This is a genomic window from Spirosoma arboris (assembly GCF_009754945.1).
GTDB lineage: Bacteria > Bacteroidota > Bacteroidia > Cytophagales > Spirosomataceae > Spirosoma > Spirosoma arboris.
The window spans coordinates 519,043-576,713 of record NZ_WPIN01000004.1 but is presented as its reverse complement, the minus strand read 5'-3'; the positions used below and the strand labels follow the sequence as shown (position 1 = coordinate 576,713).

49 protein-coding genes (2 of these 49 only partly in view) are annotated in these 57,671 nt (G+C 46.2%); 22 read left to right on the top strand and 27 right to left on the bottom strand.

Features of this window, described 5'->3' with window-relative positions; translation table 11 throughout:
- Positions 1-3, bottom strand: partial view of a tetratricopeptide repeat protein gene (locus GO755_RS13500; RefSeq protein ID WP_317165862.1) — the start only. Its footprint begins 1,041 nt before the window's first position; the window shows 3 of its 1,044 coding nt (coding positions 1-3); its start codon is at positions 1-3; its stop codon lies off the left edge, out of view.
- 174 nt (positions 4-177) lie between these two features.
- Here GO755_RS13500 and GO755_RS13495 point away from each other — a divergent pair, with 174 nt between their 5' ends.
- The 9 genes from GO755_RS13495 (at position 178) to GO755_RS13455 (ending at position 8,996) form a co-directional block, all read left to right on the top strand.
- Entirely contained in the window at positions 178-1,413 is a 1,236-nt protein-coding gene (locus tag GO755_RS13495; protein WP_157585544.1) for a M16 family metallopeptidase, read from the top strand.
- Positions 1,410-1,889, top strand: coding sequence for a 2-C-methyl-D-erythritol 2,4-cyclodiphosphate synthase (gene ispF / locus GO755_RS13490; RefSeq protein ID WP_157585543.1), 480 nt, complete (start codon positions 1,410-1,412; stop codon positions 1,887-1,889). The genes GO755_RS13495 and ispF overlap by 4 nt, the downstream gene beginning before the upstream one ends.
- A gap of 20 nt (positions 1,890-1,909) precedes the next feature.
- Positions 1,910-3,043 carry an amidohydrolase family protein gene (locus GO755_RS13485; protein ID WP_157585541.1) on the top strand — a complete coding sequence of 378 codons (1,134 nt, stop codon included), beginning with the start codon at positions 1,910-1,912 and terminating at the stop codon, positions 3,041-3,043.
- Between the two features lie 96 nt (positions 3,044-3,139).
- Positions 3,140-4,240 (top strand): mandelate racemase/muconate lactonizing enzyme family protein, encoded by a 1,101-nt coding sequence (locus tag GO755_RS13480; RefSeq protein WP_157585539.1) that lies wholly within the window; start codon positions 3,140-3,142, stop codon positions 4,238-4,240.
- A 6-nt stretch (positions 4,241-4,246) separates the two neighbouring features.
- Positions 4,247-4,807: a GNAT family N-acetyltransferase gene (locus tag GO755_RS13475; protein WP_157585537.1), complete on the top strand. Its 561-nt coding sequence runs from the start codon at positions 4,247-4,249 to the stop codon at positions 4,805-4,807.
- An 88-nt stretch (positions 4,808-4,895) separates the two neighbouring features.
- Positions 4,896-6,179 (top strand): serine hydrolase domain-containing protein, encoded by a 1,284-nt coding sequence (locus GO755_RS13470; RefSeq protein WP_157585535.1) that lies wholly within the window; start codon positions 4,896-4,898, stop codon positions 6,177-6,179.
- Positions 6,180-6,231: 52 nt separating this feature from the next.
- Positions 6,232-6,873, top strand: coding sequence for a cysteine hydrolase family protein (locus tag GO755_RS13465; RefSeq protein WP_157585533.1), 642 nt, complete (start codon positions 6,232-6,234; stop codon positions 6,871-6,873).
- A gap of 254 nt (positions 6,874-7,127) precedes the next feature.
- Positions 7,128-8,174, top strand: a complete 1,047-nt coding sequence (locus tag GO755_RS13460; RefSeq protein ID WP_157585531.1) for an aminopeptidase — start codon at positions 7,128-7,130, stop codon at positions 8,172-8,174.
- A gap of 30 nt (positions 8,175-8,204) precedes the next feature.
- Complete coding sequence (locus GO755_RS13455; protein ID WP_157585530.1) at positions 8,205-8,996, top strand: DUF3108 domain-containing protein; 792 nt, start codon at positions 8,205-8,207, stop codon at positions 8,994-8,996.
- Positions 8,997-9,087: 91 nt separating this feature from the next.
- On the opposite strand, the gene GO755_RS13450 is transcribed toward GO755_RS13455, so the two are convergent.
- A complete protein-coding gene (locus tag GO755_RS13450) occupies positions 9,088-10,077 on the bottom strand; it encodes a GNAT family N-acetyltransferase (protein ID WP_157585528.1) in 990 nt (329 codons plus the stop codon).
- A gap of 13 nt (positions 10,078-10,090) precedes the next feature.
- On the bottom strand, positions 10,091-11,500 hold the full coding sequence (dnaA, locus tag GO755_RS13445; RefSeq protein WP_157585526.1) for a chromosomal replication initiator protein DnaA: 1,410 nt from the start codon (positions 11,498-11,500) through the stop codon (positions 10,091-10,093).
- A gap of 303 nt (positions 11,501-11,803) precedes the next feature.
- Between dnaA and GO755_RS13440 the strand changes: the two genes are divergently transcribed.
- Together GO755_RS13440 and scpA are read left to right on the top strand one after the other, a co-directional pair.
- Positions 11,804-13,138, top strand: a complete 1,335-nt coding sequence (locus GO755_RS13440) for a methylmalonyl-CoA mutase family protein (RefSeq protein WP_157585524.1) — start codon at positions 11,804-11,806, stop codon at positions 13,136-13,138.
- 13 nt (positions 13,139-13,151) lie between these two features.
- Positions 13,152-15,347: a methylmalonyl-CoA mutase gene (scpA, locus tag GO755_RS13435; protein WP_157585522.1), complete on the top strand. Its 2,196-nt coding sequence runs from the start codon at positions 13,152-13,154 to the stop codon at positions 15,345-15,347.
- Between the two features lie 98 nt (positions 15,348-15,445).
- On the opposite strand, the gene GO755_RS13430 is transcribed toward scpA, so the two are convergent.
- The 3 genes from GO755_RS13430 to GO755_RS13420 form a co-directional block, all read right to left on the bottom strand.
- Positions 15,446-15,859 (bottom strand): putative toxin-antitoxin system toxin component, PIN family, encoded by a 414-nt coding sequence (locus GO755_RS13430; protein ID WP_157585520.1) that lies wholly within the window; start codon positions 15,857-15,859, stop codon positions 15,446-15,448.
- Complete coding sequence (locus GO755_RS13425) at positions 15,856-16,116, bottom strand: hypothetical protein (protein ID WP_157585518.1); 261 nt, start codon at positions 16,114-16,116, stop codon at positions 15,856-15,858. The genes GO755_RS13430 and GO755_RS13425 overlap by 4 nt, the downstream gene beginning before the upstream one ends.
- Before the next feature lie 165 nt (positions 16,117-16,281).
- Complete coding sequence (locus GO755_RS13420) at positions 16,282-18,444, bottom strand: tetratricopeptide repeat protein (protein WP_157585516.1); 2,163 nt, start codon at positions 18,442-18,444, stop codon at positions 16,282-16,284.
- A 118-nt stretch (positions 18,445-18,562) separates the two neighbouring features.
- On the opposite strand from GO755_RS13420, the gene GO755_RS13415 reads away from it, so the two are divergent.
- The gene (locus GO755_RS13415; RefSeq protein ID WP_157585514.1) at positions 18,563-19,450 is read left to right on the top strand and encodes a DNA/RNA non-specific endonuclease; all 888 of its coding nucleotides are present in this window, start codon (positions 18,563-18,565) and stop codon (positions 19,448-19,450) included.
- Positions 19,451-19,502: 52 nt separating this feature from the next.
- Here GO755_RS13415 and GO755_RS13410 read toward each other — a convergent pair whose 3' ends face one another.
- From GO755_RS13410 to GO755_RS13365, 10 genes are all read right to left on the bottom strand, one after another.
- A complete protein-coding gene (locus GO755_RS13410) occupies positions 19,503-20,588 on the bottom strand; it encodes a fatty acid desaturase family protein (protein WP_157585512.1) in 1,086 nt (361 codons plus the stop codon).
- Between the two features lie 149 nt (positions 20,589-20,737).
- Positions 20,738-21,634 carry a phosphogluconate dehydrogenase (NAD(+)-dependent, decarboxylating) gene (gnd, locus tag GO755_RS13405; RefSeq protein ID WP_157585510.1) on the bottom strand — a complete coding sequence of 299 codons (897 nt, stop codon included), beginning with the start codon at positions 21,632-21,634 and terminating at the stop codon, positions 20,738-20,740.
- A gap of 172 nt (positions 21,635-21,806) precedes the next feature.
- Positions 21,807-22,160, bottom strand: coding sequence for a VanZ family protein (locus tag GO755_RS13400; RefSeq protein WP_157585508.1), 354 nt, complete (start codon positions 22,158-22,160; stop codon positions 21,807-21,809).
- A complete protein-coding gene (gene gldF, locus GO755_RS13395) occupies positions 22,157-22,882 on the bottom strand; it encodes a gliding motility-associated ABC transporter permease subunit GldF (protein WP_317165861.1) in 726 nt (241 codons plus the stop codon). Before gldF ends, GO755_RS13400 begins: the two co-directional genes overlap by 4 nt.
- Positions 22,883-23,017: 135 nt before the next feature.
- Entirely contained in the window at positions 23,018-23,539 is a 522-nt protein-coding gene (locus tag GO755_RS13390; protein ID WP_157585506.1) for a DUF4199 domain-containing protein, read from the bottom strand.
- Positions 23,540-23,564: 25 nt separating this feature from the next.
- Entirely contained in the window at positions 23,565-24,116 is a 552-nt protein-coding gene (locus tag GO755_RS13385; protein WP_157585504.1) for a DUF4199 domain-containing protein, read from the bottom strand.
- Positions 24,113-25,420 carry a dihydroorotase gene (locus tag GO755_RS13380; protein ID WP_157585502.1) on the bottom strand — a complete coding sequence of 436 codons (1,308 nt, stop codon included), beginning with the start codon at positions 25,418-25,420 and terminating at the stop codon, positions 24,113-24,115. Before GO755_RS13380 ends, GO755_RS13385 begins: the two co-directional genes overlap by 4 nt.
- Before the next feature lie 99 nt (positions 25,421-25,519).
- Positions 25,520-25,903, bottom strand: coding sequence for a glycine cleavage system protein GcvH (gcvH, locus tag GO755_RS13375; RefSeq protein WP_157585500.1), 384 nt, complete (start codon positions 25,901-25,903; stop codon positions 25,520-25,522).
- A 114-nt stretch (positions 25,904-26,017) separates the two neighbouring features.
- A complete protein-coding gene (locus GO755_RS13370; RefSeq protein WP_157585498.1) occupies positions 26,018-27,073 on the bottom strand; it encodes an aldo/keto reductase in 1,056 nt (351 codons plus the stop codon).
- Positions 27,074-27,152: 79 nt separating this feature from the next.
- Complete coding sequence (locus tag GO755_RS13365; RefSeq protein ID WP_157585496.1) at positions 27,153-27,962, bottom strand: SDR family oxidoreductase; 810 nt, start codon at positions 27,960-27,962, stop codon at positions 27,153-27,155.
- Between the two features lie 81 nt (positions 27,963-28,043).
- Here GO755_RS13365 and GO755_RS13360 point away from each other — a divergent pair, with 81 nt between their 5' ends.
- Positions 28,044-28,388 carry a helix-turn-helix domain-containing protein gene (locus GO755_RS13360; protein WP_157585494.1) on the top strand — a complete coding sequence of 115 codons (345 nt, stop codon included), beginning with the start codon at positions 28,044-28,046 and terminating at the stop codon, positions 28,386-28,388.
- A 12-nt stretch (positions 28,389-28,400) separates the two neighbouring features.
- On the opposite strand, the gene sov is transcribed toward GO755_RS13360, so the two are convergent.
- The gene (sov, locus tag GO755_RS13355) at positions 28,401-36,020 is read right to left on the bottom strand and encodes a T9SS outer membrane translocon Sov/SprA (RefSeq protein ID WP_157585492.1); all 7,620 of its coding nucleotides are present in this window, start codon (positions 36,018-36,020) and stop codon (positions 28,401-28,403) included.
- Positions 36,021-36,372: 352 nt separating this feature from the next.
- On the opposite strand from sov, the gene GO755_RS13350 reads away from it, so the two are divergent.
- The 4 genes from GO755_RS13350 (at position 36,373) to GO755_RS13335 (ending at position 43,029) form a co-directional block, all read left to right on the top strand.
- Complete coding sequence (locus GO755_RS13350; protein WP_157585490.1) at positions 36,373-37,182, top strand: Rossmann-like and DUF2520 domain-containing protein; 810 nt, start codon at positions 36,373-36,375, stop codon at positions 37,180-37,182.
- Positions 37,183-37,398: 216 nt separating this feature from the next.
- Positions 37,399-38,661 (top strand): TolC family protein, encoded by a 1,263-nt coding sequence (locus tag GO755_RS13345; protein WP_157585488.1) that lies wholly within the window; start codon positions 37,399-37,401, stop codon positions 38,659-38,661.
- Positions 38,662-38,738: 77 nt separating this feature from the next.
- Entirely contained in the window at positions 38,739-39,818 is a 1,080-nt protein-coding gene (locus GO755_RS13340; RefSeq protein ID WP_157585486.1) for an efflux RND transporter periplasmic adaptor subunit, read from the top strand.
- A gap of 91 nt (positions 39,819-39,909) precedes the next feature.
- Positions 39,910-43,029 (top strand): efflux RND transporter permease subunit, encoded by a 3,120-nt coding sequence (locus GO755_RS13335; RefSeq protein WP_157585484.1) that lies wholly within the window; start codon positions 39,910-39,912, stop codon positions 43,027-43,029.
- A 153-nt stretch (positions 43,030-43,182) separates the two neighbouring features.
- Here the strand turns inward: GO755_RS13335 and GO755_RS13330 are convergent, their stop codons facing one another.
- From GO755_RS13330 to GO755_RS13320, 3 genes are all read right to left on the bottom strand, one after another.
- On the bottom strand, positions 43,183-43,728 hold the full coding sequence (locus GO755_RS13330) for a hypothetical protein (RefSeq protein WP_157585482.1): 546 nt from the start codon (positions 43,726-43,728) through the stop codon (positions 43,183-43,185).
- Between the two features lies 1 nt (position 43,729).
- A complete protein-coding gene (locus GO755_RS13325) occupies positions 43,730-46,786 on the bottom strand; it encodes a hypothetical protein (protein ID WP_227686946.1) in 3,057 nt (1,018 codons plus the stop codon).
- A 150-nt stretch (positions 46,787-46,936) separates the two neighbouring features.
- Positions 46,937-47,245 (bottom strand): response regulator transcription factor, encoded by a 309-nt coding sequence (locus GO755_RS13320; RefSeq protein ID WP_157585479.1) that lies wholly within the window; start codon positions 47,243-47,245, stop codon positions 46,937-46,939.
- A 204-nt stretch (positions 47,246-47,449) separates the two neighbouring features.
- Here GO755_RS13320 and GO755_RS13315 point away from each other — a divergent pair, with 204 nt between their 5' ends.
- Genes GO755_RS13315 through GO755_RS13305 form a run of 3 tightly spaced genes read left to right on the top strand, consistent with a single transcriptional unit; the run spans position 47,450 to position 50,020 of the window.
- A complete protein-coding gene (locus GO755_RS13315; RefSeq protein WP_157585478.1) occupies positions 47,450-48,214 on the top strand; it encodes an acyl-[acyl-carrier-protein] thioesterase in 765 nt (254 codons plus the stop codon).
- Positions 48,215-48,227: 13 nt separating this feature from the next.
- Positions 48,228-49,133 (top strand): DUF1338 domain-containing protein, encoded by a 906-nt coding sequence (locus GO755_RS13310; RefSeq protein ID WP_157585477.1) that lies wholly within the window; start codon positions 48,228-48,230, stop codon positions 49,131-49,133.
- 47 nt (positions 49,134-49,180) lie between these two features.
- Positions 49,181-50,020, top strand: coding sequence for a sugar phosphate isomerase/epimerase family protein (locus GO755_RS13305; RefSeq protein ID WP_157585476.1), 840 nt, complete (start codon positions 49,181-49,183; stop codon positions 50,018-50,020).
- 58 nt (positions 50,021-50,078) lie between these two features.
- Here GO755_RS13305 and GO755_RS13300 read toward each other — a convergent pair whose 3' ends face one another.
- The gene (locus GO755_RS13300) at positions 50,079-51,194 is read right to left on the bottom strand and encodes an aminotransferase class I/II-fold pyridoxal phosphate-dependent enzyme (RefSeq protein ID WP_157585475.1); all 1,116 of its coding nucleotides are present in this window, start codon (positions 51,192-51,194) and stop codon (positions 50,079-50,081) included.
- On the bottom strand, positions 51,191-52,213 hold the full coding sequence (locus tag GO755_RS13295; RefSeq protein WP_157585474.1) for a dipeptide epimerase: 1,023 nt from the start codon (positions 52,211-52,213) through the stop codon (positions 51,191-51,193). Before GO755_RS13295 ends, GO755_RS13300 begins: the two co-directional genes overlap by 4 nt.
- Here GO755_RS13295 and GO755_RS13290 point away from each other — a divergent pair.
- Positions 52,212-52,391: a hypothetical protein gene (locus tag GO755_RS13290; protein WP_157585473.1), complete on the top strand. Its 180-nt coding sequence runs from the start codon at positions 52,212-52,214 to the stop codon at positions 52,389-52,391. The two genes, GO755_RS13295 and GO755_RS13290, sit on opposite strands and share 2 nt — an antisense overlap.
- Before the next feature lie 104 nt (positions 52,392-52,495).
- On the opposite strand, the gene GO755_RS13285 is transcribed toward GO755_RS13290, so the two are convergent.
- The 4 genes from GO755_RS13285 to GO755_RS13270 all read right to left on the bottom strand — a co-directional run bounded on the left by GO755_RS13285 (position 52,496) and on the right by GO755_RS13270 (position 55,084).
- Entirely contained in the window at positions 52,496-53,146 is a 651-nt protein-coding gene (locus GO755_RS13285; RefSeq protein ID WP_157585472.1) for a response regulator transcription factor, read from the bottom strand.
- 107 nt (positions 53,147-53,253) lie between these two features.
- Entirely contained in the window at positions 53,254-54,015 is a 762-nt protein-coding gene (locus GO755_RS13280) for a sensor histidine kinase (RefSeq protein WP_227686945.1), read from the bottom strand.
- Positions 54,016-54,068: 53 nt separating this feature from the next.
- Positions 54,069-54,722: a hypothetical protein gene (locus tag GO755_RS13275; protein ID WP_157585468.1), complete on the bottom strand. Its 654-nt coding sequence runs from the start codon at positions 54,720-54,722 to the stop codon at positions 54,069-54,071.
- A 23-nt stretch (positions 54,723-54,745) separates the two neighbouring features.
- The gene (locus tag GO755_RS13270; protein ID WP_157585466.1) at positions 54,746-55,084 is read right to left on the bottom strand and encodes a hypothetical protein; all 339 of its coding nucleotides are present in this window, start codon (positions 55,082-55,084) and stop codon (positions 54,746-54,748) included.
- 537 nt (positions 55,085-55,621) lie between these two features.
- Between GO755_RS13270 and GO755_RS13265 the strand changes: the two genes are divergently transcribed.
- Positions 55,622-56,173 carry a fasciclin domain-containing protein gene (locus GO755_RS13265; RefSeq protein ID WP_157585464.1) on the top strand — a complete coding sequence of 184 codons (552 nt, stop codon included), beginning with the start codon at positions 55,622-55,624 and terminating at the stop codon, positions 56,171-56,173.
- Positions 56,174-56,249: 76 nt separating this feature from the next.
- Here the strand turns inward: GO755_RS13265 and metH are convergent, their stop codons facing one another.
- Positions 56,250-57,671, bottom strand: the 3' end of a protein-coding gene (gene metH, locus GO755_RS13260) for a methionine synthase (protein ID WP_317165860.1). 2,364 nt of this gene lie beyond the right edge of the window; 1,422 of the gene's 3,786 nt are visible here — the last part of the coding sequence; the start codon falls outside the window, past its right edge; the stop codon is at positions 56,250-56,252.

The following is a 57,671-nucleotide window of genomic DNA, read 5'->3' as shown; positions in this document are numbered from 1 at the left end:
CATAACCTGGGCGGGAGCCAGCAGTGGTAAACAGAGGCAGAATAAGCTTAGAAAGGTACTTTTCAGAATGGACAAAGTAATAGTCGCAATAACGTTGTTTGATTCTATACAGTCGGAACTGTACTTTTGTTTGATGCGTATTATGTAACAAGGGCTTTACGCAAAAGATTCTTACTAATGATTCATTACGAACAGTTTGTTTTAGATAATGGCCTGCGGGTATTCGTTCATGAAGACTCGTCTACGCCAATGGCTGCAGTTAATATTCTCTATAATGTTGGTTCGCGCGACGAAGACCCAACAAAAACGGGTTTTGCTCACTTGTTCGAACACCTGATGTTTGGCGGTTCGCGAAATATTCCCAGCTACGATGAACCCTTGCAGAAAGTTGGGGGAGAAAATAATGCCTTCACCAGCCCCGACATCACTAACTATTATATCACCCTACCTGCAGCTAACCTCGAAACCGCATTCTGGCTTGAATCGGACCGGATGTTAAGCCTTTCGTTCGACCCACAGGTGTTGGATGTACAGCAAAAAGTAGTGATTGAAGAGTTTAAGCAGCGCTATCTAAACCAACCCTACGGCGATGTATGGCTTAAACTTCGTCCATTGGCATATCAGCAACATCCGTATCGCTGGGCCACGATTGGGAAGGACATTAGCCACATTGAAGACGCTACATTAGACGACGTTAAGTCGTTTTTCTTTAAATACTATCTGCCTAACAACGCCATTTTGGTGGTAGCTGGTAATGTGACGGTCGAGCAGGTGAAGCAGTTGTGTGCCAAGTGGTTTTCGCCGATTCCCGCGGGCGATCCATACATTCGCCAGCTTCCTATAGAGCCAAAACAAGTCGAAGCCCGGAAAATGGAAACATCAGCGAAAGTGCCGCTGAATGGGCTCTACAAAGCCTATCACATGCCCGGTCGTTTTGACGCCGATTTTTACGACGTCGACCTATTAAGTGATATGCTGGGCCGAAGTAAATCATCGCGGCTCTACCAGCAACTACTACGTGGCAATCCTATGTTCAGCAGCGTAAACGCTTATATCACAGCCTCCATTGACCCCGGCTTATTGGTGGTTCAGGGTAATCTTAACAAAGGTGTTTCGCTCGAGGAAGCCGATGCCGCAGTAGAAGCTGTTTTACAGGAATTCATAGATCAAACCGTTCCCGAGGACGAATTGGCTAAAGTAAAAAATCAGGCCGAAGCAACGCTGGCTTTCTCGGAAGTCGAACTATTGAACCGGGCAATGAACCTCGCCTATGCGGCCAATGCAGGCGACCCAGACTTAGTCAATAAAGAAGCCGCTATAATCCAGGCCGTCACGCCCGACGATATTCAGTCGATGGCCAGACAGGTACTTCGGAAAGACAATTGTTCGACCTTGTATTACCGAGTCGCATGAAAATTCGGGTAGGGCAAGGCTATGATGTTCACCGGCTCGAAGAAGGGCGACCGTTCTGGCTCGGCGGTATTCAGATTCCAAGTACGTTCGGTCCGGTGGGGCATTCTGATGCGGATGTGGTTTGCCATGTCTTGTGCGATGCCTTACTGGGAGCGGCTAACATGCGTAACATCGGCTATCATTTTTCGGATAAAGACCCGCGTTGGAAAGGCGTTGATAGTAAGCTTTTGCTGGCCGAAGTACTTCGAATGGTGCGGGGAGCAGGCTACGAACTGTCGAATGTAGACGTAACGGTGGTGCTACAGGAACCGAAGCTCAACCCGCATATTCCGGCAATGAAGACTTGTCTGGCAGAAGTGATGGCCATTCCCGAAGACGATATTTCGATTAAAGCCACAACTTCGGAGCACATTGGGTTTGTGGGCCGGGGTGAAGGTATTGCCGCTCATTGTGTGGCGCTTATATTTAGAGATTAGTTTGTCAATACATCCTGTCTATGAAAAATCTGTTTTACCTTCCGGCGTTGCTCTTGTTAGGAGTCGTTGCTTGTGGCCAGTCCCCCCAGTCGAATAAACCCGCTGAGCCGCTGGGTTTCGAGGAGTATGATCCCGTTTCAACTCTGAAGGTGCCAGAGCACAAACTGACGCGGTCTAAATATCCGTTTATTGATGTTCACAACCACCAATATCAGATGGATAATGAGGATCTAAGCAAGCTCATTGCTCAGATGGATGCCCTAAATATGGGTCTTATGATTAACCTGAGTGGGCGCGGCTTTAGCAATAGCGACGCCGAAAGCACCAAGTTTTTCACGAGTGCGCTGGCCAATATCCAGAAAACCAATCCGAAACGTTTGGCCCTGTTTACCAACCTTAACTTTTCCGATGTAAACGACAAAGGCTGGACGGCGCAGGCGGTAAAAATGCTTGAAGAAGACGTCAAGAAGGGTGCCAGAGGTCTGAAGATTTACAAAAACTTAGGGTTGAACGTCAAAGACGATAAGGGCAGTCGCGTTCGGGTAGATGATCCACGCCTAGATCCCATCTGGGCAAAGTGTGGCGAATTAGGCATTCCGGTATTGATTCACACCGCCGACCCCAAATCTTTCTGGGACCCGATGGATCGATATAACGAGCGATGGCTCGAACTCAAACTCCATGCGGGACGCAAACGCTCTCCAACTGATCCTGTCCCCTGGGAACAACTCATCGCCGAGCAGCATAATGTATTCCGTAAGCACCCAAAAACCACGTTTATTGCCGCTCACATGGGCTGGTATCCAAACGATCTGACCAAGCTCGACAGTCTGATGAAAGTGTTTCCGAACATGAATGTTGAGATTGGGGCTGTTATCGCTGAATTAGGTCGTCAACCACGAGCTAGCCGGAAGTTTTTCGAGAAATATCAGGACCGGATTCTGTTCGGAAAAGACAGTTGGGTACCATCAGAATATGCGACCTATTTCCGCGTCCTCGAAACTGAAGACGAATATTTCCCTTATCACAAGAAGTACCATGCATTCTGGCGGATGTACGGCATGGGTTTACCTGATGAAATTCTGAAGAAGGTGTACTATAAAAACGCCCTCCGTATTATTCCCGGTTTAGATAAGAGCCAATTCCCAAATTAGAGTTCTTAAACACGGAGTTAACGGAGATCTCACGGAGAACACAGAGATCCTCCGTTAACTCCGTGAAACCTCCGTTTCCTCTGTGTTTAAATACCAATGAAAATCACTCAAATCAACCTCTATCGCTACGACATTCCGCTCAAAGCGCCTATTGCCATTTCGCTCGGTACCATTGAAAACGCGCGTAATATACTGGTCGAGATTCAGACTGACGAAGGCATTACAGGTTGGGGCGAAGGGTCTCACCTGTGGATGATTGCTGGCGAAACCCAGGCATCAGGACTAGCGGCTGCAAACGATATGGCTCGCCTGCTGATTGGCTACAATCCACTGCATATCGAAGGCTGTCTGAACGCACTGACGCGCTACTTGCCTGCTCATCCCACAACTCGCTCGGCCTTCGATATGGCCTTGTATGATATCGCTGCCAAGGCCGCCCGAATGCCACTTTACCAGTTCCTGGGGGGTAAAAAACGTACACTCGTAACCGACGAAACGATTTACATCAACACACCCGAGCGTATGGTTGAGGATGCGCTCCGGATTCAGGCGAAAGGTGCCGAAGCCATCAAGGTGAAACTCGGAACGAACCTACAGGACGATATTAAGCGGGTAGAAGCTATTCGGAAAGCCATTGGCGATACGATTCCCATTCGTACCGATGCCAACCAGGGCTGGGATGTTGTTACGGCTTCAGGCGTATTACGCGCCATTGGTGACTGGAATGTGCAGTATTGTGAGCAACCCATTAAACGGCATGACATTGCGGGACTGCGCCAAATTCGACAGAAAACAACTGTCCCCATTATGGCCGACGAAAGTCTATTCGATGCCACCGATGCCATTCGACTCGTGCGCGAAGAGGCTGTAGATTATTTCAATATCAAACTCTCGAAGAGCGGGGGTATTTTTGAAGCCCTCAAGATCAACGCCATTGGCGAAGCTGCCGGAATTCCGTGTATGATCGGGTGCATGTCGGAGTCGCGATTAGCGTTGACCGCGAATGCCCATTTTGCATCAGCTCGCCAAAACGTGCGTTTCTACGATCTGGACGCTTGTTTTGAGCATGCCGAAGATCCCGTCTATGGCGGCATTACCTACAACGGCTACCAGATCGAACTACCAGAAACGCCAGGCATCGGTGCCGAAGTAGATTCGACATTTTTGGCTCGCTGTGAGTGTAAAACTATTTCTTAGCAGTTCATGATTTCGATTACCACCGTTCAATCAGCCGCCGATGTGCAGGGTATTCTGACGCTGCAACAAGCCAATTTACGTAAAAATGTACCTGTCGATGTGCAACTTGATCAGGGTTTTGTAACCGTTGAGCATGACCCGCAAGTGCTGACTCGTATGAATCAGGCCGCGCCAAGTGTTATTGCCAAAGATGGTGATACAGTTGTAGGTTATGCCCTAACTATGCTTCCCGAATTCGGAACCGACGTGCCGGAATTACTACCGCTTTTCTCATTAATTAATACACTGACCTACAACGAGAAACCGCTACAGCAATACCCGTGGTATGTAATGGGCCAGGTTTGTGTAGGCGAAGGTTACCGGGGTCAGCGCATATTCGACCGAATGTTTGAGCATCATCGTGAGGTTTATGGCGATCGCTACCAGTTGCTGATAACTGATATTTCGGCCAACAATACTCGTTCGTTGCGTGCCCATAATCGCGTTGGTTTCAAACCACTTCATGAGTTCTTCGACCCGGTCATTGGCGAAACATGGGTGGTAGTAGCCTGGGATTTTCAGAAGTAGAATCTGCCGGGTTTGACGTTTGTAGTTCGTAGTTTCAAGTTACTGTCACGTAGCTGAACACGAAACGTTGAACCTGGAACAGAACACAATGCGCCTACTCCTACTACTCCTATTTATCAATACCTCGCTTCTTGCCCAATCCCTTCCACAAACTTTCACTACCGCCAAATCGACAGCAGAAGCTGGTTTTTCTGCCGACCGATTAAAACGATTGGATACCTGGTTACAGGAACTGATCGACAAAGACATTGCCCCCAATGCAGTCACGTTTGTAGCTCATCGCGGTAAAATAGTTCATTATAAAGCATTTGGCTATAGTAATCTGGCGAAGAAAACGCCCCTGAAACGCGACGATTTATACCGCATTGCCTCGCAGTCGAAAGCCATCACGACTGCAACATTGATGACCTTGTACGAAGAGGAAAAGTTTTTATTAGACGACCCTATTTCGAAATACATTCCGGCTTTTAAAAACCCAAAAGTGCTGGTTACCTACGACAAAAAAGATCCCGTTGGTGGTAGCTATGAAACCCGGCCCGCAAAAAGTGAAATTACGATTCGGCAGTTGCTGAGCCACAACGCGGGTATCCCCTACGAACACCCTCTCGACCAACGAGCTGAATTCAAGATTCCATTTTTCAACTCGACCGCGCCCGACAAGCTCGAAGACGTTATCAATAAACTCGCCACTCGCCCGCTCCTTCGCGATCCGGGTACTGATTCAACTGGTGCAGGCTTTACGTATGGTCTAAACATTGATATTCTTGGTCGATTGATCGAAATCCTATCCGGTAAGCCTTTTGATGTAGCCATGCGTGAACGAGTGCTTGAACCGCTGGGAATGACTGACACCTATTTCTATTTACCCGACAATAAGGCTAGTCGGTTGGTCGAGTTATACAGCAAGTCGAGCATGGACAAACCTTTGACGGTACATACGAACGAGGGGTACCGAAACTTTGTGATCTCGGGGGCAAAGACATTCTTCTCGGGTGGGGCTGGCTTAGTCAGTTCTGTAGAGGATTATGCGAAATTCTGCCAGATGATGCTCAATGGTGGCACTTTCAACAACAAGCGAATCTTAGGGCGTAAGACTGTCGAAATGATGCTCCGGAATCAGATCGGCACAGCCGAAGTCTGGGACCGAAAAGATAAATTCGGGCTTGGCTTTCAGCTCATTACTGAGAACTCGCACTATGGAGATCAGGCAACACCGGGTTCATTTACCTGGGGAGGCATGTACTGTTCCGAGTTCACCATCGACCCCAAAGAAGAACTTATTCTGCTGATTTTTACCAATGTCCATCCGTATGCCTACTACGGAGATTTCGTGAAGAAATTTCGGATTGCCGTTTATCAGGCATTGGAGTAAACACGGGATTGTAGCTCCTTTCGTTATCAGTCTGTCACTAAACCGAACTGTCATGAATCCGCAAAAAACCGCCGTTGTTCTGATCGAATACCAGAATGATTTTACGTCGCCAGGAGGTAGCCTGCACGATGCTGTTAAAGGTGTTATGGAGTCTACCAACATGTTGGCCAACACGCTTGACCTTGTGGCAAAAGCACGCGAAGCCGGGGCTGTTGTCATCCATTCGCCCATTAGTTTTCAGGAAGGTTATTTTGAAATCACGAAACATCCATACGGCATTCTGAAGGGTGTTGTAGACAGTCAATCGTTCCGTAAAGGCTCGTGGGGTGTTGATATTATTGATACGCTAGCACCCCAATCCGGTGATATTGTGCTGGAAGGCAAGCGCGGTCTGGACGCATTCGCCAGCACCAATCTGGATTTTATTTTACGGAGCAAGGGTATTGAAACTATCGCCTTAGGGGGTTTTCTAACCAATTGCTGTGTAGAATCAACCATGCGATCAGGCTATGAAAAAGGCTTCGAGGTCATCACACTTACCGACTGCACCGCCACCTTAAGCGAAGAAGAACAGGCTTTTGCCTGCGCTAAAAACTTCCCGATGTTCTCGAAGCCGATGACACATGGCCAGTTTTTAGATGAATTGACAGGCGAAGCTGTTCAGGAAGTTGAAACGCGTGGCTATTCCGCTTAAACTCACAGATCAATTTCTCTGCCTTATACTTTAGAACCGACCCAGCCATTCAGGTAAGGCCGGTTTTATTTTAAGCAAAGTTTGATTCTGGTATTCTAAGACAGTGTACTGGAATCTCCATAATCAATTCCCACTTATCAGGCATTTAGTACAGTTGACAAGCCCGAACTGCTAGCTGATAGTACTTTATCTTTATTTACGACTGTTGGTTATTTACTTTTGCAGCGAACATTACTAAGGGTTACTTCCAACCTATGCTCAAAAAAATTGGTCTTGTCGTTGTAGGGGTTCTGGCTATTCTAATTGTCTGGCAGTGGGAGCTAGTCAGTTATGGCTGGATGCAGGCACGAGGCCAGTTACATATTCTGTGGAATACTAAACCCGTTTCAGAAGTGCTGGGCGACCCGGCATATCCCGATTCTTTGAAACAAAAAATAGAACTTATCCGCGAAATCAAGCGTTTTGCTTTAGACTCGCTTGGTCTGGATAAGTCGGGGAGTTACGAATCGTTTTACGACCAGGAGGGAAAGCCTATTTTGTGGGTAGTAACGGCAGCTGAACCGTATCAACTCATTGCCAGACAATGGCACTTTCCCATAATTGGTACATTTTCGTACAAAGGTTTTTTCGAAAAAGACCGGGCCGATTCGACTGTATCAGAATTGAAACGAGAAGGATTGGATACGCGTATTGGTGAAGTGTCGGCCTGGTCGACATTAGGATTTTTAAATGACCCGATTCTGTCCAGTTTTCTGGATAGACCGGAAGGAAGCTTGGCCGAGTTGATTATTCACGAACTGACACACGGTACTTTATTTGTGAAAAACAGTTTAGAATACAATGAAAACCTGGCAGATTTCGTAGGCGAATATGGAGCTCTTCGATTTCTGGCTCAGAAGTACGGCAAGACATCAGTTCATTATCAGAACTATCTGGCAACGAAAGCGTTTTATGAACGTTATGATGAGCATATTCTACGCGGAACCCGAGTGCTTGACAGCTTGTATAAGTCGTTTAAACCGGCAACGCCTAGCGCACTAAAAGATTCGTTGAAGTGGACTACAATTCGGCAAATTGTTGATTCATCAGATACATTAACCGACCAACGAAGCAAACCAAGTGTATCTTCTGCAAAAAGAAGGCAGCTTACAAAACTAAACCTACCCAATAATGCGTATTTTATTGGGTATTTGACTTATCGGAAACAACAGAACCGTTTTCGACAGGAATTTGAAAAACGATTTGGTGGAGATTTCAAAAAATATCTAACATACCTTAAACAGACCTATCCATCCTTGTAAACAAAGCCCGGTCAACGGGTAGTTGATAGTATGAAGAAGTTATTGATTGGCATCGGTATTTTGTCTGTTCTTAGCACTGGTTTTATGGCTATGAACACGTATCGGCGCGTGCAGAATAACAGTTTTGGACCTGGTGAGCACCTCGAATATCGGGTTCACTATGGGTTTATAAACGCAGCTGAAGCCGTCGTGGATGTTAGCCCGACCCTTTATAAAGTAAATGATCGACCCTGCTATCGGGTTAATGTGGATGGCCGTACGGTTGGCGCGTTCGATCTTGTAACGCGTGTGCGCGACACCTGGCGTTCCTACATCGATACTTCGGCGATACTTCCACAAAAGTTTTATACTAACCTCCAGGAAAATAAATATCGGAAGGAGGAGAACATTACGTTCAATCACGAAACCAATACCGTAAAGGCCGAAGAACGCACCGAAAAGGATGTGTTTAAAGTGCCCGATAATGTCCATGATCTCATCAGCGGCTATTATTTTCTGCGAACCATCGACTTTAACAAACTCAGTAGTGGTCAGGTAATCGAGGTTCCAGCCTTCTATGACGATACCATCTATAATATGAAGGTTCGGTATCGGGGTAAAGACGTGGTCAAGGCAAAGGGCGGCAAGATTAATGTAATCAAACTTAATCCTGTACTGCCCCCAGGAAATGCCATGTTTAAAGAGGAAGAATCAATCCGGATTTTCGTTTCCGACGATGCGAATAAAATCCCAATTAAGGTTGAAGTCGATTTATGGATAGGTTCTATGGCAATGGATCTGAAACTTAATAACGGTTTGAAGCAGCCTCTGAAGTTTTTTTAAGCTGTTTATCAATAGTTCTATATAAAGGCGTGCCACGGTTTAGAGCCGTGGCACGCCTTTTCGCTTTTTATGCAACCGGTTCGCTATAAGATCAAAATCGATTTTTCAATTTTAGCAATACTCGTTCAATAAATGTCAATCGGTTCCAGCGCATCATCCCAAACGGCTCTTCAGTGGCCCCAAAACTTTGGTAAAAAGCTTGAATTGATGGTTTTGCAGGGCTTTCAAAGTCAAATACGAATGATTGTCCAGCCTTTTCCTGAATCAGTTGGTCAATCAGGAGTGTGCGGGCATTTGCCTTTCGCCCAATCTCAGAAGCTGCATTGAAGAGATATATGATTCGATTTCCTTCGCACACAAACAAGGCGCCAGCTTCTAGTTGTCCATCGTGCTGAGCATAACGCAAAGTAACTAAACCACGCTTGCTCAGTTCGTTTGTCAACTTTCTAAAAATAGCGTAGGCCCAATCTGCCACTCCTCCATCAATAGTCTCAGCGTGATGTTGACGAAATAAGGTTAGCAAGGGCTCTGGGTCGCCTGACTCCACAATTGTCCAGTTGGCAACTGCATTGAATTCATGCCGAGCCCTGCGGAGATTCAGCTTACGGTCGTGCGAGTAATTTTGATAGATCGTTTTGTAGTCAGCGGAAAGGTCGAGTATGTGGGTAGTGAGCTGCTCAGTAGGCCCGATATCGCTTAATTTGTTTGATTGCGAACGGGTACAGAATACAGAACCATATCGAAACTGCTCAATCGTCAACTGAAAAAATGGGCTCGAATCAACGGAGCCATCGGGGCTGAAAACATCCAGAAACTGACAGAAGAACGGCTGATGCACAACCCATTCGTATGTAATTCCTGCTATTACCTTCCGGCGTAACGGGACAGGCATGATGGCCCGATATCGTCCTGATTCATCTATTGAAATGATGCCAACCCATTTCCACGTTGGCGCAGGCAACACAGCATCCAAATACCAGGAATAGCCATACAGCATTCGTTGTGGAGAAGCAGCCACGCAAGCATCCCAGGCAATACTATCGATTTGATGACGGGGGACAATCTTCAGCGTTTTTGTCATGCTGACGAAAACGCTATTTAAACTGCGCTTTCAGCTTCTCAATTGCCTCGCGGGTTTCGGCATGTTTGGTTACTAGATCGCTGATGGTTTGCACGGCGTGAATGACCGTACTGTGGTCACGGCCTCCAAAATGATAGCCAATGGATTTGAGTGACAAGTCGGTTTTTTCTTTGGCTAAATACATGGCAATCTGCCTTGGATGCACTAATTCACGCTTCCGGCTTTTAGCCTTGAGATCGGCAATCGTTACATTGAAATAACTGGCAACGGCTTCCTGCACCGTGTCAATAGTGACTTCGCGATCCGAATCGACTACTATGTTCCGTAGAGTTTGTTTTGCCAGTTCCAGGTCAATATCCCGCCGATTCAGGGATGCCTGCGCCATTAGCGATACAATCACCCCTTCCAGCTCCCGCACATTGGTGTTCACGCTGTGAGCCAGGTATTCAATCACATTATTCTCGATATAAATACCTTCAGCCTGGAGTTTTTTCTGAATAATGGCAATCCGGGTTTCGAGATCGGGCGTTTGCAAATCAGCCGAGAGTCCCCATTTAAATCGGGACAGTAACCGATCCTCCAAGCCGTCCAACGCCCTTGGAGCGCGGTCAGACGTCATGATAATTTGCTTTCCCGATTGGTGGAGGTGATTGAAAATATGGAAAAAGATTTCCTGCGTTTTTTCCTTCTTCTGCAAAAACTGCACATCATCAATCACCAGCACATCCACCTGCATATAAAACGAAGTGAAGTCGCGAATACCATCGCTTCGAACGGCATTGAGGAACTGGTTGGTAAACTTCTCAGACGTAACGTATAATACGAATTTGTTCTGGTTGTTATTCTTGATGTAGTTCCCGATAGCCTGAACCAAATGGGTTTTACCCAGGCCAACGCCCCCGTAAATCATGAGTGGATTGAAGGAAGTAACACCCGGTCGCTCAGCAACGGCATAACCCGCCGAACGCGCCAGACGGTTACAATCGCCCTCCACATAGTTATCAAATGTATAAGTTGGATTCAGGTATGAATCGAGCGTTAGCGAATCAAGATCTTTGAAGATAAAAGGGCTCTTGATAAGGTCAGGGCTAACGTTATCGGGTTTGGATGTTTGTGTTGATTTAGTCGTCGGTATATTTACTGTAAGTGGGCGGTTCTGGGCATTCCCCTTATCGACGATGATCGAATACTCCAGCTGACCGTTGGGGCCAATAGCCGTATCGAGTGCCTTGCGCAGAGCATGAACAAAGTTTTCTTCAAGCCATTCGTAAAAAAACTCACTGGGCACCTGAATCGTCAATACATTCCCATTAAGCCTCAGAGGCACAATGGGTTCGAACCATGTATTGAAACTCTGTTCGGGTACAATCTCCCGAATAACGTTCAGACAGCGATTCCACACCGTCGTTATTTCACGCTGCATGCCGGTCTGAGTTGTTATATTCACGGGAAGACATTTCTAATTACGGTTGGGGTCGCAAAAAAGGGAGACAAATATGGGGAAAATATCTGACCCGGCCATACGGACTACGTCAGGTTTTTTGAGCAGTGCTGTCTTCCTTTCCCAATGTTAAGCTAAAATTACGTGATTCAGGCGGAACGTCAAGGGCCGATTTAAATCCCTTTGAATAATGCAATCAAGGCACTTATTAAGCGGTAACAGGCACAATTTTCCCTCGAAAAGATAAAAAATGTACTTTTACTATTAATCATCGCAACCTACCTGATGGACTCTCTTTTTTCGTCTTTATTTCCAGCGACTGACCAGACGGCCTGGCAAACTCAGGTTCAAAAAGAATTGAAAAGTGAGGGAGCTTACGATACGTTGCGCTGGCATACCGATGAAGGCTTCACCCTGGAACCCTACTATACGGCTGATAGCCTTACAGATCTGCCGCTTACTACGACTCAGGAAGCCCAGAAACAAACACCTGGCTGGCTCAATGCGCCCGAACGGGTTATTTCTAACGAAAAAACGGACAATATCAATCTTCGGGATACCCTCATTCATGGAGCAGATGCTCTGGTAATCACGCTACCGAAGGAACCCCACTTAATGCAACTGCTGAATGGTATTAAGCTTAGCGAAGCCCCGGTCTTTTTTCGCTTCAATGCGCAAACAACAGGAATCAATGGAGCCGAATTGGTAAGGAAATTAAAAGCCGTTGCCCCTTATCAACTCAAGGGAGGTTTACTGGCAGATACCGATGATAGCACCGCCGAAGCTACTCGCCTGACGGCTGACTCACCTCAATTTCGCACGATTTGTTCTAGTAGCCACATCTTTCACAATGCTGGAGCCACAGCCATCCAGGAATTGGCATTTATGCTCGCTTCACTGGCTGACAGCTATGATCGACTCACTAATGAAGGCCTAACGATTGATCAACTCGTACCCAAAACCAGTTTGTCCGTTTCCATCGGCACGAGCTATTTTCTGGAAATAGCGAAACTCCGCGCTCTGAGGGTGCTTTTTAGCCGATTTATCAGCCATTATTCATTAGCTATCAGTCATTATTCATTGAGTATCCATGCCCAAACATCTACCTTTTACGATTCTACAGCTACCATATACACCAATTTACTCCGGGCAACTACGGAAGCGATGGCAGCCGTCATAGGTGGCTGCGATGTGCTGACAATACACCCATACAATGCTATTTTAGGCCAATCTGGCGTAGAGGCAGATCCGTTTGCCGAACGAATGGCTCGTAATGTATCGCTACTATTGAAAGACGAGAGTTATTTAGATCGAGTTGCTGACCCATCGGCAGGATCGTATTACATCGAAAATTTGACGCAGAAGCTAACCGAAGCCGCCTGGGTGCTGTTTCTGAATGTCGAAAAACAGGGAGGATTTTCGAAAGCATTGGCCACAGGCTTTATTGCAGACGAGATCAACCGATCCTATCAGGCGAAAGTCGAAGCCGTGCGAAGAGGAAAAGTGCTGGTAGGCGTTACGAAGTTTCGCTTTGACGAATCGACTCCTCAACTTCATAAGGCTGCTAAAATCCTCACAGGTTTATTACCTGACCGACGACTAGCCCAGGGATTTGAGTAAACTCTAACCAAACATGAGACCTGATTTCAATAGTATAGCCGAACATAGGGTAGAGAGTCCTGGGCATGAAATCGCCAATAAAACTCCCGCCCAGGGCACAATGTCTTCTACGACTGCCGAAGGCATCAAACTCAAGCCACACTTTAGCATTGCAGATGTGGCCAAGGCTGACCACTTGGGTTATGCGGCAGGAATTCCCCCATTTTTGCGTGGGCCTTATGCCAGTATGTATGTTCGCCAACCGTGGACCATTCGGCAATACGCAGGCTTTTCAACCGCTGAAGAATCGAATGCATTCTACCGACGTAATCTGGCTGGCGGACAAAGAGGGTTATCGGTCGCTTTTGATTTAGCCACCCACCGGGGCTATGATTCTGATCATCCGCGCGTAGTGGGCGATGTAGGTAAAGCAGGTGTTGCTATTGATTCAGTCGAAGACATGAAAATCCTCTTCGACCAGATTCCTCTCGATCAAATGTCGGTGTCGATGACCATGAATGGCGCAGTGTTGCCCATCATGGCATTTTTCATTGTAGCCGCCGAAGAGCAGGGTGTTCCACCAGAAAAACTATCCGGCACAATTCAAAACGATATTTTGAAGGAGTTCATGGTTAGGAACACCTACATCTACCCACCAGAACCCTCTATGCGCATTGTTGGTGATATTTTCGCTTACACCAGCCGGCATATGCCGAAGTTCAATTCAATTAGTATTAGCGGCTATCACATGCACGAAGCAGGTGCACCCGCCCAAATTGAATTAGCGTATACGCTGGCCGATGGACTTGAGTACATTCGAACGGGTTTACGGGCAGGTATGGGTATCGACGACTTCGCTCCCCGTCTGTCATTTTTCTGGGGCATTGGCATGAATCACTTTATGGAAATTGCCAAACTACGAGCTGGTCGGCTACTTTGGGCAAAAATCGTGAAGCAGTTTGAGCCGAAAAATTCGAAGTCGCTGGCGTTACGAACCCATTGTCAGACTTCTGGCTATAGTTTAACTGAGCAAGACCCGTTTAATAATGTAGCTCGAACAACAGTCGAAGCCCTTGCAGCTGTGCTGGGTGGCACACAAAGCCTACATACAAACTCACTGGATGAGGCCATTGCTTTACCTACTGACTTTTCGGCTCGAATAGCTCGTAACACCCAGCTCTACCTGCAACACGAAACGGACATTACCCGCGCCGTTGACCCCTGGGGAGGCTCCTATTACGTTGAGTACCTGACGAACGAATTGGTTGAAAAAGCGTGGGCTTTGATTGAGGAAGTGGAGAAATTAGGCGGTATGACGAAAGCCATCGAAACAGGCCTTCCTAAGCTCCGAATTGAAGAAGCTGCGGCTCGCAAACAAGCTCGTATTGATTCTGGTAAAGATGTTATTGTAGGTGTCAATCGGTACAAACCCGAAACCGAAACCAGTATTGAGCTTCTCGATATTGACAACCAGGCTGTGCGTGAAAGTCAATTAAAGCGATTGAGAGAGGTAAAAGAGCGACGGAATCAGGCAGAAGTAGAGCAGGCGCTGGCGGCCTTAACGGAAGCTGCTTTTACTTCGCCAGATCGTCGGACCGCCCAACCCTCTCCTAGTTTAGAAGAGGGAGTTAAAAACCTTCTTGCGCTTGCGGTTGAAGCGGCCCGCCACCGCGCTACTCTTGGCGAAATTTCTGACGCTATGGAAAAAGCTTTCGGCCGACATAAGGCCACAATTCGAGCCGTGTCGGGCATTTATTCCGCTGAAGTGTCTGACGATGAAAATTTCCGGGTAGCCCGCGAAATGAGCGACCGTTTTGCTGAACTCGATGGTCGTCGCCCACGGATTCTGGTAGCTAAAATGGGGCAAGATGGCCACGACCGGGGTGCTAAAGTAATTGCGACTAGCTTCGCGGATTTAGGCTTTGATGTCGACATGGGGCCACTCTTTCAAACCCCTGCCGAAGTAGCTCGGCAAGCGGCAGAAAATGATGTCCATATTGTGGGGGTATCAAGTCTGGCAGCAGGGCATAAAACGCTGGTACCGCAACTAATTGAAGAGCTAAAGAAAATCGGTCGCGACGATATTTTAGTGATTGCTGGGGGAGTTATTCCAGCACAGGATTATCAGTTTTTATATGATGCGGGCGTAAAGGGCGTATTTGGACCAGGAACGGTGATTTCAGTGGCAGCTCAGAAGATTTTGACGGAGTTGATGCAGGAGCAATCTTAATGATAAATAGCAAATGAAAATGCTGACATCTGACATGGTGCTTCTTAACATTCACATCAATACCAAAGGCTTTGAACAAGTCTATCCCATTACTTAAATCAATCTTTTAAGATATTTCTGAATTGAGTAAATGTAACAATAGGAACTGGAGGAAAGAGGTCAGGAATTGTCAATAGACTTAGTATATGTCGATCATCAGTGACTAAATAGTCAACATTAGCTCCTATTGCGCAATCAACAAATTTGTTGTCGTCAGGATCTTTAGTCACTAATTGATATTTATACGATGGCTCGAAACGCTCGTGATTAGCAGATACCAGCAGAGAACTGATTACATAATTAGCCACATCCTGGCTGAATTTTCGGCCAATCACTTCATCGTACTCAGTCAGTATCTCATTACTGAAAACCCAAATAAAGGATTCAGCTATAAATGCATTATAAAGCCATTTCTTTGAACCACGCTTAGAGATTGCATTGAGTAATCCGTTTGTGTCAATAACAGCCTTCATTGATTAGTAGACCGGAGCTGTTGTAAATATTCCGTTCTATTTTCATTTATAACTATACTATCCTGCTCCACCTGTTTGGCAGATTGTTTTCTTAATTTCAAAATACGTTCGGCTTCAGCTTCGGCTTTTTGGGCAAAGTGCTTAGTCAACACTTGACGCACATCTGTAAGCTCAGATTCAGACAAATCACGTTCAAACAACTGAAGCAGTAGAGCTTGGGCATTGCTTAATCTGCGGGGGTTTGTTGACGGGTTCATAAGCGCTAAAGCTTGGTATCGTTGATTGTATAAAGGTAACAAATTCCTATAGATAGGCGTTTCCGTATGCTAACCTCCCAGTCGAAACTATTCTCTAAGGTTAAGTACAAGGGGCGTTCCTGAGTCAGGGACGCCCCTTATACTTAACCTTAGAGAACTGGGTCTCTAGTACTTATTAATAACCGAATCTGGCAGCACTTTTACATCAATGCCAAAGGCTTTCATCAAATTCGCGCGGTTATTCTGTCCATCGACATAGGCTGGATTTACCACCATCGACCGATTGTAATAGTACGACGCCAGTTCAAGCTTCTGCCGATTGTTCTGAGTCTGTCCTTCACCCTGATAGATTACGCCAAGGTTGTTGTAAGCCGGAGCATAGGCATTGGCCGCCCGGATCGTCTGTTTATAGTAATACTTAGCAGAGTCAACATTGGGCGTAATTTTCTGAAACACGTACGCCATCGAGAAATAGGCTTCACCAAAGTTGGGGTAAATTCGTGTGGACTCCTGCAAGTGATCGAGTGCCCAGCGACCATGTTTATTGGCGTGCGCAATATTTGTATCGATTAGTGCTTGAGCCTTCTTAACCTGCTCCACCGAAGGTTTCGGTTTAATCGCGTTCGTTGCATTGGCGATTGAATCGGCTTTAGCACGATCTTTCAGTCCCTTCTCGATCCACTCATTTGCCACGTGCCGCTGTACCTGGCAGCTATTAGGTGCATATGGTAGTGCTGAATTAAAGAGCACGAAATTATTCTCCCAGTCGCGGTTACGCTCTACTGTTTTGAAAGAATATAACCCAATCACAACGGCCATCAGTCCCAATAGAGGAGCATACCGAACCAGCACTGGCTTTGGAGAATCTTCAGATTGGCGAACCAATAACTTCTGTAAAGCCCAGACTACTATACAACCAAAGCCCATGACAGCGGCATAGGAGAAACGTTCGGCAAAAATACCACCCCGGAACCAGATGAAGCCCAGTCCTGGCGCCATGGTTACGAAGAACCAGAATATTCCAAACCCCCAGAGTGTACGCTTGATAAATCCTTTCCAGGCAAGCCAAACCAGCCCTACAAATGTAAAGAAGCCAGCCCATGTCAGAATATCACCCTTTCCACCCGATGGAATGATATTATAGGAGTAGTCATACACCAGCGGATGAGGCAGTATAAGTAGTCGCAGGTAATATTCCAGGAATTTAAACATAGTCGACTTCTGAGTCTTCTCAATCGCATATGGATAGTTTGCCCAGTCAACAGGAGGTGTTCCGCTAAGCGTACCGATCATTTTCTGTTTCTGGTAAAAAAACAGCGCGGTAACAATTAGGAATGGCCACAAACTAATGAGCGATTGCCAGACATTCCGACGGGCAAACCAATACTGCATTGCTGGAATCAGGGCCAGACTTACAATAGATGACTCTTTGGAGAGAAAGGCAAAGTAAAGTGAAGCGCAGGCAAGACCCAACCAACTTCCCGACAATGCCCCCATAATCAGCACGCCTACTATACCGCCAGCCGTACTGCCCAAGGTATTCATCATCAGACTACTACCAATAACCCAGCCACCCACAATAGAGAAGAGTCCCAATATTCCGCCTAACGGCCAGTCGGAAGCAGGGCCTTTGAACCAAAACGGTGATTTGGACTCTAAATGCTTCCAGTAAGAAAGCAACATCAGCGAAATGAAGAGGAAACTCAAAATTTCGTCGCGCCCTTTTATGTTAGCAACAATTTCGGTATGAAGCGGATGAGCAATAAAAACCAGCCCGATCAAAAATGCCGTAATCGTCTGGTTAGTCAGCCACTTCTGCAACAGCACACCAACGACTAAGCCCGTTATTCCATACAGACCGGCATTAATCATATGGCTGATATTGGGGTTATCTTTAAAGTATTCCTGCTCCATCGCAAATGTGATGAGCGACAGAGGGCGATAGTACCCCAACGAAATATTACTAAAATGCCAGAACTCAGTGCGAAGTAAATCAGGAATACCAGCAAGCCCTTTTTTAACAAACAAATTCTGCCCTACAGCGGCAATATCGTCGAGCGCATATTGGTGACCAAACGTGTTTATATATAGTGCGAATCCTAATAAAGCCAGAATAGCGGGTGGCCACCATTCAATAGGCCGTCGGTCAATAGGCAGATCGGTTGTAACAACTGGCTTCACCGTTGTTGGGCGAACTGGTGGACGCTGCGTAGTTTCAACAGGGCGAGTTGCACTGGGCTTTATGGTACCCGGTGTTGTATTCGGTGTAGATTTGGGAGCTGTCGAGCGCGGATTCTCGTAGCCAGGTGCTTGTTTTTTTTTAGCCATAACAGCAGATACTCGTCTATTCTTCTATTTTAGGTTACTCAAATTCTCTTGTCAGATTTACTAATAGGCTACATCGAGAATTACTACATTTATGGATTGATCGTAAAGTTCCGTAAGAATGTCAGCAAAATCAATTCAACTTCATCATCCGTTCAAAACTATTATTTTGACGGTCAGCCTGGGGGTGCTTCTAACTGGTTGTTTTACAACGCGACCGTCGGTTCCAGCAGCAAAGACTCCCCCTGTCAATCTTAGCCGAACTGACAACCTCGCCCTCGGTAATCCGAGCCGAGCGTCGATCAGTGATCCAGACAATTACCCCATTACCCGCCCACAATATATGCTGTCGTATAATCGCAGTCGAGGCATTGCTAACTGGGTAAGCTGGCATTTAAGCCCATCCTGGAAAGGAGATGCCAAACGAACAACAGATTTCCGACCAGATCCAACGTTACCCACGGGTTGGTATGCTGCCCGTCCAAACGATTATACCAATACTGGTTTTGACCGAGGTCATCTATGTCCATCCGATGATCGGGATTCAACGCCCGAAGATAATGCAGCCACGTTCATCCTATCCAACATCGTGCCACAAGCCCCGAGGCATAATCGGGAGGTCTGGAAAAGTTTAGAAGACTATGAACGGCAACTGATGAGCAACGGAAATGATGTCTATATTATTGCTGGAGTAAGCGGAACTGGAGGCACTGGACAAAACGGCTATGCAACTACAATAGCAAATGGAAAACTAACTGTTCCAGCCACCCTTTGGAAAATACTCGTTGTAGTGCCCACCGAAACCGACAATTCCTTTCAGATTACAGCCAATACACGCGTCATTGCGGTTAATATTCCCAATAATCAGACTGCTGCAGACAAACCCTGGCGAGCTTATTTAACCAGTGTAGACGCTTTAGAAACACTAACGGGTTATGATTTTCTGTCGAACGTACCGGTTGACATTCAGCAGATTATTGAAAGGCAAATCGACGGCGGGAATAGTTAGTATAAACAGATGGGACGTTACAGAACGTCCCATCTGTTTATACCAGGAAGATTTAGGCAGCTATTGCCGCTGCTTGTGGAACAGTTTTAACAACTGGGCTCATTGGAATTCGTTGCGTGCGTCGACGTAGCAGTGCAATGGCTTCCTTATCATCAGCAAAAGCACCATTTATGTTGACCATGTTCCGAGCTAATACATCGTATCGCTTAAACATGAGGAGAAAAAACACTTGCCCAAAATCGATTCCATCGAAAACAACTGCCTGATTTTGTGCGTATTTATTGACGGTTTTCAGGAAAAAAGTTGGGTGTTCGCTCCAATGCATAGCGGGTCGAATGTGATGGCTGATATGATAACCATCATTCCAACATTTTCTGTTATACCGTATGTTAATGCACGTAATGCTGTTTTTATAAGCATTACCTGGATCTTCAAAGTCCACAAATGAGTGTTGTGTCCAGTTACCCAGCATCGCAATAAACCGGTAAACAACAAGTGGCAACAAGAATACCAATACCGTAGCACGCCAGTTTATAAAACATAGTCCGAGACAGACAATTCCAAATACGACTTCTCCTGTTAGGGCGCGGGTAGCCAGTTTAGGGCGGTTTTTCTGCCGCAAATACGTCAGCATGTTACGGACACCAACTACGAAAAAGCGACCGAAATAAGCCAGAAAGCTCCGAAAGCTGTCACGTTGAAATGTCATGGTGCTGCTATCATCGTCTTCGAGATTATTCTCAGGATGGTGCATGCCAATGTGATGACTGTAATAGGTCTCGGGTGTATGGCCGAAAAACGGGGCGAGTACCCAGGGCAGAAACTTGTTCATCCAGTCATATTCTGACTTAAAAAACTGCCGGTGAATTGTGCAGTGAAGCATCAGTCCGAAAGGACCTTTGATGCCCAGATTACTAAAGACGAAGTGCAGTGCTGCAACTGCCCACCAGGCCCAACCTGTCAGGAAGGGCATAAATAAGAGTACACTGAGTGGAATGAGCGTCAGACAAATGCGGATGATAAGATAAATAAAGGGCAAATCGCGCTCATCTTTAATAAACTGGAGAAAAAAGCGATCCAGCCGATTATAATTCCCACCCGTGAATGTGGGATCGTGGATAGTGCTCAATGACTTCATGCAACAGATACGGTGGTTAAAGGTATATACACAAAAATTCGGGTCGCTTCAATTATCGTTCATAGCGAAATTGAAACGACCCGAACCTTTGTGTAATACTAACGAAAAAAACTGGAACTGGATTTAATTATTTCGCGTTAGGACGAATTTTATTTTTTCTCAACAGCATGTCCGCCAAACTCATTACGCAGAGCGGCTACTACTTTGCCAGTGAATGTATCATCCTGTAACGAGCGATAGCGTGTCAATAACGATAGGGCAATTACAGGGGTTGGTACACCCAGATCGAGAGCTGCTTCGAGTGTCCATCTACCTTCGCCTGATGAAAACATTCTTCCCTTAATAGCATCCAGTTTAGGATCTTTACTGAACGCATGCTCGGTCAGTTCCATCAGCCAGCCGCGAATAACCGAGCCATGACTCCACATTTTGGCAACTGCCTCAAAGTCGAACGGAAACTGGCTTTTTTCCAGTACTTCAAATCCCTCAGCAATGGATTGCATCATACCATACTCAATCCCATTGTGTACCATTTTAGTAAAGTGACCGCTCCCGGCAGGGCCTGTATAGAGATAGCCATCTTCAACCGAAATATCCTGAAAAACACCGTGTAAGGGCTCAATTACGTCGGGATCGCCACCAACCATGGTGCAGGCACCATTCAGCGCCCCGCTAATTCCTCCGCTGGTACCACAATCCAAGAAGCCAATGCCTTTCTGTTTCAGATAGTCATGCCGCCGGAGGGAATCCTTATAATGAGAATTGCCCCCATCAATAACGACATCACCGGGCTGCATTACGGTTAGCAATTGTTCAATAACCGTATCGACCAATGGCCCAGCCGGAATCATCAGCCACAGAACACGTTTCTCGGGCAACGCATTATAAAGTTCGGGTAAGGTGTTAGCACCTTGGGCACCTTCACTCTTAACGCCTTCTACCAGAGCCGGATTAATATCGTAACCCACAACGGAGTGGCCATGCTTTACTAAGTTACTGACGAGGTTAAACCCCATCTTGCCTAAGCCTATGAATCCAATATGCATAACAATCAATGATTTGAGCGGTCAATTTGGCGATTTTTTTTGTACCCTCCTTCGACTGCCCGATTAGAATTTAGTTAACCCTATTTTAAACTATTCTTCGGCGTATTATTCTCTACAATCTGTAGATTCCAAGGCATTCATAGACATAACCTGAACAGACAAGTCGATTTGGTCAAGCTATAATCTTCGTTTTCTGAACGACCCAGGCCAACCCTACACCAATAAGAGTTCCCAAGCCGTCGGCAGCTAAATCAATCCAGTCAGCAGTGCGATTAATTGGTAATATATACTGTAACCCTTCAATAAGTCCGCCAAATAAAATACCCGCGATCAACACATAGTCCAGTCTAAATCCTGCCAGTATCCACAAAATGGCAAATGGAGCAAAAATGACCGCGTGCAGAATTTTATCATTAAATTCCACTAATTCACCCGGCAAATCAGCGTGGGGAGTAAGGCAGCCGATCAACATAATAATGGTCCAGATGATAGCTAGCCAGCGAAACACAATGGGGGGAATTCTCATACAGTTGATTTCAATCGGTTGGTTGTCAAAAAAAGGAAGAGAATAAGCAAGCTAAACAAATAAATTACATTTCGGCTATCGATCACTCCTTTACCCAAGGCTCGATATTGTTCATCAAGCGCCAGTAGAGATAGATAATACGATAACCCACCCAAGGCGGATAGTCCAGCCAGGGCACTAAGGCCGATATATAGTAGAAAGCAAAAAAATGCACCCAGCACAAAGGCAACTACCTGATTGTCATTGAACGAGGACGCCCATATACCAACTGCTACAAACACACCCGCCAACAGGAGAAGCCCAAAGTATGATCCAAATACACCTGCCGAGTCGATATTGCCAACTGGTGAGCCAAGTTTATAGAGCGTGAAATAATAGACCAGCGTAGGCAGTAAGGTTATGATCACAAGTAGCCAACTCGCCAGAAATTTCCCGACCACAATTCCCCAGCCACTAACGGGCTTGGTTAATAACCATTCGAGCGTCCCTGAACGCACTTCATCGGCAAGAGCGCGCATGGTGATGGCGGGTACCAGAAATAGCAATAGATAGGGTGTCAGATTGAAGAACGTACCCATGTCGGCGTATCCATTTTCGAGTAAACTTGTGTCTGGAAACACCCAAAGTAGCAACCCCATGGCTGTCAGGAACACACCCATAATGATATAGGCGATGGGCGACGAGAAGAATTGGTTAATTTCTTTACGAAAAATAGGCAGCACTTTTTTGTGAGTAGTGAAGTGGAAGTTGGTGAATTTAGTGGAGTAGGTTAAGTGGGTTGAGTAAGTGGAGTCGATACTTAACCTATTCCACTCACTTCACTTACTCCACTAAATTCACTCACTCCACTAATTACCCTATTCAAACGGATTGTCTTTGTTCCTACGTATGAAAGCCGCTATAATCAGTGAGAAAATAACACCAATCAGAATGGTCATAAAGATACCAACGGCAAAGGTTATACCTGGGCTTTGAAATTTCTGCATCACCTCGATAGCCTGGTCAATCTGCTCATCTGACAATTTCCCCTGCTCCTCCATTTGCGAGCGAACTTGTTCGGTCAGGCGCTCCTGAAAACCAGGGTCAATAATCTGAGTATAAAAAACGTTGAACAGCGACGAAAGAAATCCAGCAATTGCTGCGAGCAGAGTACCCAGGCTCATCCCCTCCCCATAACTCATGTACCCACCGTTGGCAGTACGGTAGTCGCGCATCCCCAACACTAGACCAGCAATCAGAATACCATAAATAACGAGGCTAAGTGAACGGTTAGTCGTTTGATCGAGCGTATACAGAATGATCGAATACACAACTAAGGTTATGCCGGTTATCAACCCCCATTTTAGGGCAACGCGGGCGGTGGAGGTCTGGTTGTTCATGATAGCAGGTTAGTAGTCGGACACATTATTGCAAAACGCTGTAGTCCTGCTTGCGGAAAATAAGTGAAATAATGAGTACAGGCAGTACAGCTAATGCTGTTTTTTTGGTCAACTCATCGGGAAGCAGTACAGAAGGCTGCATAGTAATGACTTTATTCCATTGCTCGGCAAACGTTTCTGGCCCAAACTGATCTGTGAGTTGTTTTTTGCCGTCCAGAAGGAGCTTTTTAGAATTAACAATATATTCTGCAAACACGCCCGTATCAACTTGAGTGACGAACAGGTAAATCAGCCAGCCTGTTACTAAGGCGGCCACTGTATTGAGCACATAACCAATGGTTAATCCCTCCCACAAATGCAGCCGACCATGACCAATATATTTCCGATAATACCAGACTGTGGCGATCATGACAATGATGTGAATACCGAAATCCAGCACCCGAATATTCCCCAAAGGAGGCACACCAATGGCGTATAGTGCCAGAAAATACAGGAAGCATAAAACACCCGTCAGCAAGCCGGCCAGAAGCGGAATCTTCAGCAACGGATGCCCAAAATAATTCAGAATACTTTTCATTTAGTAGGCTTAAATTGGCCGTGATGTATGGTTCCGACAACGCGCCCTGTGAATGAATGACCCAGAAACGGAGAGTTTTTCGATTTAGAGAACGTACGTTCGTAATGCCACGTGCCAGTTGGATCAAATAGTGTCAGACAGGCCGACTGCCCTTCGGCAATACTGATGTTAGGGAGCCGTAGAACTTGCCGGGGTCGGGTCGTTAGTTTGTCAATCAGTTGCGACAACGACAGATTTTGATTGTGTGTTATAAGGGCAGCAAAGACGGTTTCCAGACCGATAATACCAAACTCAGCCTGATCAAACTCCAGGTTTTTGCTTTCAGCATCCTGGGGCGAATGATCAGATACGATTGCGTCAATTGTACCATCGGCTAAACCCGCCCAAAGAGCTGATACATCGGCCGTTGATCGGAAGGGAGGATTTACTTTCAAATTTGTATCAAAACCCGACAAGGCCGAATCATCGAAAACAAGTTGATGAGCCGCCACATCACAACTTATAGGTAATCCTTGCGCCTTCGCTTGCCGAATCAACTCCACCGAACGAGCAGTAGAAATGGTCGAAAAATGTAATGCAGACTGTGTAATACCCTGCCCCGCGCCCCCTGCCCCCTGCTCTTCACTCACCACATAATCCAGCAATCGCAAATCGCGTTCTACGATCAATTCTTCGGCCAATGCGGGCATGCCCTTCAAACCGAGCAATGTACTTTGAATCCCTTCATGCATTTGGCCAAATCGAGTCAGCAGCTGCTCTTCCGGCCGATTCATAAGCAACCCATTAATAGGTTGTAGATACTGTAGCGTTTTGAGCAATAAATCAGGATTCTGTAGTGGATGAGTCCCATCAGAAAATGCTACAGCCCCCGCATGATGCAGGTCAAGCATTTCAGTAAAGTCCTCACCGGCTGTTTTTTTCGTTATGGCAGCAATGACATGAACATTTACAGGCTGCCCTTCGGCCATACGCCGGATATAGCCAAGCGTTCCCTTATCGTCTATAACCGGCTGTGTATTAGGCAATACCGCAATGTCGGTAAAACCACCGGCAGCAGCGGCTTTGCAAACGCTGGTCAGGTCTTCTTTATGTTCATAGCCAGGGTCCTGCGCTAATACACGCATATCGACCCAACCGAGTGATACATGCAAGTTATCCGACTCGATGACCACATTGTCGGCATTGACAGGCAGCTTTTCGCCAATCTGACGAATCAGGCCGTTTTCAACCAGAATATCAACCACCTGCCCATTCCATGACGAAGCAGTATCAACAACACGGGCAGAACGGATTAGAAATTGCATAGGAAATTACCCTCCAAATTTTTGAGCAGAGGGCCGCAAGTGAAGTAATTATCTAAAAAAAGGCCCCTTTCGGAGCCTTCTACTAGTCTATTCAGTGGATCAGGCACCTACCAATTCCCGGTAGGCATCGGCAGTTAGTAATCCGTCTTTCTCTCCTGCATCGGCAGGTTTCAAACGAATAATCCAGCCTTCACCATATGGATCACTATTCAACAATTCGGGACTTTTCTCAATAGCCGGGTTCAGTTCAAGAACTTCTCCTTCAATTGGCAAAAACAAATCCGACACCGTTTTAACAGCCTCAACGGCACCAAAAACTTCCCCTTTTCCGAGTGATTGGCCTACCGTATTGACGTCGATGAAAATAATATCGCCCAATTCATTCTGTGCGAATTCAGTAATGCCAATTACTGCTGTACCGTCATCTTCTATCCGAATCCACTCGTGATCCTCCGTATAACTTAGTTCTGCGGGAAAATTCATTGTAAAGGGGTCTTAATTTATACGCACAAAATACGGTAGATGAGGCCGAATTTGCAAACAGTAACCAATAGAATAGCCAGTAGATACGTGTTATCTACTGGCTATCTTTTAGGCTTACTTCACCACAGTCGGGCTAGGAGAAAAATTATAAGCCCCGAGCCGATCGCTGCTCTGCCGCTGAATCATCCACTGTGGATACGGCTTCGTAGTAGCACTTATCTCATCAAGTTGATTAAGTTGCTCAGTCGTCAGACTTACTTCAACGGCTTTAATATTATCAGCAAGCTGATCGGTGTTTTTTGCACCAATAATAACGCTTGTTACCCCTGGTTTGGCCAGCACCCAGGCCAGCGCAATACGTGCCACCGAAACACCATGTGCTTCGGCAATTGATTGCATCACCTCGATGATGTCGTAGGCCCGTTCTTGATTAACAGGTGGAAAATCGAATGCAAGCCGACGTGAATCGCCTTCTGGTTTATTGTCGCGAGTGTATTTACCCGATAAGAAACCACCTGCCAGTGGGCTCCAGGGTAGAATAGCCATCTGTTGATCCTGTACCATGGGTACGATTTCATTTTCGAGGTCACGACCAGCAATAGAGTAGTAATTCTGGGTCGATACAAATTTCGTCCAGCCATTTTTCTCGGCAATGCCATTGGCCTTCATCACCTGCCAGGCGGCTAAATTTGAACAACCAATATAGCGCACTTTACCACTCCTGACCACATCTTCCAGTCCCCGCATCGTTTCCTCCAGGGGCGTTATTGGATCAAATCCATGAATCTGGTAAAGATCAACGTGATCCATTTGAAGGCGTTTCAGACTGCCTTCTATCTGCTGCATAATTTGCAGGCGACCTAAGCCGACCTGATTTTTGCCTTCGCCCATGCGCCCACGAACTTTAGTAGCGATCACCAGTTCATCGCGCGACAGGCCAAGCGATTTCAGCGCCTGTCCTAGCAAGCGTTCTGACTCACCAAATGAATATACATTGGCTGTATCAATGAAGTTGATTCCACTATCCAGAGCAGCTTTAACAATATCGTTAACGGCATTTTGCTGAAGCTCGCCCATAGCTTTCCAGTAGCCATTACCGCCGAAGGTCATGGTACCAAGGCAGATTTCGGAGACTAATACACCGGTGTTTCCAAGCGGGTTGTATTTCATACGTTCGTTTATTAGGGTTTGTTAAGTCAACCGGGATAACGGACCGATTGTTGATTTGGTTGTCTAATCGACCAGTTCATTAAGCAAAAAAACGATCATCTATACCCTGCCTAAACTGCTCATCGCCTACCTGTAATCGCAGTGCATACATGGCTTTAGCATCTTCACCTGCCACATACCGCAGTTGGTTCTTTCCATCAGTGGCGGCTTCATACACGACTTCGGCTATTTGCTCGGCAGTTGAGTAATTGGCCCGGCGAGTTGGATCGCTAAAAACAGCAATTACTTTATTGAGTTGATCCGTATAGGCTTCGTGGGATGTGCGAACAATTGAGCGGCCTGAAAAATCGGTTGTGATACCGCCAGGTGAAACTGTTTTGATACCAATACCAAACCCAGATAGCTCGAACGACATACTTTCACTCCAACCTTCCAATGCCCATTTGGTAGCATGATATACCGAATTGAACGGAAAAGCCACTAAACCACCGATTGATGTTGTGCTAATAAACAACCCTGATCTCTTCGCCCTGAAGTGAGGAATAAATGCTTGCGTAACCCGAATGACACCTAACAGATTTGTTTCCAGCTGTTTTACAATCTGCTCATCGGTTGTCCCTTCTAAAGGACCCGCCAGACCGTATCCTGCATTATTGAATACTACATCTACCTCACCCATGTCAATCACTTGCTGAGCTGTAGATTGTATCTGTTCGAGGTTAGTAACGTCCAGCGGCAAGAGTTTAATTGACGGAATTTGGGTGAGTTCCGTTTCATTTTCGGGATTACGCATCGTAGCAATTACGTTCCACCCCTTGCTGGCAAACAGAATAGCAGCCGCTTTTCCAAGACCACTTGATGCACCAGTAATAAAAATTGTCTTTGTCATTGTTGAGAATGGTTTCATATTCGTATAGCGAACAAATTGGAGTTAACTCCAGAATTCCCGCAATCCTGATTTTTTCAAAAAATGTATATCCGCGAGCTAGCCGACCGAACCGGTGTGACACCCGATACAATCCGTTTTTACGAGAAGTTGAATTTACTGCAAAGCAATCGCCAGAGCAGACGGGGTCATCGCCAGTATGATGAGTCGCATGTGGCGGGATTGCTACAGATTAAGTTTATCAAAGCAATGGGCTTTACACTCAAAGATATACAGGAGAAATTCGTAGACTGGCGAGCCGGAAAGCTTACCAATTTAGAAAAGCGAGCAATATTGGAAGCACAGCTCCAGAAAATGGACGAAGCAGCCGCTGAAATCGAGCAGGTGAGAGCGTATTTACGAAAAAAGATTGGCCTGTTTCCTGATTGAATTCCCGGTACTCTATTCAGCCAAGTTAAATTTCACCTGCACACCACCAGCGGTAGTAGCCCGCTTAAACGAATTCGAAACGAGAGGATCGTTAAACGTACGATCGAAATAAAGGTTGAAATTCAAACGCTTACTAACGATATAGCTGATCTGTGGGCGCAACTGGAAATTTACGTTACCCGCAGTAACAATCTGTTCTGCATCTAATTTCCGTTGAATCGTTCGCGTATCGCGGAAGGTCAGGGCACAGGAGAAAGTCAGGTCGTTTTTCAGCTTCTTGTAAGCGCCATTGATTCGGAACGGAATCCGGAAATTCTGCCGCGTAAAGCCCATAGACGCTGTTATATCTTTATTGCTTAGTTCGGCAACCTGAGCGTTCGATAGACTTAGCGCTACGTCGCGGCTCTGGTTGAAAGCTAATTGTCCGCTAATACGATTCTTCGTCTGAAACTGAACACCAATCACCGGCGCAAATTTCTCCGACATCGTGATGGTACTCATTGCCACAATAGGCACAAACTGATTCAACTGGTTAGTAATTGTTCCAACCCCAAAATCCTGCACCGCCAGATTTACATAAGCCGCTCCATAATCTAAATTCGAAATGAAGTTGCCGACACTGTAGGTCGAGGAGTAGCTATGGTTTATCGTAAATGAGGTGAACATTTTCCGAATAATACCTAACCCAGAAATACCATTATAGGTAATCTGCCAGTTCGGTAGTGGAAAATTGTAGAAAGGCGAGAATTTCGCCTTTTCTTTTTTCTGACCGCTATACGCAGCAAAAAACGAAGGAATTAGTACGTCTTGCGCATTTAAATCATACGTCCCTGCCCGATTTCCTTCTTTAGCGGCTGCATTAAGTTTCTGGCTAAAATAGTTTCGGTAGCTTTCAAGACTATCGAACAGAACAGAGGTATTATCTGAGCGAAGCCCCTTAAACGCTGTTCGGAACGACCAGAACGACATACTGAATTGCCCACTGCGCACAGGCGTCTGAGTTTCAAACGCTCCACCCTGCGAACCAGGCCGGTAGTATTCCTGATACGCATCCGTTCGATCGAGTCGCCAGTTTATCTGCATCCGGAAATCTTTAAACGGCTCCAGGGTCGTACTGGCTGTAAATTTCTTCGTAATGTTCTGCTGAAAAGCCGTATTCTGTACTGTACTAGGCGACAACCAGCCTTTCTGAGCAGCCTTGTAGGCAATATTATGATCCTGACTGCCTAGTACAAAACCTAAACCTGGCGCGTTTTCGGCACTTAATCCAAAAAACTTTGGTGTTGGCAGGAAACCGGGAAGAATTGTCGACTCCTGCAAATTATAGGAGAAGTTAATGCCCCGCACGGTCAACAAAGCCCGTGTAAAGTTTTTAAGGATTTTACTATCTCCTCGCTCAATATCCTCCATATCACCGGGGTTACGAGCGAAGTTTTTCCGGACTGGGGCGGGTGTATTGGCAAATCGCAGGTAGCGGATTTTATTATACAGTCTGATTAAATCAACCCGGCCTGTAATGCCTCGTTCGCGGTTGTTGCGGAGAATATTGCCAAATGGAACGCCGAGTGAATCGACAATACCATACGAATTAGCCTGGAACTGGTAACCGACACCGTAACTGGCATCAGCCGCAATCCAGTCGAGCAGCGGTATTTTATCTAAGGGTAGTCTATAGGTAGCCTTGATATCCTGCACGAAATTTTTCATCCGGCCCAGATGCTTGATACTATTGATAATTGAGTCGCGTTTAGCCTGGGTATTAATGTCGCCTGCCGGTTCGTCGATAATGGCGTTAGCCTGTGCATGATAAGTTAGTACCAAGCTGCGTGTCAGGTTCCAGGTCAGATCGTAATAGCGATTAAACAGGAAATATTTCTCGAATTGGGGCAGAATGCCGTCGGTTGTCAGATCTGATGAGCGAAGTTGCGTTTTGATGTAACTCCGGTCCATATCGGTGCGAATCGAGACCAGCGACGGCAACAACGTCAGGTTGAAATCTTTAAGCCAGCGCAGATACGGAGCCTCAAATGAAGCCACATTTCGGAACGGTTCAAACGGTTTTGGTTGAGCGCTATACGTATACGCAATGCCCCCCCGATTCTGCCGTTGCAGGTATTCCTGCGTCAGAATGTTCGTGCGTTTCATATCGTTGAACGCATAGGTAAAGGCAAAATTTTCGAAATCCCAGAAGTGCGATTTGGCATTCGGATTGGTTTTCACCTTCCTGACATTCGAGAAATTATACCCCCGGCGCGTCGTATTATCCTGCACCAACTGACGGTAGCTCTCCCGTTCAGCTTCCGATGATTTTGTTGACAGTGAGGTTTCCAGCGGAGTGTCGGGGTCTAGCGGGTCAAAATGAGGATCGACATTGCGATGGTCATAGTTGACATAGAGCGGAATTTTCAGTCCCCATGTAGCAGGCAGGAATTTATCGATAGCCAGCGCCGACGACACCCCAAACTCGGTGGTTGTTTCGAGGGCTCGTTCACCAATGCGCGTCTGTACCCCTCCGAAGCCAAAAGTCGTAATCCGGCCCGATGCAGTGAGTGTGCCCAGGTCCGCTAGTTTCATGTTCAATGCACCAACAGCGGCCATCCCTGCATGCTGGTCATAGCCGTTGGCCCGCAACTCATCGACCCAAATAGTGAAGGATTTAGGTCGTTCGCCATCGCCAAGAATTTTAGGATTACGCATCCCAATCATAACTGACTGGACAGAACTTAGATCAGGATTACCTACCACTGTTAACAGATAATGCCCATCAGCAGACGTCTGGGTAAATGGTAATGATGTTTTTCGCCCAAACTCCCGGTTACGGTTTGCTTTGAGGTTGATAAGTTCATCAAGAGCTAAGTCCAACGCATTAGCAGTAGGCCAAACTACCTCGGCGACTTGATTACCAGCGGGCGTAGCTATTAGTCGGGGAATTTCAATTTCGTAATAGTTATCGGTATAATCGGTACCTAACCGTACGAAAGCTGACACCTGCCCACTTTCATCGTCATTATTGTGCATGTGCACAAACATTTTGAGCCGCTCCCGAAATAACAGATTGTAATTCGTGTTTTTGAACGCCCCCCGCGAATCACCATCACGCAGACCCGTTACGCTTAGGCGCATTGACTGCTCGTTCAATTCAACAATATTGGGTTGCGTATAATCACGATCCCGAATGTAGCCTGGGGGTACTGTGTACTGATACTTATCGCCACCCTGGGTGGTGGTTTGTGTGCTACTGTTTTCTTCAATATTTACCGTTGAGACAGTAAAGTTCGCATCGTAAGGCTCTGGCACTTCCTGCAAGCCGTGCTGGGTTAGGTCGCCGGTATATTTGCGATACTGGTTAGCTTCCATCTGCAATTCGGCAAATCGAAGCACAACTGGATCAGCAAAGTTAGTCAGGTACATCCGCATAAAACGAATGGATTTATACCCGTTGATACTACCCACTTTCCGTAAAGGCTCCCGCACCGGAATCCGGAACTGATACCAGTTGACAACCCCACCTGGCGTGTTGACCGATACCTTATCGACAATGTATTTACTCTGACCAACTTCCAGTTTATCAGGCTGCAAGTCTATTTCATATTCATAGTAAGCTTCATTGTCATTAATTGTATTGTCAATATTGAGGTCTTCAATATCGGGCAACGTAGTCGATGCGGGAGTCAGGTATTGATTGGCACTGGTGTTTTCGGGCGAATTGTTTTCCATACCCATAAACTTCTTGTACCTGGCGACAATATATTTCTGCTGATCGGCATCATCACCCAGGTAGAATTTAAAGTCATCGCCAGAAGGGTCTTGCTCAATATCGGCTAAGGCCGTTGGGTCAGTAACTTTCGTTCGAACGGCGGTCAGGTAGTTTTTGAAAAAATCCTTTTCAGCGATAACTCCACTCGGAATAGTTGGCTGGCTACTTAAACCATCCAAACCAATATCCTGCTGTGCACGTGAACCGGTCTGAAAAGCATTCGTCACAAATTGCCGGGTTGGCGCCTGCCCCCAGGCCGTTGCTTCGGTACCAGGGTTACGCACACTCACGGCTGAATCGAGCGGAAATCCATTCTCAAACTCATAGCGGCTATCCTTAATAACATCTTCCGACACATCGCCAAGGTTAAAGACCAGTTTTCCTCCTCCCCTACGACTACCGCCTTTTAACGTCTGATTGGGGTTGGGGCCATATCGAATGTCACCGGCATCTCCCTTTACAAAGGGGTCCATGAGCCAGAATGTGATATTCTCTATGTTGGCATTGTCGAAATCAATATCCGAGGCAATAGCTCGGGTAACGGCGCCAAAGTTTTGTGTAGGATTGGGAAGTTGACCGTTCGCGTCCAGATTCGGGTTGTAGTTATACATACCTCGTTCTGCTGGGAAATACGCTACGTCCAGAATATTTTCGGGTAGCTGTACTGGCCTTGCCGACCGACCCGGAAACAGTTCCTGTGGTAGGAAAGGGCGTTCATACATGTGTTTGTTGGCATCTTCAACATCAATGTTCGACGACACACCAAGCAAACCCGTTGACCCAAAAATACTGGGGTCAACTGTATAAACTGAAATTCGGGCGCGGTTGTAAGCATACGGCAGTGGATCAGCAAATGACCCCTGCGGAAACTGCTGAGGGGTGGCCCCAAGTCGCCAGCGCGTAGGTTGCCGGGTCAGATCGAAAATAGTACGAGCTGCTTCAAAATCATCCAGATAGCTTTCATTCTTGGCTTTCTGATTTGTACCCGGAAAAAGTTGCGCGACCTCGCCATTAAACTGAATAGTCGACAATTCTTTGGTTTGTACGCCAGGCAGGGCATCCAGCAGACGAGTCAGACCAGGTGCATCTTTACGGATATTGGCGTTGATACCTAAAATCGTGTTATTAACGGGTTCATTACCAAGTGCCACACGGGTCAAAAAGCCGGCCGGAGTTTCTTTCATATGCATAGCGGTCAAACCTATGCTAACATCCTTATTGACCGTATAATCCAGGTGCGTACCGATCAGCGTACGGATCTGATTCTGAAACAAATCGGGCTGTTCGTAGCTGATCCGAATCTCGCGGCCCGAATTCGTCACGCTTTCGTTAATAATCCGTAGCTTACCAATCTGGGCTTCGAGCACATAGTCCGTTCCGGCCACAAGCGGCACACCACCTGCCGTTACAGTAACCGACTGTTCATTAACACCATAGGGTAGTTGCACCTCAGCCCCGTTACCTGACTGGAATGATCCCTTCAGGAAAAATTTATCTTTGGCGGCAATCTGGGCAGCATCGGTCTTGGTACCCCTATAAAGCTCATTAAAGACATATTTTGCCTTTAGATTGTCTTCATCAGCATCGAACTGTTTTTCCAGATAAGCTCCAAAGGGTTCCAGAACCGGGAAAATTATTTTCCCATATCGACTATCAATTGTATAACTCTCGACGTAATCGAAGTTACCGTCAGGCTGGGCATCCAGTTGCTGATTAAGTCGATCCATACCAAACAGTTGCACCAATGGACGATTCTGCGTCCGTCGTCCTTCCTGTAGGTTGGGGTTATCAATACCTGTCAGATCGTCTTTATAAATAATTCGTAATTGAAAACCCTGACGGGTGATTTGAGAGGTGCTAAGCCCGTAGATGTTCTTCATCATCAGGTTCCACATAGGTAACTGAAGATTGTTACGCAGTGTAGCCGACTTCAATAGCTTTAACACCAGTACTTCATCACCTTTACGGGACTGATAATCTTCGGTCAATTCCCCAACTTTATAGCGTCGGCCCTGGTAGGTATACTCGTAAGCAACAGCCAGAATTTCATCATTACGAAGCGGAGTTACGAGCGAGATGTAGCCCAGGTCGGCCTGAAGCCTATATTCACGGTCGGTAAGCCGTTTGGCTCCACGGAGGAGGTCAAAATCTATACCCTTGGTCAATTGAAAGGCGGTTGTCAGCTGATCGTTTGTCTGATCTACCTGCCGAAATGCGCTATTGGTATTCGCGGTTAACTTATTAAAGAGGCCGTTGGCTGTGTTGGCGGAAGGAGTCAGGTTATTACGCGAAAATGGAGATAGATTCGGATTCGTCTGACTATAGGGATTGCCTTCGCCCAAATCCTGGAAGCCAGCAATGTTTCGCAATGACTCAGTTGTGTTCGTGCGGTTCGTCACATACACTTCAATCCGGGTTACGTTAATTCCTGAGGTCACCTGCGGCATCGTTTTTAACGAGGCTTCGTAGTTAGCCCGGAAAAACTGCGACAGGAAGAAGTGTTGGTTTTCGTCGTAACCATCAGCACGGATTTCAAACGGACGGTTCGACGTACCACCTCGCAGTACAATTTCACTTTTACGTGATCGTTGTTGCGAAGCCACTAATGTGGCATTCAGCCGGCCAAAACGCAACTGGGTTTTAACCCCAAATAGGTTTTGCACCCCTGGAATCAACTGACTGTTAACCGCCCAACTAATATTACCAACTTCGAGTCCCTGTAAAATACTTTCGTTCTGGGGAGTAAATCCTGGTGTACCCGGCGTAGTCATTCCCGGCAATGTTGGAGCACCTGGCAATGTGGGTGCCTTGGGTAGCCCTGGCAGGCCCTGTCCCGTACCGAAAGCGGGTAAACCACCTCCCGGTTTGTAATTGAGTTTCAGTGCATTCTCGAAGTTGAAACTAGCCTTGGTATCGAAATTGGCCAGTACACCTAGCTTCTCACCGATTTTACCATTGAAGTTAATGCTGATTTGTTCATTGAAGAGAAAGTTACCACTGCGACGTTGCCGAACAGGATAAGCTGGGTTATCGTTGAATTGATAGAGATAACCGAAATCAAGTGTCACAAAACCGTTTGGCTTAAAATCAACCTGACTACCGCCAAAAAGCCGGTCAATAACAGGCGGTAATTCTAGTTTTGGAATTAACCCTCTTCCACTCAACGCACTCTGACCATCACGCTTAGCTCCATACTCACTCCAGATACTTTGCTCAACCCGTTGGTTTTGAAGTTGGTTATAGGTCGAAAAGGGAATCGTTTCTGCTGGTCGATAAGGCAGGCCAAACTGCGATGGTGGCAGTATCGGGCTGGTTGCTGACTGGCCGGGCGTACCTGTACCCGACGTAGCGGGTATGGTCGAGTTCGTTTGCCCTTGTACTGAGTTAGGCGTGGGAGGGCCAGACAACGATACGCCTGTCCGAACCCGCTCGGTAACGCCAATGCGCCCTTCAGGATCAAGCCGAAAATCGGTTGAAACGCCTTTAGGGTCACGTAAGATAAACGGAGATTTAGACGGTCGATCGGAGAAACGGGTAGCCCGTCGGTCAGGCCAGTTTATAGTTGGCCGTCGGTTGGCGCTACGTGCCGCCCGAATGCTATCCGTGCGCTCCTGAAGAGCCTGCTTGGCAGAATCTGCTCGCATAACGGCCCGTCGACGTGCGTTAGCACGCGCCGAATCGGCCGCAGCCTGTTGACGCCGTCCGGCCGCTCCTCGTCGTGCAGGGGTTGGCTGATCCTGGCTATAGCTTATACCCAGCCCTAACAGCAGCCAGCATCCCAATATCAGCCACCCGTTCGGAATAAACAGGAGTCTGCTACTAGCAAGAATGAAGTGACTGACAACAGAACTGTGAACAAAGTAGTGGTTCACCATCGGGGGTACTTTCGGGTTCAGTATGAATAGCGAGGATACGTTCTTCTATCAAACGGCCAAAATTAGGCCATTCGTCTAATAGAGCAATAGATTTTTTAACTGGCTGTTTGCTTTCGTTTTAGCCTAACCGGGGGATAAAATTACACATTAATCTGCCTTCATGCGAGTAAATTACGTTTCATTTTCCTGTAAATGAGGACTTAAGTGATCTTATTTAAAGCCGGTCTACAATTACCGAGCCATATTTTTAGGGTGTCTGCGAGTTCAAGATGTTTATTATTCGCGAAAGCACTTTCTACTCGCTTAATCACTTTGTGGTTAATGATCCGAGTAAAATGTTCTATACTTGACTATGGAAATTTCGTTTATCGGCGCCGGTAACCTTGCCTGGCATCTCGCACCAGCTCTTGAGAATGCAGGGCATCATATCAATGAGGTGTATAGCCGTCAGCTTCAGCATTCTCGCCAGTTAGTCAGTAATCTGTATGACGCCCGCACCCATTCTGAATTAAATTTTGCGGATAGTCCATCCCATTTGTTTGTGCTGGCTGTCTCTGACCAAGCGCTCGAAGATGTCTGCTCGCGATTGGTATTGCCCGAAAATGCTATGATTGTGCATACGTCAGGCGGGCAATCGTTACAATCGTTAGCGCATTGGATGGCTATTTACAGTGACGTTCCTGTTCAGACGGGTGTTTTTTATCCGTTACAAACCTTTACCAAAGGTCAATCATTTTTGGCCTTTGAAGAAATCCCCCTCTGTATAGAAGCCTCCGATCCTGGTACGGAAGAGGCATTGGTTCAGTTGGGTCAGGACATTAGTGATATTGTCTATTTAATAACGTCCAGCGAACGCCGAACACTGCATATTGGCGGTGTATTGGCCTGCAATTTCACGAATCATTTGCTCGCTCTCGCCCATGACCTGACCACACAGGAGGGTCTGGAGTTTGATTTACTCAGACCAATCATTGCAGAAACCTTTCGCAAGGGGTTAGCTGCGCATAATCCCGCCGACGTGCAAACTGGTCCAGCCCGACGGGGAGATTTGACGACAATCGATGCTCATTTAGCTTATCTTAGCAATCAACCGCACGTATCCGAGGTATATCAGGTACTAACTGAAAGTATTCAACGGTATTATAAAAATAGAGACCATTGAGGTTCACTGCAAAATTTAGATTCTATTGTTTTGCTACTAATCTATTAGATTAAAATTAGTATGGGTTGAATTAATTCTATATAGCAAAAACCGGGAATCCAGGCCTCAATAGGGATTCTAATAATTTTCTAATCTTTTTATAAACTCCCTTTAATGCTATTTTAAGTCCTATTTAATATAGGTTAAAGATATTTGTAGCCCTGTTAATGTCAACTCATGCGGCTACTGCTGATCTTTTTAATTAGTACTCTTCTTTTTCTGCATGCCAAACCTGCACAAGCGCAGGATTCACTTCATGTAACCCTTCGACAGGCCGATAGCTTGTTTGTCAAAAACAATTTACTGTTACTGGCCGAACGATTTCGGATCGATGCCGGTCAGGCACAGGTACTACAAGCCAGTTTATATGACAATCCTAACGTAACGCTGGAGGTTAGTTCCTTCAACAACGAAACTCGACGGGTATTGGATGTAGGGAAGCAGGGAGAGAAAATCATTTCGGTGCAGCAGTTACTGTATACTGCCGGTAAACGCAATAAGCGTATTGCGCTGGCATCTGAAGCGGCCCATCTGACCGAATTAGAATTACTGGATTTGCTCCGTGGCCTACGCTTCGATTTGCGGAGTCGGTTTTACTCTATTTATTTCCAGCAGCTGACCCTGAATCGATTCAATCAGCAAATCGCTACGCTGGAAACTACCGTATCGGCGTATGAAAAGCAGTACGAACGGAATAATATTTCACTTCGCGAGTTGCTTCGACTTAAGGCGCTGCTCTTTCAACTCAATAACGACCGAACAGAAATTGTCTTCCAACTGGCTGATGATCAGCGGGCATTACGAACGTTATTATCTGTTGATCAACCCATTCAGCCACTGGTTAGAGATGCAACACTACCGCGTTATCATCTGCCAACTCAACCCGATGATACACTCCAGCAAATGGCTCTACGCAATCGGCCGGATTTGAAAGCGTCTGAATCGCTTATCCGGCAGGCAGAACTGAATTATAACCTGCAAAAAGCATTGGCTGTTCCAGACTTACGGGTGGGCGGTACTTATGACCAGGCTGGGAGTTACATTCAGAACTACGTCGGCCTGTCTGTTTCGGCCGACATTCCAGTTTTCAACCGCAATCAGGGGGCCATTCGGGCAGCTCGAAGTCAGATTAACTACCAGAGCCAGCTGCAACGCCAGAAGGCCGTTCAGGTAGGAAATGAAGTAGCTACCTCCTTACAAAAAGTTAGGGAAGTAGAACGGCGGGTACAGTCCATCGAACGTTCGTTTACCGATCAGTTCGACGAGCTGAACCGAGGGGTCATTATCAGTTTCCAGAAAGGTAACCTGACCTTAATTGAATTTGTCGACCTGATTGAGTCCTACAACGATAGTATTCGTCAGCTCAACCGCCTAAAAGCCGACCGAATCAGTGCCTACGAAGAACTGAATTACCTTGTTGGAGATGATTTATTCAGATAGCGCCAGCCGTCTCGTTCGGTAGCGATAATTAGTAATTAACGACCCTTACATAGCCGAACAAGACGTCCGAAACGACAATGAAAATCACTATTTTTTTGCTACTCAGTTGCCTGGCCTTCATACTCTCGTGTGGGCCTAAGCCAGCACAGGAAGAAGAAAAAGCGTTTATGCTCTCCGATACGATGATGCATCGGATTCACCTCGATAGTGTGGTTATGCAACCTGTTCGAAGTGAACTAACGCTGGTTGGCAAAGTCATGGCCGACGAAAATCGGGTGATTAAGGTGTACCCACTGGTGGGTGGTAATGTAGAAGATGTAAAGGTAGAATTGGGTGATTACGTCCACAAAGGTCAAACGCTGGCCTCCATTCGATCGGGCGAAGTAGCCGATATAGAACGGCAAAGTATCCAGGCTCGCTCAGATCTGCTGCTGGCCGAGAAAAATCTGCGGGTAGCCCAGGATTTGTTTGAGACTAAACTTACATCACAGCGCGAAGTGGTTGCGGCTCAGAAAGAAGTCGAAAAAGCGCAGGCCGAGTCGAACCGAGTCGAGGAAGTTTCTAAAATATATGGCATCGGTAAAACATCAATATACACCGTAAAAGCCCCTATCGATGGCTATGTCATCGAGAAAAATGTTAACCGGGGTACACAACTTCGTTCCGACAACGCGGGCAACCTGTTTACCATTGGCCAGATCAGCGAGGTATGGGTACTGGCCAATGTCAATGAAAGTGACATTGGGCGGGTACGAATGGGTATGGAGGCTTCCATACAAACCCTGAGTTACCCTGACGAACTCTTCAAGGGACAGGTCGACAAGATCTATACGGTACTAGACCCCGGCACCAAAGCGATGACCGTACGGATTCGCCTGAATAACAAGGCCATGAAACTCCGTCCTGAAATGCACGCGACAGTTACGCTACGCTACGAAGATGGCGGAAAGTTAGCCACAGTCCCCGCAGGCTCAGTCATTTTCGACCAGTCGAAACATTACGTCATGGTTTTCCGGGGACGTTCTGACATCGATACGCGCGAGGTAAATGTCCTCAAGACTATTGGTGACGTTGCTTATATAAAAACGGGCCTGAAACCGGGCGAGCGAGTCATTTCGAAAAATCAATTACTGGTCTACGACGCCATTAACGATTAAAAAGCTTGGCGTAGGGAGCGAGGTGCAGGGGACAATGAACTAGTGTCCCTGCGCCCTGCTCCTTGCACCAAGCTCCTTCCCCTACGCCCTTATGAACAAGTTCATCCGCGATGTCGTCGGTTTCTCCCTAAAGAACCGCTTTTTCATCTTTTTCATGACTATCGGGCTGATTGTGGCCGGTATAGTCAGTTATCTTAATGTACCCCTCGAAGCCTTTCCCGACGTAACCAATACCCAAATCATTGTAGTAACCGAATGGAATGGTCGTTCGGCAGAGGAAATCGAGCGATTTGTGACCGTACCAATTGAAATATCAATGAGTTCGGTACAACGAAAAACAAATGTTCGCTCCATCACGATGTTTGGACTGAGCATTATCAAAATCATTTTTGAAGACGATGTCGAGGACTTTTTTGCCCGGCAGCAGGTAAATAATCAACTTCGAACCGTATCGCTGCCGGATGGCGTAGAGCCCGACGTGCAGCCCCCCTATGGTCCAACGGGTGAGATTTTTCGTTTTACACTCAAATCACCCTCCCGCGACAGTCGCGAACTGCTTACACTACATAACTGGGTCATTGATCGCCAGCTCCGTTCGGTATCGGGCGTGGCCGATGTGGTAGCCTTTGGCGGGCGGGAAAAGAGTTACGAAATCCGGGTTAATCCAACCCAGCTGGCCAAGTACGACATTACCCCATTGGAAGTGTATCAGGCCGTTACGCGCAGTAACATTAACGTAGGGGGTGATGTCATCGAACGCAATGGGCAAGCCTATGTTGTGCGCGGTATTGGCCTACTCACATCCATTCAGGACATTGAAAATCTGATCGTAGAGGATTTAGACGGCAATCCCGTGCTTGTCAAAAACGTCGCAGAAGTCGCTGAATCAAACCTCCCGCGTGTGGGTCAGGTTGGTTTGAATAACGATGATGACGTAGTAGAAGGCATTGTTGTAATGCGCAAAAACGAGAATCCGAGCGAAGTACTGGCCCGCGTCAAAGACAAAATCGCAGAATTGAATAGCCGCATTCTTCCCTCCGATGTGAAGATGGTGACGTTCTATGACCGCGATAATCTGATTAGTTTCTGTACGAAAACGGTTCTGCACAACCTCACCGAAGGCATTATTCTGGTTACCGTGATTGTGTTCCTGTTTATGGCCGACTGGCGTACAACGATCATCGTTTCCATGATAATTCCGTTGGCATTGCTGTTTGCTTTCATGTGTCTGAAGCTACGAGGCATGTCGGCCAATCTGCTATCGATGGGTGCGGTCGATTTTGGTATCATCATCGATGGAGCTGTCGTCATGGTCGAAGGCATCTTCGTTTCACTTGATCACCTGGCCCACAAGGTGGGGATGACGAAGTACAACCGAATGGCAAAAATGGGGTTGATCAAGAAAACGGGGGGCGAGTTAGGCAAAGCCGTTTTCTTCTCCAAATTGATCATTATCACGGCTTTACTCCCTATTTTTTCATTCCAGAAAGTAGAAGGCAAGATGTTTTCGCCCCTGGCGTGGACCCTCGGTTTTGCGTTGTTGGGTGCGTTGCTGTTCACCCTAACGCTGGTACCATTGCTCTGTTCGATTCTGTTGAAGAAAAATGTGCGGGAGAAAAACAATCCGCTGGTTAATTTCTTCAATCGGATTGTGATGGCGGGCTTTAGCAAATGTTACGCCAACCGGCGGCTCAGTCTGTTAGCCGCCGTAGTATTCATGGCTGTTACATTTCTATCGGCCAGCCTGCTCGGTACAGAATTTTTGCCAACGCTCAATGAGGGCGCCTTGTGGGTGGAGGCTAAATTGCCCATGAGCAGTTCGCTGAATCAGACAGTCGGTATGGTACGGATACTGCGGCAAAAACTGATGGATTTCCCGGAGGTAAACGGTGTGCTATCACAAACCGGCCGATCCAATGATGGTACCGATCCATCGGGGTTTTATTATGTGCAGATGCAGGTAAACCTAAAACCTAAAGATGAATGGAAACGACACATTACCACCGACCAGTTGATCGAGGAAATGGATGGACGATTGAAGCAGTTTCAGGGTATTAATTACAACTACTCGCAACCTATCATCGACAACGTAGCCGAAGCAGTGGCAGGTATGAACGCCAGTAATGCCGTAAAAATCTTTGGCGATGATCTCAATACGCTCAACAAACTGGCCAATACCGTTATTGCTTCCATCCGCGACGTACCGGGAGTAAAAGATGTGGGTATTCTACGCAACATTGGTCAGCCTGAAATCAGTGTACTGTTTCATGATCAGAAGATGGCGCTTTATGGTGTATCGACAGCCGATGCGCAAGCCGTTATCGAAATGGCTATTGGCGGTAAAACAGCGTCGATCCTGTACGAAGGGGAACGTAAATTCGATATTCGTCTCCGCTATGGCGAGAGCTACCGTAAAACCGAAGACGACATTATGCGCCTGATGGTGCCAACGCTACGGGGCAGCAAAATTCCATTACGTGAAATTGCGACTATCCGTGAGGTAACTGGGCCTGCTTTCGTGTACCGCGACAACAACAAACGCTTTATTGGCGTCAAGTTTTCGGTGCGGGAACGCGATTTGGGTAGCACCATTGCCGATGCTCAGCAACGGGTCAATGCAGCCTTGAAAAACTTGCCCAAAGGGTATGCTATCAACTGGACCGGCGAGTTTGAGAATCAGGTTCGGGCCACCAAACGACTGGGGCAGGTCGTTCCACTAAGTCTGGCGGCTATTTTCGTGATCCTGTTCGTCCTGTTTGGCAATGTGAAAGATGCAGGTCTGGTATTGCTCAATGTGCCTTTTGCCTTGATTGGAGGCATTCTGGCGCTGCACGTAACAGGCATGAACTTCGGCATTTCGGCAGGAGTAGGCTTCATTGCCTTGTTCGGTATTTGTGTACAGAATGGCGTTATCCTGATTTCGGTTTTCAATACGAATCGGCAGAACAAAATGCCTATTGACGAAGCTATTCGGGAAGGTGTTCAGACGCGGATTCGACCTGTAATCATGACCGCGCTTATGGCCGCTATTGGTCTGTTGCCAGCTGCCGTCTCAACGGGCATTGGCTCTGAAACGCAAAAGCCACTGGCCATTGTCGTGATTGGCGGACTGATTACAGCTACTATACTCACGCTGCTTATTTTCCCGATTATTTACCGCATGTTTTATCGCCAGAACGTGGCGCATCATAAGGGGTTGGCTGTGGCGTAGGGTGATAGTATTCTAAACCTATAAACGTGAGTCAGTAAAAATTAAACTCCAACCAAAATTCATTCACAAAATGGGGCAATAACAGAAATATTAAATTAAAATAGTCTATTTAGTAGTAAATTAATAACTACTAAATAGACTAAATAACTACTATTAGTTATGCCACTTTAAATAATAAGGTATATTATTTACTATTTTGCGGTTTATTAACTTCTCTGCATTAAAAATCAATTTCTCTACCGTTGCATCATAGATATAATTACAGGGCACACGAAGTTCTTTTGGACCTGGCTGTTTTAGTAATTCTCTATATTTGAGGTTATCGCAAAGGTGTTTGCCGACGAACATTTTTACTGTCTCAAACCACCGTTGTTTGTCATCAATAAGCAATTCAGAGCCGTCATAAATAAGAAATGGTTGGCCATTTACTGTAGTAAAGCTAGTGGGTAAATTTTCTTTGACTTCGATCAAATATGACATAACCGTGAGATAAACGGTTACTGTGTCCGCACTAGGTTTAAATAATAGAACAGAAACATTAGGTATTCCTGCTTTGGATAAAGCGTTGACTTCTTTGAGATGCTCTGCCAAAACTGGCTTAAAATCTTTGTGCTTCAAAAGTCTTTCTAATTGACTTTGAGCCTGAATTGATTCTAGGGCAACCCAAGACAGAAGGAGATATATTGTGGCTTTAAACATATCAATTACAGTTATTAAGTTGACTTCTGGACTCATTTAGGTTCAAATGGCCATCAGTATCATAATTCCATAAGCCATCATTGGCTAGAATGTATGTATTCACTCCGGGATTGCTTCTGGCAAAATTTATGTCGCCGGGGCTAGGTTGCAAAGGGTTTCCAATAGCAGTACTTGGATGAGTATGTATAGCGCTATAAATAATAACTCTTGTTCCATCGCATAAATCAAGGGCTGTACTTTTGTTACCATTACCATCCATAAGAGTAATAAAGTCACCATAATACTCAGGCCAAGACTCGTTGACCTTATTAGCATGATAAGTTCCCGAACAGTCTTGCCCTGAGGTTGGTAAAACTAATGTTCCTTTATCAGTAACTAACAGCATATTCTCAATCATTGGGTCTCCATTTATATCAAAACTCTGGCGCCAAATGTTATTCAAGGTCTTACATAAGGGCTCACTTAAAAATTTTGGCTTAGGTAAACTATTAACGTCAAAATTCACCATCGGCATAGTCCAACGCCCACTGATGTATTCATACACTGTGGTATAGCCAAAATCAGGGTCAGTATAGAAATAAAACTGCTCATTAGTTGGGTTGGTTGGGCGCTTGCCTTTCACTTCGACTTCGGCTATAGCAATACACCAACTTTTGCCATCCCAAATATAAGTCGCTCCCGTAGGCGAGTTATAGACTTGGCCTTTCGTCAATGTACCAGTCGTCGATACACCGGTCGCTACTGTATCCTTAGGAGCATTATAGGGTACAAACGTGGCCGTACTGCTTGAACCACCACTCCCACCACCAGTACTGCCAACAGGGCCTATTATACTTCCACTGTCTGGCCCTGAAATCCAACCCCAATTTACACTGCCATCATTACTATAACCTCTCACGGTCACATCCACATTCAGCCAGCCTCCGTCAACAGGAGCCTCTTGTGTACAGTTTCGATAAAGGCTTTCCGTATTAATTGACTGCTGTGGCGCAAAAGCACTGATAGAGGTGGTAGTTTTGGGAACAAAAAGACCCTTATTAACCGAACTGGATCGAGGTAGTTGGACAGTATGAAATGAAATATCATCGAACCAGACTGGCGTTTTACTCAGGTTCTGTAAGCGCACCGCTACATAACCAGTCTCCTGGGTATACCCCTCAATATGTAGTAATTGCCAGGCTGAACGAGCATCCTTACTAATATCAATCTGTTGGCGATATATAAATTTACCATATTGATTATAAAAAGCCAATTCCATGCTAGACCTAGGCAGTCGTTTGGTTATGAGCGATTTAACAAGTGGAGCTATCAGTGATGTACTAACGCCAAGGATAGGGACTTTTTGGCTAAGTGAACTACGTTGATCAGGAGCAGTTGGTTGTTGTAAAAGGCTAGCCCCTGCCAATGCTCCGCCTGCTACTGCTGCTGTAATCTGAGGTGCTAAACTTGGTCGTTGTATGCTAGGTGTATAAGCATATACATCTAGCGAATAGGTGGATCCCTGTCGCACAGGAATTAACTTGCTCGTTAAGGAAGAAACACGCGAACTACCTCCCTTTCCTACTTGTAGCGCCACTCCTCCAGAATGAGTATGAGTTATTGACTCTGCATAAGCAACTCTAGCCGCCCCATCTCCATTACAGCCTAATGGATTGATCAGGCAAGCGGCTGTTGTTTTGGGGCTACCCGGAATATTCGTTTGGGTACCAGAATATTTGACAGAAATCGTCATAGCACTACCTGTCTTATACTTAGCAGGTAATGGCATATAGAAACCGAAGGCATTGTACCCCGAAATACCCAGTGCATTTGCTACATCCTGACGGCTATTGGTAGCTGGTACACCAACAGCCACCAACCAACCATTTATATATACATCAAACTTGGTGGATTGCTGGGGGGTATTTTTGTTTACGACCCAGCCACCAATACCGCTACAGTCGGCTCCATCCAGATTACCCGCGAAGTTGCTGCCTGCCTGTGCGGGCGAAGTTGTTGGATTAGTAGTTGTTGGCGTTGTTGGATTGCCCGACCCCTGACACGCGGCTGTTGTTTTGGGGCTACCCGGAATATCAGTAGTAGTGTCAGCGTATCGTACTGAAATGCTTAGGGCCGACCCATTCTTATACTGGGCAGGGATTGACCAACTAAAGCCAAAGGCATTGTAACCAGAAACACCAAAGGCATTGGATACATCCTGTCGGCTATTACTAGCTAAAACATTGGAAGCGGCTAACTGACCATTGATGTACACATCAAATTTAGTGGACTGATTGGTTGCATTTCGATTCATCACCCAACCACCAATACCCGTACACTCGGCCCCATCCAGATTGCCTGCTAGATTAGCACCTGCTGGTGTGGTCGGTGTGGTAGTGGTGGTCGTAGTCGGTGGGGTTGGTGTTGTAGTTGTATGCGGATCGTTCTCGGCAAAACAACTGGCGGTGCTGCTGGCCATCAAGCCAGTGGCCACCAACCAATGTTGCGGCCTAAAATTGCCCCCATCCTGATAGGCAGCGAATAAGCTACCATTGTAATAATGGGCATAGACCGATTCGCCCCAACTGGTGGTGAACAAAAATTGGCCCTCGGTGTACGGACAATTGCCTGTTGAGACAGGCGGTTGGGTTCCACCGGTACACCCACTGACGGTTTTAGGCGATCCACCTATATCACTGTTTGCTCCGCAAATACGTACTGAAATGGCATGATTCTGTCCATTTTTCCAAGGAGCAGTAGCTGGAAAGCTATAGCTGAAACCATGATATCGAGCCGCTGAGCTGCCGAAGGCGGTTACTAAATCTTGCCGGTCGCCATTGGCTGTGATCCCCGAATAGGTTTTAACGCCATCCACATAGATATCGATGATGACCGGCTGATTCAGGTTAGCCCCATTGAAAGCCCAGCCACCCACACTGTTGCAGTTGGCATAATCCACTGAACCATTCGGACTACTGACTGAGCACTGCGCCCATGTTGTCATAATTGATGTAAAAATCAGCAGTATTGTCGCCACAATAGCTCGCTGGAAATCAGTAGATTTGAGTAAAATTTTCACTACATTTGACATGTTTAATGGTGAAACATTGAACTGCTCAAAGCCCCGCGTCCGGTCGCCAAACTGTCGTGGGGCTTTTTCTGTGTCAAAGGTATTCCGCTGATATACTCGGTGAAAGAGGGAAAACCCCTCAGTTTTTGATAAGTAACTCTATTTCGGAGGTAGTTTTCCCATTTCCTGTTGATAACATCGCCTTAATTCATCAGCATGCTTGCGGGCAAACTTTGCCAATTTATGCCAACCTTTCAAATCCAGTTTAGTCCCGATGCGCGTGCGGTAGTTTTCAACGCTTTTTGGGGTCAGGCAAAGTTTTTCCGCGATTTCAAGGTTTGTCAGATCAGTGGCTACGTGTAGTAAAATTTTCCATTCACAACGAGTTAGGTCAGAAAGCCCCTGGTTCAGGCAAAAAGCATCAGAGGGCTCAAAAATTTGCTTAGGAGAACGGTGGAGTAGTTGCATTGTGAGGAGGAGAGCTATATCAATATGTAAACATTTTTTTTAATATCAATAATCAATTTATAAATAAACCAATATGCAAGAAAAACCTACTTGATAGATTTAAAAAGCGTTACCCCCTGGGGCTTAATTACCCGAAAAGCGAGTCTTTACATTAACGGTTTCACAGATTGGCGCGTGACTCAAGCTTAGTTGTACCTTTATGGCATGGCATTTATCCAGACTGATACCTTTACGTTGCGCGGTTATGAGTGCGACGCTTTCGGGCGAATGAATATTTCGGCTCTGATGAACCTGATGCAGGAATCGGCGAATCGAAATGCAATTGAGTATGGCATTGGGATTGCTGATTTGGCAGCGCGGGGATTTGGCTGGATGCTGATGCGCTTCCGGCTTCGAATGCACGAGTATCCTCGCTATGGCCAGACTATTCAGCTACTAACCTACCCTACTGAGGTTGAGAAATATTTTATCTATCGTGAGTTTCAGGTCTTGGCCGAAGACGGAACCTTGCTGGCCGATGCGACCAGCACATGGCTCGTTTTTAGTATGGAAAAGCGAGCCATGGTATCGCTGCCTGATTTTATCCGTAGCCTGAGCCTGCCAGCGGATATTCCCCAAACGACTGTTACCCCCCTGGCAAAACTATCGTCCAGACCTATTTTTCAGGCAACTGACTTTGACCCAACCCAGACAAAAAACATAGAAGTAGGCTGGCTAAGCATCGACCAGAATCAGCACGTCAATAACGTGGCCTATGTCGAATGGCTTATCGAAGCCGTTGATAGTGAGATACTGCAAACGCGGAAATTAGCCGAAATTGATTTAGTTTACCGGGCCGAAAGCCACTGGCGCGACCAATTGCAGATACAGTCGGTAGCTGAGACTCCAACGGCCTTCCTGCACCGGATTATTTACCCCGAAACGGGTAAAGATGTACTACAGGCAAGAAGCATTTGGGAAGATAATTAACCGATCCTCAATTATGACTACTTCACCAACTCAAACGCTCGATGGCGTACTAGGTGGTCTGATGCGCCGATACAGCGAGCGCGTTCCCGATGTGCAGAATGTTATTAATGCCATGCTTAACGAAGGCATTATTCAATCGCCAGGCGAGATTGAAAACGACCACATTGCCTTCCGGACAATGGGTGTACCCAATCTCGGTATCGCATCGTTCGAGAAGATTTTCCTTCATTATGGTTATGAGAAACGAGACGAATTCAATTTCACTGGAAAGAAATTAACGGCCTATTGGTACAGCCCACCAGAGCCACATTATCCGCGCATTTTCGCCAGTGAACTGCGCGTGCATGAACTCTCTGAGGAAGCTCAGCAGATCATTCATCGGTATACCGACACGGTAACGAGCGATCCAGTTGATTCGCTGGATCTGGACAATGCCGACGCCGTCGATCAGTTTCTACATCAACCTCTCTGGGAAACACCCACTCTAGCTGATTATCAAACCCTATTGGCAGAAAGCGAGTATGCCGCCTGGGTAATTTATAACCGCTATTACCTGAATCATTTTACAATCAGCGTTCATAACCTCAAAGCAGGTTATAATACCATCGACGAATTTGTCGCCTTTCTGGAAAACCGGGGTTTTCGACTCAACTCGGCAGGAGGCACTATAAAAGTTAGCCCAGACGGTGATTTGCGGCAAGCCTCTACTATAGCGCAGATGATTGATGCCGAATTTGCCGGTGGAGCTACATTCCGGATTGCGGGTTCTTACGTGGAATTTGCCGAACGACGTGTATTACCTCCGTTTCGCGACTTACCCATCGATCAGATTACTCGTCAGCACCGACGCGAAGGTTTTGAAACAGGCAATGCCGACAAGATTTTCGAAAGTACGTTTACGACCCAAACAGGTAGATAGTTTACTGTTTCAGGTTTAACTTGAAACCATCCTTAAACCCTCCATTCATGAAAGCTAACGCTACTTTTCTACTCGCTGGCCTACTCTTATGTAGTCTGGTAGCACTGGCGCAAAAACCCGCGCCGGTTGGTCTGCAACTGTACAGCTTTCGTACCCAGTTTGCACAAGATGTTCCGGGTACGATGGCAAAGGTGAAACAAATGGGTTTTCGGGAGGCTGAAATTGCCGGAACCTACGGACTTAGCTTACCTGATTTCCGTAAATTACTGGATCAGAATGGCATTAAAGCTATCAGCACCGGAGCAAGTTTCGAAGATTTAGATTCGAACGTGCCCAAAATTATTGCCGAAGCTAAGGCTTTAGGTGTAAAGTATATCGTCTGCACCTGGATTCCCCACGCTGGCGATGCGTTTACGATACAGGATGCCGACCGGGCCATCGATGTATTTAATACTGCGGGTAAATTACTGGCAGGTAACGATCTTACCTTATGTTATCACAATCATGGCTACGAATTTCAGACGTATAAAGACGGCACATTTTTCGATTACCTGGTCGAAAATCTAGATCCCAAATCGGTCAATTTCGAGATGGATGTATTTTGGGTAAAATCTCCCGGCTATGACCCCGTCGCGCTGTTGCAGAAGTACCACAAACGCTTCCTGCTAATGCACCTCAAAGACCGTAAACCTGGTACCCCCGACAGTCAAACGGGTCACTCCGATGTAGAGTCGAATGTCGTCCTGGGTAAGGGCGATGTGGGTATTGCGGCCATTATGAAACAGGCAAAAAAATCGGGAGTGAAACATTTTTTCATCGAAGACGAATCGTCGCGTTCAATGGAGCAAATGCCCGAAAGTCTGGCGTTTCTAGAAGGTTTGAAATAGAGTGGTTTCAATGCAGAGGTCGCAAAGGGTAGCGCAAAGAATCTTTGTGATCTTTGCCTTATCCCTTGCGACCTCTGCGTTGAAACTCATTAACCGAATCAGCTAACTCCTGAATATCTTCTGAAGTATGAAACGCACTGATTACAATGCGTGTGTTAGCACGATCATTGGCAGTTGGGTAAGCGAATGAGTATATCAGGATTTCGTTTTCAAGCAGGTGTTTGTACAACTCATCATGTTCCGTGAAGAAAACCGGATAGCCGGTCGCATGGCGAAATAAGCTTGTTGGTAGCAGTAGTTTCTCGGCCAGCAAGATGTTTTGCTGAAGTCGCTCATAGCCTTCGGCATACAACGCATCTGCCTGCAGGTAGACGTCCAAATTTGCGGGAGGCATAGGCGAACAAGCCCCGAAAAATGCTGTTCGGCGAAGATTGGTCAACGTAGTAGCCTCACCGAAAATTACTCCACCTGGCATGCCCATCGCCTTTGCCAGCGAAGCGGTGACAATCAATTGAACATTGGATTTATGGCTGATTTGTGGCCAAATACCTCGCCCTTGGTTGAGGACACCCAACCCGTGCGAATCGTCGACAACGAGCGTAATGGGTCGATCGTCGGGCAAGTCATTGACCCAATCAAAATCATAATAATCTGAACGGACGGCATTTAGGGCATTGGCCAAAATAAAAACCGGTCCAGAAGCAACGGTTTGCAGTTGACGGGAAAGTTGATTAGTCCAATCGGCAAATGAGATCGAAGGCAACGCAACTACCGGTTCATGCCAGAGCGCCGGATGGGCAGCTGGCGCATACACAAATGTGCCTTTCTGTCCACGTAGCCAGTTAATAACGACCTGTCCAGCCATCATACCAGACGATACCGTCAATGCAGACTCAGCACCAGTGGCATCTGCCATCTTCGCTTCGGCTACTTCATAAATACCAAGGCGAACATTGCCGTTGCGCGAGCTACCAAAAACGGTTCCATATCGACCAATGGCGTCCGCCATCAAGTGTTGGAAAGACAGATGTTGCGGTAATCCCAAATAAGCGGTACCACTAAAAAAACGATATACTTTCTCCTCATGAACTATCGTTCGGTTTGGAAGGTGGCTGATTACAAAATTTTCACCCTTTTGCCGAACGTCGGCCCGGTCTTTCGCTTTTTCGCTCATTCTCTTGTTACTAGGCGCACTCCTGTGCCATTTTCATTGGCGTAAACGACTTTACCATAGTCAAATGTAACGCCAATGGCTGGGTCGTTAGCAATCAGCATGGCTCCGTCTAAGTCGGCATAATCAAGTAAAGGAAGCAACTGCGCAATGGCCGAAATACCAACGCTCGACTCAGTCATGCAACCTACCATTACTTGTAAACCCAACGCACGGGCGCGGGCAATCATTCGTCGGGCGGGTGTTATACCTCCACACTTGGTCAGTTTGATATTAACGCCATGAAAATAGCCTGCACAACGATCAACATCAGCTTCAACAATACAGCTTTCGTCAGCAATAATGGGTAGAGCGCTCGCTTGATATACCTGTTTGGCACCTTCCCAATCATCGGCAGGGAGCGGTTGTTCAATAAACTCAACGCCCAAGCCACGCAATAGCTTCGACTTAGAAATCGCATCTCCCAGCGACCAACCACAGTTCGCATCTACCCTAAATACTGCATCAGTATGCTGGCGTAATGTCTGAACAAGGCTTATATCTTCTTCTGGCCGACCTAGTTTAATTTTATAGAGTGGCCAGGGACGTTCCTGCATTTTCTCGACCATCTTCTCCGGCAAATCAAGTCCAATGGTGTAGTCAGTCAGGGGGCTACTAGTCGGATCGAGATTCCAGATTTTGTAAAGTGGCTGGCCCTGACGTTTAGCCCACAAATCCCAGGCAGCTTGATCAAGCGCACAGAGTGCGAACGGATTATATACCAGATGCGTGTACATGTCGCCCCAAAACCGCTCAGGATCAAGTAGTTTATGCGCTTCGATACGATCGCGGATGGCTTCAAGTGCAGCCACCATACCCTCAATAGTGATTCCGTAATAGCGTGTAGCGGTGGCCTCCCCAAAACCCCGGTATGCACCATCGCGAAGCTCGACAATAAGCGTTGGCTGCACATCGCGACTATCGTGAGCAATGGTAAATGTATGGTTCAGTCGGAGATCAACCTGGTGAAAAAACAACTGCATGCATCTGAAGATTTCGACAAAGATAGCTGAAGGTGAAATAAGCGGTGTTGGATACGGGAAAATTCCCGTATCCAACACCGCTTATTTCACCTTCAAATTTCAGGCTAATTTCCCCTATTCTACTAAGTTTCTATTCCTCAATTTTGTAGCATCGCTCTTATCCACTACACCTTCCTGATGGCAGTTTCGCCGGACAGTTGTCCGGCGATCTGTTTTTATAAAAGTCGGATAAAAATCCCCCAATAAACCTCAGATCAAAACTAGGGCTCGCCCAGAAGTCAATTAAAATTTGACCAGGCCATGCCGTACAGCCTCAATAACCATTCCTACACGAGTGCGAACGTTCATCTTTTGGAAAACTACTTCACGATAGCCATCTACTGTTCGGGCGGCTACGCACATTTGATCGGCTATCTCCGCATAGGTTAGTTCACTGCAGGCTATTCTCAAAAATTCGTGCTCGCGATCATTCAAATTGAAATTTGTAACAGCACTTTGTCCATTAGGCGTATTCAGACTATGGATAAGCTTTGTCGTTAGAAAATCAGAGTAGTAATACCCTTTCGTCATTACATCGGTTAGGGCCTGGCGGAATTCGGATGGGCGGCAATCTTTGAGCAAATAACCACGTGCTCCATTTCGCACCATACGTACAATATGGTCTTCGCGGTCGGTCATCGATAAAGCCAGCACGCGCACAGTCGGATAAAGTTCTCGAAGTTGCAGCGCTGTCTCGAAGCCATCCATAATAGGCATGCTTAAGTCAAGCAGGACAATGTCTGGAATTTGGGCATTTCGGTCTAATTGATCAAGCAAATCGCGGCCATTTTCAGCGACAAACAGGACTTCATAGCCATCAAACTTCTGAATCAGGTTTGATAGCCCTTCGGCTACCAGGCGATGATCGTCGACAATAGTAATGGACACGGACATAGGTTAAAAGAGGACATAACAATGTGGCCTGAAAAGTAGAGCCCTAAACCAATGAATGCAACAGTTACATTTAATTATTTTAATGTATTTGCTAGTACGGATACTTATTAAATAGATTGGTTACGCGGCATACGAATCTCAATACGGGAGCCAGCGCCGGGCTGGCTACGTATAATACACGTACCTCCCAGTAAGCCGGCCCGGTGCTGGAGGTTATTCAGACCCGACCCAGACTGATCAATCGTTCGGCTTGTAGCTTCCGAGACATTAAAACCCCGACCATCGTCGACAATGGTGAGTATAAAGGGGTCGGCACTATAATCGGTCATTACCGTCAGTGTCTTGGCCTGAGCATGTTTTATAGCATTATTAAGCGCTTCCTGCGTCATACGCAATAGCACCATTTCTGTCTGTTTTTCTAATGAATAGGGCTCACCGATTGTGTTTAGCTGAGTATGTATACGACCGGCCTGCTCAATCCGCTCCAGTTCTAGCGTTAAACTAGGGAGCAGTCCAAATCGACCAACGGTGTCATAATCAAGAGTTTTCGACATCATCCTGACATCCGCAATGACCGTTCGTACTAAGTTGCGAGTTTGCTGAACAGACTGCTCGGTAACAGATTCGGCGGTTTCGTCTTCAATGGTATTTAGGCGCATAACCACCACACTAAGCAATTGCCCTATATTATCATGCAGCTCATGAGCGATCTGCTTAAGCGTCTGATTCTGGGTGTCGAGTTGAGACTGAAGGAGTTTACGCTGGTTGATTTCCTCAATCGCAATTAATTCTTGCTGATGTGTTTTGTAGCGTTGCTTATAAAGGAAGAGTAGTAAGGTAATAAAACCTCCTAACGAAAGTAAAAGCAAGGTACCAATTGAAATAATTAAGATAACCTCAGATGGGTATGTCGACATAGTGCTCACCGCCTACTACTGATTGGCGAATATCGCAAATAGACGTATAATGCCAACAAAAAGGTAGCGAGCAATAGAAATTGCATTAGCTCATGAATCCAATAAACGGTTAACGCATGCTGCCGTTCATTTGTAATTAAGTAGTCCATTAAGCCCTGCACAAAGAAATCGCCTAAGGATGTGAAAAATAATCCTGTAGCCACCCAGAACATAGCCTCTTTTTCTAACGCCACAACCTTGATATCAATAAAGGTTCGCCAGAGGTAGTAGCCAGCTAAAAGGCCAATAAGGATGTTAAACAACGTAATACCATATGAATTATATTGGTGCCAGGGTTGAACAGTCGACGATAAAATTATAGAAATACACCCAAACAAGCCGATTGACAGCCAGATTATTCGTTTAATTAGAGCCTGCTCAATCAGTTGGCTAAACAATAAGCCATACAGTGTATATTGTATTATAGGAAGAATATGGTATATATATATGTTGGGTTTATTCTCTATACGCCAAACATAAATGGCGTACAAAGTTCCAGCCAATAGGACAGTTATATTTATAGCTAATAGGCGAAGTGAGGGCGTAAGTACCCGGTAGTTTATACTATACAAATAGGTACTTACACCCATCAATGTAATATACAGGAACGTATCCCACATAATTAAATCATAGAATTAACGCGCTAATTTGCATAGCGATCACCTTGATCAAGCGGACATGGAGGTACTTGGCAACAACATAATGCTTCTGTCGTATTGACATCATCCCGGGCACGACCATCTTCCTGTGTTGGAGCAAGAAACAAAAAATGTCTACCCTTCTCGTCAATACCATAATATACTTTGACGTGTTTGGACTGGTTCTCACTTAGGATTTTTTCAAGTCCAGTAACGTCAAAGAAACCCGTCTGAAAAAAATTAGTTAAGCCAGCCGAAGCTAACATTTTTTCGTAACGTTCGCAAGCTTCTCTAAGTTTGATGGGGTCTGTAGGATATGGATCGTCATTTTCGATATCGGCCATGATTAATTAGTGGTTATAAGGTTTACTCAAACGTAAGAGCTTACTTACTTATAAGCAATACTACACGAGCTAGTATATACGTAATCAAGCAAATAACAACAGCATAATATATTGACAATCAACAAATTAACTAAATAACAATAAACAATAAAGAGTTTATCATTTATAAAATACGGGAGAATTCCCGTATCTGATACCGTATTTTTCCCGTATGTGAATTGGGGAATCTCCCCTAGCCATTCAATAGTTTATTAATCACCTTTGTGAGGCTTTCATTCTTATCCATACTACGTTCGCGTCTTCACTTCCCTGAAAATTCAGTTCCGCCAGGCATATGCCTGGCGGTCTGCGTTTAGGCCTATCTCAATTACTCTTGCCCAAAGCCATCGATTACAATTAATTAACAATCAGTTACTTATAATATATATACAGTTCTTTTAAATCCAAAGTCTACAATTCTCCCGTAAGTCTTCCCGTTGATCGACACACAGTAACGCATTCAGTACATAGTTCAACTTATTTAAAAGAACAACGACAATGAAGACGCTCAAATTCACATTTGCCATACTTAGTTTACTGGCTGTCAGTCAAGTTTCATTTGCTCAGGAAAAAACGGTAACTGTTGGCGGTGCCCCCATGTATCCGTCAAAAAATATCATTGAGAATGCTGTAAACTCGAAAGATCATACCACCCTGGTAGCTGCCGTTAAAGCGGCAGGTCTTGTCGAAACGCTTTCTGGCCCAGGTCCATTTACGGTTTTTGCTCCTACGAACAAAGCATTCGACAAACTGCCTAAAGGCACAGTTGAGTCGCTGGTAAAACCCGAGAACAAAGAAACACTGACCAAGATCTTGACCTACCACGTGGTACCCGGCAAAATGAGTTCTGCTGATCTGATGAAAGCGATCATGGATGGCGGTGGTAAAGCCACGCTGAAAACCGCATCGGGTGGTACGCTAACAGCTATGATGAAAGGCAAGAAAATAGAATTGATGGATGCCAAAGGTGGTACATCTACCGTAACAATTGCCGACGTGAACCAGTCCAACGGCGTGATTCACGTGATTGATACGGTGCTGATGCCGTAATAAATTAGCTCCAAAAACAAAAAATCTCCAGAGGGACTCTCTGGAGATTTTTTGTTCAAGTTAGTTCAATCAAAACCTACGCATCATAACTCAACACCGGGCTCAGCCACTTTTCAATCTCCTCAACTGGCATGTCCTTCCGTTGTGCATAGTCCAGAATCTGGTCTTTATTGATTTTACCCAGCGCGAAGTATTTCGATTCGGGGTGCGAGAAGTAAAATCCACTTACCGACGAGGCCGGATACATAGCGTAGCTTTCCGTTAATTCGATATCAATCTTATTGGCATCCAGCAGATTAAACAAGGTGCCTTTTTCGGTATGGTCGGGACAGGCCGGATAACCCGGTGCCGGACGAATACCCTGATATTCTTCTTTAATAAGTGCATCATTTGGCAGGTTTTCGTCCACGGCATATGGCCAGAATTCTTTCCGAACCCGCTCGTGCATACGCTCAGCAAAGGCTTCGGCCAGCCGGTCGGCGAGGGCCTTAACCATAATGCTGTTGTAGTCATCATGGTCGCGTTCGTATTTATCGAGCAACGTTTCGATACCAATACCCGCTGTTACCGCAAAGCCGCCAATGTAATCTTCCCGACCACTTTCCAAGGGAGCAATAAAGTCCGATAGACAGAAATTTGGTAGCCCTGGCGCTTTCTGGTTCTGCTGACGCAGGAAATGTAGCACCGTTTTGGTATCGTAAATCAACTCACCAGCTGGACTAACCGCTGTTTGCGATTGGGCCTTGCTAATTTTATATTCTATGTGTTGATGGGAACCGTGTCGTTCGCAGGGAATATCCCGAACGTGCTCCTCAAAGTCATGCAGCAGCACATCATCGTCGGCAGAGTTGGCGGGATAAAATCCAACAACGGCCTTTGCTTTCAGCAACTTGTTATCAATAATTTCCTGCAGAAGCTGATTGGCATCGTTAAATAACTTCCGGGCTTCCTGACCAACAACTGCGTCGTCAAAAATAGCCGGGTATTTACCGTGCAATTGCCAGGTCTGAAAAAATGGCGTCCAGTCGATGTATTTAGCTAATTCGGCAATATCGTAATCCTCAAAATAGCGATTGCCCAAGAACGTCGGTTTCGTTGGCTCGAATGTATTCCAGTCAATTTTTGTCCGATTCTCACGAGCCTTTGCAATCGTCAGACTTGCCTTATCTTTTTGTCGCTTGGTATGATCTTCACGGAGTTTAACATATTCAGCCTTAATCTCCGTAAAGATTTTGTCTCGAGTACCATCCGTTTCGCTTACCAATCGCCCAGCAACCGGAACGCTCCGGCTGGCATCCAGCACATGCACAACTGGTCCGGCGTAGTGTGGATCAATCTTAACAGCCGTATGCATACGAGAAGTTGTGGCTCCTCCAATCAGCAAAGGCATCGTAAAGCCTTGACGCTGCATTTCTTTTGCTACGCCCACCATTTCGTCAAGCGAGGGTGTGATAAGACCGCTCAATCCAATAATATCCACGTTATGCTCACGGGCAGC

What these genes read in the sequence shown, in the direction of transcription:
- GO755_RS13495 (WP_157585544.1), top strand. Translation starts at nt 178, where the DNA reads ATGATTCATTACGAACAGTTTGTTTTAGATAATGGCCTGCGGGTATTC.
- ispF (WP_157585543.1), top strand. Translation starts at nt 1,410, where the DNA reads ATGAAAATTCGGGTAGGGCAAGGCTATGATGTTCACCGGCTCGAAGAA.
- GO755_RS13485 (WP_157585541.1), top strand. Translation starts at nt 1,910, where the DNA reads ATGAAAAATCTGTTTTACCTTCCGGCGTTGCTCTTGTTAGGAGTCGTT.
- GO755_RS13480 (WP_157585539.1), top strand. Translation starts at nt 3,140, where the DNA reads ATGAAAATCACTCAAATCAACCTCTATCGCTACGACATTCCGCTCAAA.
- GO755_RS13475 (WP_157585537.1), top strand. Translation starts at nt 4,247, where the DNA reads ATGATTTCGATTACCACCGTTCAATCAGCCGCCGATGTGCAGGGTATT.
- GO755_RS13470 (WP_157585535.1), top strand. Translation starts at nt 4,896, where the DNA reads ATGCGCCTACTCCTACTACTCCTATTTATCAATACCTCGCTTCTTGCC.
- GO755_RS13465 (WP_157585533.1), top strand. Translation starts at nt 6,232, where the DNA reads ATGAATCCGCAAAAAACCGCCGTTGTTCTGATCGAATACCAGAATGAT.
- GO755_RS13460 (WP_157585531.1), top strand. Translation starts at nt 7,128, where the DNA reads ATGCTCAAAAAAATTGGTCTTGTCGTTGTAGGGGTTCTGGCTATTCTA.
- GO755_RS13455 (WP_157585530.1), top strand. Translation starts at nt 8,205, where the DNA reads ATGAAGAAGTTATTGATTGGCATCGGTATTTTGTCTGTTCTTAGCACT.
- GO755_RS13450 (WP_157585528.1), bottom strand. Translation starts at nt 10,077, where the DNA reads ATGACAAAAACGCTGAAGATTGTCCCCCGTCATCAAATCGATAGTATT.
- dnaA (WP_157585526.1), bottom strand. Translation starts at nt 11,500, where the DNA reads ATGCAGCGTGAAATAACGACGGTGTGGAATCGCTGTCTGAACGTTATT.
- GO755_RS13440 (WP_157585524.1), top strand. Translation starts at nt 11,804, where the DNA reads ATGGACTCTCTTTTTTCGTCTTTATTTCCAGCGACTGACCAGACGGCC.
- scpA (WP_157585522.1), top strand. Translation starts at nt 13,152, where the DNA reads ATGAGACCTGATTTCAATAGTATAGCCGAACATAGGGTAGAGAGTCCT.
- GO755_RS13430 (WP_157585520.1), bottom strand. Translation starts at nt 15,859, where the DNA reads ATGAAGGCTGTTATTGACACAAACGGATTACTCAATGCAATCTCTAAG.
- GO755_RS13425 (WP_157585518.1), bottom strand. Translation starts at nt 16,116, where the DNA reads ATGAACCCGTCAACAAACCCCCGCAGATTAAGCAATGCCCAAGCTCTA.
- GO755_RS13420 (WP_157585516.1), bottom strand. Translation starts at nt 18,444, where the DNA reads ATGGCTAAAAAAAAACAAGCACCTGGCTACGAGAATCCGCGCTCGACA.
- GO755_RS13415 (WP_157585514.1), top strand. Translation starts at nt 18,563, where the DNA reads ATGTCAGCAAAATCAATTCAACTTCATCATCCGTTCAAAACTATTATT.
- GO755_RS13410 (WP_157585512.1), bottom strand. Translation starts at nt 20,588, where the DNA reads ATGAAGTCATTGAGCACTATCCACGATCCCACATTCACGGGTGGGAAT.
- gnd (WP_157585510.1), bottom strand. Translation starts at nt 21,634, where the DNA reads ATGCATATTGGATTCATAGGCTTAGGCAAGATGGGGTTTAACCTCGTC.
- GO755_RS13400 (WP_157585508.1), bottom strand. Translation starts at nt 22,160, where the DNA reads ATGAGAATTCCCCCCATTGTGTTTCGCTGGCTAGCTATCATCTGGACC.
- GO755_RS13390 (WP_157585506.1), bottom strand. Translation starts at nt 23,539, where the DNA reads ATGAACAACCAGACCTCCACCGCCCGCGTTGCCCTAAAATGGGGGTTG.
- GO755_RS13385 (WP_157585504.1), bottom strand. Translation starts at nt 24,116, where the DNA reads ATGAAAAGTATTCTGAATTATTTTGGGCATCCGTTGCTGAAGATTCCG.
- GO755_RS13380 (WP_157585502.1), bottom strand. Translation starts at nt 25,420, where the DNA reads ATGCAATTTCTAATCCGTTCTGCCCGTGTTGTTGATACTGCTTCGTCA.
- gcvH (WP_157585500.1), bottom strand. Translation starts at nt 25,903, where the DNA reads ATGAATTTTCCCGCAGAACTAAGTTATACGGAGGATCACGAGTGGATT.
- GO755_RS13370 (WP_157585498.1), bottom strand. Translation starts at nt 27,073, where the DNA reads ATGAAATACAACCCGCTTGGAAACACCGGTGTATTAGTCTCCGAAATC.
- GO755_RS13365 (WP_157585496.1), bottom strand. Translation starts at nt 27,962, where the DNA reads ATGACAAAGACAATTTTTATTACTGGTGCATCAAGTGGTCTTGGAAAA.
- GO755_RS13360 (WP_157585494.1), top strand. Translation starts at nt 28,044, where the DNA reads ATGTATATCCGCGAGCTAGCCGACCGAACCGGTGTGACACCCGATACA.
- sov (WP_157585492.1), bottom strand. Translation starts at nt 36,020, where the DNA reads ATGGTGAACCACTACTTTGTTCACAGTTCTGTTGTCAGTCACTTCATT.
- GO755_RS13350 (WP_157585490.1), top strand. Translation starts at nt 36,373, where the DNA reads ATGGAAATTTCGTTTATCGGCGCCGGTAACCTTGCCTGGCATCTCGCA.
- GO755_RS13345 (WP_157585488.1), top strand. Translation starts at nt 37,399, where the DNA reads ATGCGGCTACTGCTGATCTTTTTAATTAGTACTCTTCTTTTTCTGCAT.
- GO755_RS13340 (WP_157585486.1), top strand. Translation starts at nt 38,739, where the DNA reads ATGAAAATCACTATTTTTTTGCTACTCAGTTGCCTGGCCTTCATACTC.
- GO755_RS13335 (WP_157585484.1), top strand. Translation starts at nt 39,910, where the DNA reads ATGAACAAGTTCATCCGCGATGTCGTCGGTTTCTCCCTAAAGAACCGC.
- GO755_RS13330 (WP_157585482.1), bottom strand. Translation starts at nt 43,728, where the DNA reads ATGTTTAAAGCCACAATATATCTCCTTCTGTCTTGGGTTGCCCTAGAA.
- GO755_RS13320 (WP_157585479.1), bottom strand. Translation starts at nt 47,245, where the DNA reads ATGCAACTACTCCACCGTTCTCCTAAGCAAATTTTTGAGCCCTCTGAT.
- GO755_RS13315 (WP_157585478.1), top strand. Translation starts at nt 47,450, where the DNA reads ATGGCATTTATCCAGACTGATACCTTTACGTTGCGCGGTTATGAGTGC.
- GO755_RS13310 (WP_157585477.1), top strand. Translation starts at nt 48,228, where the DNA reads ATGACTACTTCACCAACTCAAACGCTCGATGGCGTACTAGGTGGTCTG.
- GO755_RS13305 (WP_157585476.1), top strand. Translation starts at nt 49,181, where the DNA reads ATGAAAGCTAACGCTACTTTTCTACTCGCTGGCCTACTCTTATGTAGT.
- GO755_RS13300 (WP_157585475.1), bottom strand. Translation starts at nt 51,194, where the DNA reads ATGAGCGAAAAAGCGAAAGACCGGGCCGACGTTCGGCAAAAGGGTGAA.
- GO755_RS13290 (WP_157585473.1), top strand. Translation starts at nt 52,212, where the DNA reads ATGCATCTGAAGATTTCGACAAAGATAGCTGAAGGTGAAATAAGCGGT.
- GO755_RS13295 (WP_157585474.1), bottom strand. Translation starts at nt 52,213, where the DNA reads ATGCAGTTGTTTTTTCACCAGGTTGATCTCCGACTGAACCATACATTT.
- GO755_RS13285 (WP_157585472.1), bottom strand. Translation starts at nt 53,146, where the DNA reads ATGTCCGTGTCCATTACTATTGTCGACGATCATCGCCTGGTAGCCGAA.
- GO755_RS13275 (WP_157585468.1), bottom strand. Translation starts at nt 54,722, where the DNA reads ATGTGGGATACGTTCCTGTATATTACATTGATGGGTGTAAGTACCTAT.
- GO755_RS13270 (WP_157585466.1), bottom strand. Translation starts at nt 55,084, where the DNA reads ATGGCCGATATCGAAAATGACGATCCATATCCTACAGACCCCATCAAA.
- GO755_RS13265 (WP_157585464.1), top strand. Translation starts at nt 55,622, where the DNA reads ATGAAGACGCTCAAATTCACATTTGCCATACTTAGTTTACTGGCTGTC.